The organism is Streptomyces sp. NPDC043996 (genome assembly GCF_056435225.1).
The window spans coordinates 626,511-683,086 of the sequence record NZ_JBWKEY010000004.1 but is presented as its reverse complement, the minus strand read 5'-3'; the positions used below and the strand labels follow the sequence as shown (position 1 = coordinate 683,086).

Sequence of the window (56,576 nt, the reverse complement as noted above, 5' to 3'; positions counted from 1 at the left end):
CCGGTGCCGGGGCGGGCCGCGCGCAGCGCGCCGAACTCCCGCTCGCCCATCCCCTCCAGGGCCGCCAACTCCTTGAGCCTGCCGTGCAGATGCGTCATGAGCTCGGCCGTCTCGGGCCGGGTGCAGTACACGACCGCGCGCTCTTGCAGCGCGGGCGCGGCCTCGCCGTCGGCGGCCTGCTCGATGCGGATGGCCGTCACGTTCCCCGTCGTCGGCACGTGGCTCACCGACAGCAGCCCCGGCATCCCGAGGAGCGCCTCGATCAGCAGCGACTTGCCCGCGCTGAACTCGCCCACCACTCCGACCGTCAGCGGATCGCGGGCCTCGCCGAGCAGCTGGGCGACGGCCGACCTGAACTCCGTGCGCTGAGAGGTGAGTTCACCTCCGTCCGTGCCGTTCGTGTCGAGTGCGGGAGCCCGGTCAAGCGCTTCGAGCATGCCGATCGCCCACTGGGCGTACGTGTCCGTGCTGACGTCCATGACCGCGGCCCTCCCCCCTGCGCCGCCCCTCCCCGGCGAGCGGCCGTCGGCTCCTGGGGAGCCGCGGCGGACCCGCGCGGCCGACGCTGGAAGAAATGTCCCGCGAATCGTCCGCTGAGGGCAACAGTCCGTGGCGATGTCCCTGAATTTCCGTCCTAGTCGTACTCAGCCGGACACACACCTGGCACCCTCGGGTCATGGCCACGCCGCGCCAGGGACATCAGGGGGACCCCTACGCGCCGGACCCGGGCGAGTTTCAGATTCCCTACTCGTGGGTTCCCGAACCGGCCGCGTCCGCGCGGCGGGGAAAGGGCCCGCCGGGCTCCGGGGACACCACCGCGCGCCGCCGCCGTCGCCGTCGCCGCCGGGCGCGACGAGGCGCCCTCGCCGTCGTGGTGGCCCTCGCTCTCGGCACCGCGGCGGCCGCCGCGATCAGCAGGGACGCGCTCTCGGACGACTGGCTGCCCGCATGGGGCGTCGGCCCGTTCCCCGACCGCTCCCGCCCGTCGGATACGGACACGGACACGGCCCTGGGGGCTGATACGGCTTCGCGTTCCCCCACGGAGCCGGAATCGGGTACGGCCGGGGAACCCGGCACCGAGACGGCCACGGACACGGAGACCGGCGGCGACACGGACCTCCCTGAGACGGACCCGCCGGCCGGCCTCCCGTCGGGCACACCGGTCACCTGGGACGCGCTGCGCGTCGGCGACTGCGTGGCCGGGCGCGAGGCCCGGCCCACGGCACTGCGCGTCGACTGCGACGAGGCCCACCACTTCGAGTTCTTCGCCGTCGCGCCGCGCTACCCGGCCGCCTCCTACCCGGGAACCGCCGTACTCCAGTCGTACGCCCAACGGCGGTGCGCCGAGCGGTTCGCGGAGTTCGCCGAGTCCTACCTGGGGACGGACGACCTGACGTGGACGGCGGGCACCGTCACTCTGGCGTCCTGGCGCGCGGGCCGCCCCGTCGCCTGCTATGTGCTGGACCGCGCACGGGACGTGCTGTACGGCTCGGCACTGACGGACGCGCCGGGCTTCGGTACGGGCTTCTGACCCCGGCCGTCATGGCGGCCGGGGTCAGGGTGCCGGTGTCAGGGGCCCTCGGGGTCTGGGCCCGCGGGGGTCAGGAGCTCGTGAGGACGACGAGGCGCTGGGTGGCGCGCGTCATCGCGACGTAGCGGTCGACGGCCCCCGCGACGCCCTCGCCGAAGCCCTGCGGGTCGACGAGGACGACCAGGTCGAACTCCAGGCCCTTGGACAGCTCCGGGGTCAGCGAGCGGACGCGGGACTCATCCCCGAACGCCTCCTGGTACGTGTCGTGGAACGTCTCCTGGAACGCGGCGTCGCCGATGACGCAGGGCACCCCGTCGGCGTGCTCGGCGAGCCAGCCGTCGAGCACGGAGCCAAGATCGTCGGCGGATCCGTGGACGACGGGGATGCCGCTGGCGCGGATCGAGGTCGGCACGTTGGCGTCGGGCAGCACCGCCCGGATGACGGGCTCGGCCTCCGCCATGACCTCCTCCGGCGTGCGGTAGTTGACGCTGAGCGACGCCATGGTGATCCGGTCGAGCCCGATCCGCTCCAGGCGCTCCCGCCACGACTCGGTGAAGCCGTGCCGGGCCTGGGCCCGGTCCCCGACGATGGTGAAGCTCCGGGACGGGCACCGCAGCAGGAGCATCTGCCACTCGGCGTCGGTCAGCTCCTGGGCCTCGTCCACGACGATGTGCGCGAACGGCCCGGCGAGCAGGTCCGGGGCGACGGTGGGCAGTTCGGACTCGTCGACGAGGCTGACCCGCGCGTCCTCGCCGCGCAACATCGTCACCAGGCCCTCGCCGTCGTCCCCGTCGGCGCCGGAGTTGGCCACGGCCTCGATCAGATTGTCGACGACCCGGGCCTTGCGCTCGCGCTGGGCGGCGAGCACGGCGTCGTTCCTGCGCTTCAGCCGGGCCGCCGCCGGGTCGCCGAGCCGCTGCCGGGCCGCGTCCAGGAGCGGCAGGTCGGACACCGTCCAGGCCTGCGCGTCCGCCCGCTGGAGCAGCCGCACCTCGTCCCGGTCCAGCCAGGGGGCGCACATCCGCAGATAGGCGGGGACCGACCACAGGTCGCCGACGAGGTCGGTCGGCTCGAGCAGCGGCCAGGCGTTGTTGAAGGCCGTGGCCAGCGCCCTGTCCCGCGCCAGCGACTTGCGCAGCTGCTCGGGCGGGGCGTCGCCCTCGTGCTTGTCGGTGAGGATCGTCAGGAGTTCCTGCCAGACCTGCTCGCGCGCGTCGTTGTGCGGGGTGCCCGGGTCCGCCGCGTCGAACGCCGCGGCCCAGTCGCCGGGGCTGAGCGGGATGTCGGACCAGTGGGTGGTGACCGTCATGCCCTCGGCGGGCGGCTCCTCGTAGAACCTGACGGCCTTCTCGATCGCCCCCACCATGTCCGCGGACGACTTCAGCCGGGCCACCTCCGGGTCGGTCTCGGCCGGGGCCGCGGCCCCCTCGGCGACGAGGTCCCGCAGGGTGCACGTCTGTACGCCCTCCTCGCCGAGGCTGGGCAGGACGTCGGCGACGTAGTTGAGGTAGGGCCGGTGCGGACCGACGAAGAGCACGCCGCCGCGACGGTGGCCGAGGCGGGGGTCGGAGTACAGGAGATAGGCCGAGCGGTGCAGGGCGACGACGGTCTTGCCCGTGCCCGGGCCGCCGTCGACGACGAGCGCGCCACGCGATCCCGCGCGGATGATGGCGTCCTGGTCGGCCTGGATGGTGCCGAGCACGTCCCGCATCCGTGCCGACCGGTTGCCGCCCAGACTGGCGACGAACGCGGACTGGTCGTCGAGGGCGGCGTGCCCGGCGAACGCGTCCGAGGTGAACACCTCGTCCCAGTAGTCGCCGATCCGGCCGCCGGTCCAGCGGTACCTGCGGCGGCTCGCGAGCCCCATCGGGTTGGCGTGGGTGGCCCCGAAGAACGGTTCGGCGGCGGGGGAGCGCCAGTCGACGAGCAGCCGGCGCCCCGTGCTGTCCGTCAGGCCGAGCCGTCCGACGTACACGGGCTCGGGGTCGTCCGCGCTGACCATGCGGCCGAGGCACAGGTCCACGCCGAAGCGGCGCAGCGCGCGCAGCCGGGCGGTCAGGCGGTGGATCTCCGCGTCGCGGTCCATGGCCTGGCGGCCCGAGCCGCCGGGCGCCCTGCGCTCGGCGTCGAGGCGGTCGGACACTTCGGTGATCGTCTGCTCAAGGCTCTGCGCGAGGGCCGCGAAGTGCTGCTCGTCGGCGGCGATCAGCGTCGGGTCCGCCTTGGGGGAGAGACGGTCGGGGAGGTCGAAGACGCTGGTGGTGAGCGAGTGCAAGAGGGGCTCCGATCGGGGGTCGCTCGCGGCCGTGGCGCGCGGCGGGGCGTTCGCACCGGCCGGGCGCACCGGGCGGCCAGGACGGAAACGATCCGTCTGCTGGGGCCGGTGGCCGTGGTCGGTCCACAACGCCGGGGTGTGCGGGTTCTCGTGGTTCCGGGCTCTGGCTGGAGGATCCGGGGGTTTGCCCCGAGGAGGGGTTCAGTACGGCGGGCTCGGCCCGGTGGATTCAGTTCGAGTGGTCTGGAACGGACGTTCTAGTGCGGACGGTTTGGTACGGGGGTTCAGGCCCGGTAGTTCAGGTCCGGTGGTTCATGGAGAGGCCGGAGGGCTTGCGGGGGCCGCCGAGGGGCGCGCCGCGGGCGCCGCCGCGTCGAGCAGCAGTCGCGCGGCCACCGTCGCCCCGTCGGTGCGGATGGTGCGGGCCACGGCGGTCGCTCGGGCGCGGGTCGCGGGGGCCAGGGCCGTCCCGAGCGCGGCCGACAGGGTCGGGAACGTCGGCGTCGGCCCTTCGTGCGCCGCGCCGACGCCGAGGTCGGCCACCCGGCCCGCCCAGTACGGCTGGTCCCCGGCCTGGGGCACCACCACCTGAGGGGCCCCGGCCCGGGCGGCCGCCGTCGTGGTGCCCGCGCCGCCGTGGTGCACGACGGCCGCCACCCGGCGGAACAGGGCCTGCTGGTTGACCTCTCCGACGACGAAGCAGTCGTCCAGGCCGTCGGCGTGCGCCAGGTCGGCCCAGCCCCGGGCCAGGACCACCCGGCGGCCGTGGGCACGCACCGTCTCGACGGCCACGTGCGCGAGGTCCGGCGCCGCGTGCAGCGGCATGCTGCCGAAGCCCACGTACACCGGCGGCTCCCCGGCGTCCAGGAACGCGACCAGATCCTCCGGCAGCGGACGCTCGTCGGGCGTGATCCAGGCCCCGGTCTGTACGACGTCGAGGCCCGGCGTCCGCCGCCACGGGTCAAGGACCGGGTCCGACGCCAGCCAGGGCCGGTCGCCGACCACGAAGGCGCGGACGTCGTCCACCGGAGGCAGCCCGTGCGCCACCCGGCTGGTGTTGAGGGCCGTGCCGAACAACGCGTTGAGGTGCTCGGCGTCCAGGTCCCACAGCCCCTGGTTGTCGGTGCCGTCCGGGGGCAGGGGCCTGCCCGGATACGCCAGCGGCGGGTGGTGCGGCGACGGCAGGTCGAGCTGCTGGAAGGTCACGGACACCGACGGGATGCCCAGCTTCTCCGCCACGGACAGCGCACCGGCGGCAGCGGGGAGCATGCCGGTCGCCAGCACCACGTCGCACCCCTCGGCCGCCTCGGTCACCGTGTCGAACTGCGCGGCGATCAGCTCGGCCGCGTACCGCGGCACGGAGGACGGCGGCGGCGCCGCCTTCGTCAGCTCGCGCGCCGACGGGCCGACAGCCACCAGCGGCACACCGACTCCGGTCAGCCGTCGCGTGAAGGTCTCGTCCGGCGGCGCGCACACCCGTACCTCCGCGTCGAACGCCCGCAACCGCGTCGCGAGGCCCACGAGCGGTTCGACATCCCCGCGCGACCCATACGTCGACAACAACACACGCACTCAGCGGCTCCCGTTTCCCCAGGTCATGGCTTAGACCGGAGATTCTGCGCCATGACCGGGGCCTTGTGGCAAGCCCCCCAGTGCGCTATAAGTTGAGAGTGGCAAGGAGAGTGAACACTCCTTGCCTTCGTCGTTTCCGGCCACAGAAGCCGTTTCCCGGGACGCCCGCCCCCGGCGGCTCCCGCCGCGCCCCGGAAAACCGCTCCCCACACGGTGAAGGCCTGCCCTACCGTGCTCATGGCTTCCCACGAAACACCTGCCCAGGAACACCTGCCCCAGGAAACACCTGACCGGGAAGCCCTCCGAGCGAAAGGGACGACAAGCGTGGCGAACAGCGCTCTCCTCGTGATGGATGTCCAGCAGGACATCGTGGACCTCGCCGACGACGGCTCCGGCTATCTGCCACGCCTGCGCAAGGCGATCAGCGGCGCCAGAGCGGCCGGGATACCCGTGATCTACGTGGTCATCGGCCTGCGCCCGGGCCACCCGGACGTCAGCCCGCGCAACCGGGCGGTCGACGCCGCCGTACGGGCCGGTCTGCACATCGAGGGCGCCCCCAGCAGCGCCGTCCACCCCGACATCGCCCCGCAGCCGGACGACATCGTGATCACCAAGCGGCGCGGCAGCGCGTTCTCGGGCAGCGACCTGGACCTGGTGCTCAGGGCGCGCGGCATCGACAGCCTCGTCCTCACCGGCATCGCCACCAGCGGCGTCGTCCTGCACACCGTGTGCCACACCAACGACCACGAGCTGCGCAGCACCGTCCTCGCGGACGGCTGCCTCGACCTGGACCCCGAGGTACACCGCTTCCTCACCGAGCAGCTCTTCCCCCAGTGGGTGGACGTCGTCTCCATCGACGACTGGCTCAAGGACCTCAGGGCCTGACCTGGCGGCTGCCCGCCTCCCGTCACGCCCGCAGATAGCGGATGACCGCGAGCACCCGGCGGTTGTGGTCGTGGGAGGCGGGCAGCCCCAGCTTGTCGAACACCGCCGCCACATGCTTCTCCACCGTGCCCGCGGAGACGACGAGCGCCTGCGCGATCGCCGCGTTCGAGCGGCCCTCCGCCATCAGGGAGAGGACCTGGCGCTCCCGCTCCGTCAGCGGCGCCAGCTCCGCCGCCCGGTGGCTGGCGCCCGCGAGCTGGGTGACGACCTCCGGGTCGAGCGCGGTGCCGCCCGCGGCGACCCGCTCCAGGGCGTCGGTGAACTCCGCGATGTTCGCGACCCGGTCCTTGAGCAGATAGCCGACGCCCGCCGAGCCGTCCGCGAGCAGCCGCGTGGCGTACTTCGTCTCCACGTACTGGGAGAAGAGCAGCACCCCGGTGCCCGGGTGGGCGCGCCGGATGTCGATGGCGGCGCGCAGGCCCTCGTCGGTGTGGGACGGCGGCATCCGGATGTCGACGACGGTGACGTCAGGACCGTGCTCGGCCACTGCCGTGCGCAGCGTGTCCGCGTCACCGACGGCGGCGCACACCTCATGGCCCCGCTCGGCCAGCATCTGGGCCAGCAACTCCCGCAGTACGGCGGCATCCTCGGCGATCACGACACGCATGGCGGAATTTTCTCACGCGTGCAGCGGCAGCTCGACGACCGCCGTCGTCGGACCGCCCTCGGGGCTGTGCACGATCAGTCGGCCATCGACGGGCCGCACCCGCTGGACGAGGCCGCTGAGGCCACTGCCCGCGCCGATCGTCGCGCCGCCCCGGCCGTCGTCGACGACCTGGAGCCGCAGCATGCCGTCGTGGCACTCGTCCACCGTGAGGATCACCTGCCTCGCCCCGCTGTGCTTGATCACGTTGGTGAGCAGCTCGGCCGCGCAGAAGTAGGCGATGGTCTCGATGGCGGGCGTCGGCCGCCGGGGGACGTCGGTGCTCAGCTGGACGGGGATGCTGCTGCGCGCGGCGAGCGTGGCCAGGGCGTCGGGCAGGCCTTCGTCGAGGGCCGGGGGGTGCAGACCGCGGGAGAGGTCACGCAGCTCGGACAGCGCCTCCGTGGCGTTGCGATGCGCTCCGTCGACGAGTTGCCGCATGCGGGCCAGGTCCGCTGGGCCGGGGGAGGGCTCGGTGCCGTCGGCGTCGGGCGTGCCGAGGCGCTCCTTGACCATGTCCAGGCTCATGGCGACGGCGACGAGCCGGACCTGCGCGCCGTCGTGCAGATCGCGCTCGATGCGGCGCAACAGGGCCACGGAGTCGTCGACGGCGAGCGCACGCGTCTCCTCCAGGTCGCGGACCCGGTCGGCGAGGCGGCTGGGGCCGAGCAGCGCGCGCATCAGCCGCCGGTCGGCCTCCACCACCAGGCGCGTCGGCCACGGCGCGAGCAGCAGCAGCGCCAGGCCGAGCGCGAGGATGGCGAACGTCCCGGGGAACGTCCGCACTTCGAGGTCGCCCGCAGGGATGGGGGTCAGCACCGGCATCCCGCCCGTGTCACCGGCGCCCGGATGCTGTCCGAAGGCGGCCCACCGCAGGGGCGCGGTCACGTTCACCAGGCCGACCAGCCACCACAGCACCGCGTACATATCGAGGACGCTGACCGGGAGCTTCGCCAGGACGTAGGACACGGCCCGCCAGCCCGTGCCGTCCCGCAGCCGGGCGTCGAGCCTACCGAACAGCCCCGAGCCCGCGGGCGGCGGCACCGGCTCCGGCAGCCGCTCGCCCAGCAGCGCGGCGGCCAGGCGCCGATGGAGCCCGCCGAGGGCCCGGCCGAGCCGCACCCCCGCGACCAGGATCAGGCTGCCGACGACGGCGCCGAGCAACGACACGGTCAGGCCCGCGCCGAGGGCCAGCAGGACCGTCAGAATGACCCCGCCCAGCAGGCCGAGCGGCAAGGCGAGCAGGCAGTACGCCGCTTCGGTCCAGGCGCGCCGGGTCAGCGGCGCGCGCAGCACCGTGCGGGTGAGGGTGCGCACCGGTGGGGTGAGGGAGGGCGGGGTGGCCCGGCTGGTGTCGTGCATGGTGATCATTTTCCTTCAGGCGTCACGCCGGGCCAGCAGCCGCGCTCCCCTGCCGAGGACGACGGCCCAACGTGGTCAACTCGCCTCACGCTAGGCCGGGCACCGCGAACGCCGGAACGGTGATTTCCTCCGACCGACCTGGGGGTTTTCCCCCACCGCCGCGAGCGTGGCCACGCTCCGACAGGCGCGCGCCTCTCGACGCGCAGGGACGGGCCGAACGATTTTCGCAAGCCGAACGGCTTCGCACGGCAAAAAGAAGCGCCGGGTAGCCGATTAATGGAACCCGCGAATGTGCCCCGCTAAATGTGACTGATGAGTATGATCTTGAATAAGGGGTACGCCATGAAAGAAGGGCGGCGGCACGGCGGCACCTCGCTGCGGACACCGGCATGTGACCGGTTTCGGTAAACCGTGAGCGTGCACGTGTCAGGCCGATGCTGGGGAATGCGGGATTCCTCGATGCGGTGAGCCATCGGCTGGTATCGGGCGGCTCGTGGGAAGCGGTGTCGGCAGCCGATCTCCCTTCTTCCCGCTACCTCGGCTTTCCTGCAGCTTTCGGCTTCGTCTCCGCCGTCGGCCGTTATCGCGCGATCTTGATTCGGGTCCGTTTTCCCGCTGTCACGCCGTGTCTCATGAGACGTCACCCGGTGTCCCGTTGGCGGGACGTGGCACGACGCGGCGGGGTTGATCCGATCAGCGCGCGTATTCCTCCGCGTACTTCGACTGGTTAGCATCGCGAGTGCGCCAGTCGGCAATTTCTCCCTTCGCGTCAATGACTCGACCGATGCGGCGATTCGTTGTGCGCTACTCGGTTCGGCCGGTGAACTGAAACTCACCGGTATCGGCATGGACAGGAGCCCGCGCGGGCCTGCCTCGGGGCGGGATTTGGGCGCCCCCTTCGCAAGCTCTTCGATCTGCCGACCGTGGACGCTCTCACCACCCGGCCGGAGGAATTAGATATTCCCCTTAACGCCGCACGCCGCACGCCGCACGCCGCACACTGCACTCCGCACTCCACGCTCCGCAAAAAGATCACAGAGGAGTAAGACGAATGATTCCGCTTTCGTTCGCGCAACGCCGTATGTGGCTCACGCATCAATGGGAGGGCGGTGCTGAGACCTACAACATCTCCCCGGCGTTCCGGCTGACGGGACCGCTGGACCAGATCGCGCTCGCCGCGGCGATCCGCGACGTGGTCGACCGGCACGAGATCCTGCGCACCGTCTACGTGACGGACGACGACGGCGAGCCGCACCCGCGGATCCTGCCGTGGTCGCGGGAGTTAGTGCCGGTGCCGGTGGTCGAGGTGGTGCCCGAAGGACTGGATGGCGCGGTCGACGCGTTCATCGCGCACCGCTTCGACCTGGCGGCCGAGATCCCGTTCCGGGCGACCCTGTTCCGCCTGTCCGAGCGGGAGCACGTGCTCGTCCTGCTCGTCCACCACATCGCGTCGGACGGTGTCTCGGGCGGCCCGATGGCCCGGGACCTGACCACCGCGTACACCGCGCGCCTGGCGGGCCAGGAGCCCGGCTGGCAGCCGCTGCCCGTGCAGTACAAGGACTACGCGGCCTGGCAGCGCGAACTGCTCGGTGCCGTGGAGGACCCGAAGAGCCTGGCCGCCGCGCAGGCCGAGTACTGGCGCGAGGAACTGACCGGAGTGCCCCAGCCCCTGAACCTGCCCCTTGACCGGCCGCGCCCCACGGCGAGGACCTCGCAGGGCGACAAGGTCGACGTCGTGGTGGCGCCGGAGGTGGCGGCCGGGCTGCAGAAGCTGGCCGACGAGCGCGCGATGACCATGGCGATGGTCCTGCAGGCCGCGCTCGGGGTGCTCCTGAACAAGCTGGGCGGCGGCGAGGACGTCACGATCGGCGGTCCCATCGCCGGGCGCACCGACGAGGCCCTCGCCGACCTGATCGGGTTCTTCGTGAACACCCAGGTGCTGCGGGTGGACCTCTCCCGCGACCCGTCGTTCAGCGAGCTGCTCGCGCGAGTGCGGGAGAAGTCCCTGGCCGCGTACGAGAACCAGGACGTGCCGTTCGAGACGCTGGTCGAGCTGATCAACCCCGACCGCTCCACGGCGTACCAGCCGCTGTTCCAGGTGATGCTCGCCTGGCAGAACTTCGAGCAGCAGGCCTTCGAACTGCCCGGCCTGAAAGTGGAGTTCGAGCAATACGTCACGCAGACCTCACTCGCCGACATCGTCTTCTACTTCAGCAAGGACGGCTCCGGGGTGCTGCGGGGCGAGCTCCAGTACGCCACCCAGCTGTTCGACCGGGACACGGCCCAGGCCATCGCCGCCCGGTTCGCGCGGCTGCTCGAGCAGGTGGCCGCCGACCCGGCGGCGCCGGTCGGCACGATCGAGGTGCTTTCGGCGCGCGAGCGCGACTGGCTGCTGCGGGACGTCAACGACACGGCGCACCCCGTTGCCGCGAGCACCCTGCCGGAGGCGTTCGAGGCGCAGGTGGAGCGGACCCCGGACGCCGTCGCGGTGATCGCCGAACAGGACAGGCTGACCTACGGGGAGTTCAACCGGCGCGCGAACCAACTGGCGCACTGGCTGGTCGAACGGGGCGCGGGCCCCGAACAGCTGGTGGCCGTGCGCCTGCCCCACTCCGTCGACCTGCTGGTGGGCGTCTACGCGGTGACCAAGGCCGGCGCGGCCTACGTGCCCATCGACACCGATCTGCCCGAGGACCGGCTGCGGCACGTCCTCGACAGCGCGAAGCCGCTCCTCGTCCTGGGTGAGGAGCTCCCCGACGTGTCCGCGTACCCGGACACGAACCCCGAACGCGCGCTGTCGCCGGACAACGTCGCGTACGTCATCTTCACGTCCGGGTCCACGGGCGGCCCCAAGGGCGTACCGGTGTCACACCGTTCGATCATGAACCGGATGGTCTGGGGCCTCGCGCACTTCGACGTCGGCGCCGAGGACCGGATGCTGATGAGCACCTCGGCGAGCTTCGACGCGTCGGTGCAGGAGATGTTCGCCCATCCGCAGGCGGGCGGCGCCGTCGTCATCGCGCGCCCGGAGGGCCGCCGGGACCCGGCCTACCTGGCAGAGCTGATCCAGCGGGAGCACGTGACCAGCGCCTTCTTCGTGCCCTCCCTGCTGGAGGCGTTCATCGCCGAGCCCCTGGCCAAGCAGTGCGAGGGCCTGCGCTGGATCGAGGCCGGGGGAGAGGCGTTCCCGGCCGCGCTGGCCAACCGGGCCGCCGACCTGCTGCCCGGCTGCGGCATGCACAACCACTACGGGCCCACCGAGGCGGCCGTGGAGGCCACCGCCTGGCAGCACGTGCCGGGCATGGACCGGGTGCCGATCGGCTCACCGCTCTGGAACGTCCAGGTGTACGTCCTCGACGCGGGCCTGCGCCCGGTCGCGCCGGGGGTCGCCGGTGAGCTGTACATCGCCGGGATCGGCCTCGCGCGGGGCTACCTCGGGCAGAGCGCGCTCACCGCGAACCGGTTCGTCGCCTGCCCCTACGGCCCGCCAGGAAGCCGCATGTACCGCTCCGGTGACCTGGTGCGATGGAATAAGGACGGCCAGGTCGAGTACATCGGCCGCACCGACTTCCAGGTGAAGATCCGGGGCTTCCGCATCGAGCTCGGCGACATCGAGCACGCGCTGAACCGGCACCCCGGCGTGGCGCAGTCAGCGGTCGTGGTGCGCGAGGACCAGCAGGGCGACAAGCGCCTCGTGGCGTTCGTCGTCCCTGATCCGGCGGCCGTGGCGGCGGACGCCGACGCGCGCGTGGAGGAGTGGCGTCAGGTCCACGACGACCTCTACACCGCCTCCGCCGACGAGGCGTGGGCCGAGGACTTCCCGCGCTGGCGGTCCGCGTACGACGGAGAGCCGATCCCGCTCGATCAGCTGCGGGAATGGCGGGACGCGGCGGTCGCGCAGGTCCTGCGGTTCGGGCCGCGGCACGTCCTGGAGATCGGCGTCGGCTCCGGCCTGCTCCTTGCGAAGATCGCCGGTGAGGTCGACACGTACTGGGGCACCGACATCTCCGCCACCGTGGTCGACCGGGTCAGGGAACAGGCCGAACAGGCGGGCCTCGGCGACCGGGTCCGGCTGAGCGCCCAGGCGGCCGACGACACGTCCGGGCTGCCCCGGGGCGGCTTCGACACCGTGGTCATCAACTCGGTGGCGCAGTACTTCCCGAGCGCCGCGTACCTGGACCGGGTGCTCCGCCAGGCCCTGGACCTCCTCGCGCCGGGCGGCCGCGTCATCGTCGGTGACGTCCGCAACGCCACGACCCTGCGCCTGCTGCTTACCGCCGCGCAGCGAACGGCCGAGCCGTACGCCTCGGACGACGAGGTGCGGGCGCGGGTGGAGCAGGCGGTGCTCGCCGAGCGGGAACTGGCCGTCGCCCCGGAGTGGTTCGCCGCGTGGGCGGGGGACCACCCCGTGGGGGTCGACATCCGGCTCAAGTCCGGGAAGGCCGACAACGAACTGACCCGGCACCGCTACGAAGTCGTCCTGCACAAGGAGCCCGCCGACACCCTCGACCTGACCGCCGTGCCCTCGGTGCCCTGGGGCGGGGAGGTCTCCGGCCTGGCCGCCCTCGGCGGCCAGGTGGATCGGGCGGGCGGACCGCTGCGCGTGACGGGCATTCCCCACGCACCGCTGGTGGCGGAGGCCAAGACGGCCTTCGCGGGCGCGCCGGGCTCTCCCGCCGGGGCACTCGACCCGCAGGACGTCGCCGACTGGGCGCGGCAGCGGGGCCTGCACGCGGTCCTCACCTGGTCCGGCGGGGCCGCCCACAGCTTCGACGCGGTGCTCCTGCCCGAACGGCGCACCGTCTCCGGCAGCTTCGTCCCCGGCTCGGCGGCCACCGGGACCCGGACGAACACCCCCGCCCTGGCCACGGCGACAGGACCGCTCCTGGACGAACTGCCCGACTACCTGCGCGGGCGCCTGCCCGACTACATGGTCCCGGCCGTGCTCGTGCCGCTGGCGGAGCTGCCGCTGAACGCGGCGGGGAAACTCGACCGGCGCGCGCTGCCGCCGGAGCACACGGACGCCGCGCGAGGCGGCGGGCCGCGCAACTCCCACGAGGAGAAGCTGTGCGCCTTCTTCTGCGACCTGCTCGGCCTGGAACGGGTCGGCATCGACGACGACTTCTTCGTCCTCGGCGGGCACTCGCTCCTGGCCACCCGGCTGAGCACCCGCATCCGCAAGGAGTTCGGCGTCGACATGCCCCTCAGGGTGATCATCCAGTACCCCACGGTGGCCGAACTGGGCGCGATCGTGCTCGCCGGAGCCATCCCCGGCGACCACGCCGACTCGTTCGACGTCGTCCTGCCGCTGAACCGCGACCCCGGCACCGGAAAGCCGCCGGTCTGGTTCTTCCACGGCGGCGGCGGCCTCGGCTGGGCGTACTTCACCTTCGCGCCCTACCTGGACCGCCCGGCGTACTCCCTGCAGTCCCGCGGCTCCAACGGCACCGACGCGCTGGCCGCATCGGTGGAGGAGATGATCGAGGACTACCTCACCCAGATCCTCAAGACCCAGCCGGAAGGCCCCTACCACCTGGTCGGCTGGTCCTTCGGCGGCCCGATCGCACACGCCGTCGCGGACCGTCTCGACCGGCGCGGGCACCAGGTCGCCCTCCTGGCCGTCCTCGACTCCGAACCGGCGAGCTCCGACCCGGAGAGCGGCTTCAAGGAAATCATGGGCAGGACGAAGGAGCTGTACCGAGGGGACCTCGAGGAGGTCTTCGGGCAGTTCATGAACACCGCCAACATGGACAGCTTCCTGGAGAACATGTCGAGGGTCGGCACCAACAACCTGAACAAGATGGGCACGTTCGAATCACCCGTCTACGAGGGCGATCTCCTGTACTTCAACGCCAAGTTGGACAAGGACGACGGGGCGTCGTGGGGGCCCGCCTGGCAGCCGTACGTCCGCGGCACCATCGAGGAGTACGACGTGGACGCCTCCCACCACGACCTGCACATGCCCAAATCGGCGGGCCAGATCATGCGGGTCATCGTCCGCGAGCTGGCCGCGGAGCCCGTCGACCGCGCGGAGTAGGCCCACGAGGCCTGGACCGCCGGGCCAGCGCGCCCCTCTCTGATCCCCTTCCGCTCCCCTCCCGTCCGTGTGGGTGATGGACGCCCTCACCGCGCGAGCGCGACGATCCGGACGTATCCGGATGGACCCGTCCGGGTCGCGCGCCACGCGTGCGCGGACACCGAGGAGGAACCCCATGGCCAAGAAGACGCACGAGACGCACAACACGCCCAGGACGCACGGGGCGTACGGGAAGTACAGAAGGAACGCGCTGCGCCTCGCCCTCGCCTGCGTGCTGGCGCTCGGTCTGACCGGCCTGGCCCAGGCGGGCGGGGCGTCGGGGAACCGGGCGTCGGCCGACGCCCGGGAACCGGCCTGCCCGCCGCCCGGCGGCGGGTCCTGCTACTTCGAGTACTACGACGCCAACGGGTTCCGCACCATCGAGTTCGACCCCGAGGTCGGCCGCTGCTACAACACGTCCTCGACCGGCGCCGTCCGTGGCACGAACGAGACCAACCGCACGGTCCACCTCTGGCCCACAAGCAACTGCTCCGGCGGCGCCACCGCGCTGGTCTCCCCGGGTCTGTCCTGGAACGACCCGTCCCACCACTACTACTCGTTCCGCCCGATCCGCTGACCCCGGGCCGGATCGGGCCCGACGCCTGAACCTAGGCCCCCGGCACCGGGGGCCTGGGGGAGGACGCGCCCTCAGTGCGCGATCGAGTCGATGAGCTCCCGCGCGCCCTGGCGCAGCAGCGTCACCGCCACGGACGTGCCGAGCGTCGCCGGGTCGAGCGGGCCCGCCCACTCGTGGGCGTTGAGGACCCGCTTGCCGTCGGGCGTGAAGACCCGTGCCCGCAGCGAAAGCTCCCCGCTCGCCTCGCAGCGGGCGTACCCGGCGATCGGCGAGTTGCAGTGCCCCTGGAGCACGTGCAGGAACATCCGCTCCGCCGTGGCCTCGCGCCACGCGTCGCGGTCCCCGAGCCCGCTCACCGCGTCGATGGTCGTCACGTCGTCCTCACGGCACTGGAGCGCGAGGATCCCGGCGCCGATCGGCGGGCACATCGTCTCCACCGAAAGGACCTCCGAGACCAGGTGCATCGAGTCGATGCGCTCCAGGCCGGACACGGCGAGCAGCAGGGCGTCGGCCTCGCCCGCGGCGAGCTTCTGCAGCCGCTTGCCCGCGTTGCCGCGCATCGGCACGCACGTCAGATGCGGGTGGGACGCGGAGAGCTGGGCGATGCGGCGCACCGACGACGTGCCGATGCGCGCGCCCTGCGGCAGTTCGTCGAGAGTGAGCCCGTCCGGGTGGATCAGGGCGTCCCGGATGTCGTCGCGCTTCAGGAACGCGGCGAACGTGGTGCCCTGCGGCAGCGGCCGGTCCGCGGGCACGTCCTTCACGCAGTGCACCGCCAGATCCGCCGCACCGGCAAGGAGCGCTGCGTCGACCTCCTTGGTGAACGCGCCCTTCCCGCCGAGCTCCGACAGATCACCCATCCAGCGGTCCCCGGACGTCGTCACGGGCAGGACCTCGGTACGGATGCCGGGGTGCAGGGCGGCCAGTTCGGTGCGTACGCGCTCCACCTGGGCCAGGGCCATGGGCGAGGAGCGGGAGACGATGCGGATCAGCTCGGGAGCGGACATGGCGTACACCATAGGCCCTTTCGAGCACGCTCCCGGCACCGGTCCCTCGGCCAACTGGGCTACGGCGGGAAGGGGTTGACGGACCGGCGCCGCGGTGCTCACGGCGTGCGCGCCGACGCGGGTGCTTCTAGCGTGAACAGCGGCCCCGGACCTCCCGGTCGGCCCGCCCCACGGGAGGCCCCATGACCAGGCCCGAGACGGCCGAGCGCGCACCGATCGAGCTCGCCCCGATGGCACCCGCCCACGCGCCCGAGGTCCTCGCGCTCGGCCAGCGCGTCTACGACACGACCGTGAAGCCGTACACGTCCTGGTCGCTTTCGGCGGTCGCCGGGCACCTGGACGCCGACGCGCCCGCCTGCTGGGTCGCGCTGGACGGCGGCGCGCTCGCCGGGTTCGTCCTCGGGTCCATGGGCTTCGACCAGCGCGCGGACTGGGGGAACCTGGAGTGGATCGCGACGGCGCCCGCGCACCAGGGCCGCGGCGTCGCGAGCCGCCTGGTCAAGGCCTGCTGCGCCACGCTCACCGAGGCGGGCGCCAGCGCCGTCGTCACGGACGTGGAGTCCCGCAACACGGCCTCGGCCGCGCTGATGCGGCGCAACGGATTCACCGAGAGCGTGACGGTGACGCTGTTCGTGCGCGAGGCGTGAGCGGCTTCCGCCGTCGAGCCCTGACCGCGCCCCTGCCGTGTGCGCCCGCTCAGTCACCGCCGCACGCCCCCGGTTCGAGCGGCGGCGCCGACACCGCCACATGGGACTTGCAGTGCGGCTTGTTGCCCGCGTCGGCGTGCCAGTCCGCGGGCCGCGGCCGCACGAAGGCCACCGCCGCCGCGGCCGCCAGGACGAACAGGCCCGCGCAGCCCCACGCCGCCTTGTGGAACGCCGTGTCCAGGGCGCCCGCGTCCGTGTACGCGGTGCCCGTCAGGCCCACCGCGAGCGGCAGCGCGGCGACGACGAGGAGCTGGGCGATGCGCGCGGCGGTGTTGTTGACGCCGCTGGCGAGCCCGGCGCGGGACGCGTCCACCGAAGCGAGCACCGTCGCCGTCAGGGGCGCCACGAACACGCTCATGCCCACGCCCAGGACGACGACCGCGGGCAGCACATCGGCGGCGTAGGAGGATCCGGGGCCGATCCGCAGCATCAACAGCACCCCGGCGGCCGCGATGAGCGGGCCCGCGACCAGGGGCGGACGGGGGCCGAGCCGCCGGGCCAGGTCGCCCGCCCAGGCCGAGAGGAGCAGCATCAGGACGGTGATGGGCAGTGTCGCCGTGCCCGCCTGCAGCGCGTCGTAGCCGAGGGTCGTCTGCAACTGCACCGGCAGCAGGAACAGGATGCCGCCGATGGCGGCGTACAGACACAGCGTCATGACGTTCGCCGCCGAGAACAGGCCCGAGCGGAACAGTTCCAGGGGCAGCATCGGGTCGCGCCGCCGGTGCTCGACCACCAGGAAGGCGGCGCCCGCGGCGACCCCCACGAGGCCGGGGAGCACGCTCGTGGCGAACGACGCGTCGCCGGACGCGCCGATCAGCGAGAAGCTCACGCCCGCGAGGAACAGCGCGCCGAGCACCGCGCCCGGCACGTCGAAGCCGCTCGCGGCGGCGCCCTCGTCGCGGCTCTCCGGCACGTGCCGGGCCGCGAAGAGGACCACCGCGGCCAGCGGCACGTTGATGAGGAAGATCCACCGCCAGCCGGGCCCGTCGATCAGCCAGCCGCCGAGGAAGGGACCGACCGCCCCTGCCACCCCGCCGAGCCCCGACCAGGCGCCCACCGCCTTGGCCTGGTCGCGCGAGCGGAACGCGGACCGCACCAGGGCGAGCGAACCGGGGGTGAGCAGCGCGCCGCCCACGCCTTGCAGGGCCCGTGCCGCGATGAGGGTGCCCGCGTCCTGCGCGAGGCCGCACAGCGCGGACGCGAGCGCGAACCACACCACGCCGATGACGAGCGTGCGCCGCCGTCCGATCCGGTCGCCGAGGGCGCCGCCGAGCAGCAGCAGCGCCGACAGCGTGAGCATGTAGGCGTTGACCACCCACTGGAGCGAGGAGATCGACGCGTCCAGGTCGCGGCCGAGCGTCGGCAGGGCCACGTTCACGACCGTGCCGTCGAGCAGGGCCATGCCGGAGGCGAGGACCGCGCAGGCCAGGACCCAGCGGCCCCGCGCCGAGGCCAGGACCACACCGCCGCCGTCGCCTGGCGCCGCCGTCATCGCTCACCGCCCTCCCGGTCCGGTCCGCGGGCGCCGCTCACATGTGGACGGCGCCGGTGCCGTCGCCGAGGTGGCTGTCGGCGGGGCGCCCCTTGCGGTACAGCGCGAACGTCACGACGAGACCGACGCCGAAGAAGAGCGCCGACCACCAGTACGCCGTCTCGTAGCTCTGGATCTGCGCCTCGGCCCGCACCTGGGGCGTCGGCCGCTTCCCCGACAGATAGTGCGTGGCGGCGCTGGTGGCAAGCGTGTTGAGCAGGGCCGTGCCGATGGAACCGCCCACCTGCTGGGTGGTGTTGACCATCGCGGAGGCCACTCCCGCGTCATGGGCGGCGACGCCCGCCGTCGCCATGCTCATCGCCGGGGCGAAGATCAGGCCGAGCCCGAGTCCCATGATGAGCAGGGGCGGCAGGACGTGCCCGGCGTACCCGCTGTCCGTGCCGAGCGCCGTCAGCCAGACCATGCTCACGCCCGACAGGCCCATGCCGAGCGGCACGATCGGGCGCGCGCCGAACTTCGGCACGAGCACGTTGGTGGTCAGGACCGACACCACCACCATGACCGCGACCAGCGGCAGGAACGCGAGCCCCGTCTTGATCGGTGAGTAGCCGAGGATCTGCTGCAGGTAGTACGTCAGGAACAGGAACACGCCGAACATGCCCGCGCCGGAGATGAACATCGCGAGGAACGACGCCCCGCGGTCCCGGTCGAGGACCACCCTGAGCGGCAGCAGGGGGTGCGTCGCGCGCGTCTGCCACCAGGCGAACAGCGCGACGAGGACGACACCGATGAGCAGGAACCCCCAGACCATCCAGTCGCCCCAGGCGTGCGTCTCGGCGTTGGAGAAGCCGTAGACGATGCAGAACAGGCCCGCGGACACGAGGAGCGTGCCCGGCACGTCGAGCTTGGGCCGGTCCGGCGGCGCCCCCGGGTGCAGCAGGCGCGCACCGCCGATCATCGCGACCGCGGCGAAGGCGAGGTTCACGTACAGGCACCAGCGCCAGTCCAGATACTCCGTCAGGACGCCGCCGAGCAGCAGGCCCACCGCGGCGCCCGAGCCCGCGACGGCGCCGTAGATCCCGAACGCCTTGGCGCGCTCGCGCGGATCGGTGAACGTGGTGGTGAGCAGGGACAGGGCGGCGGGCGCGAGGAGCGCGCCGAACACGCCCTGCAGCGCGCGGGCGACGACCAGCATGGTGAAGCTGGTGGCGGCGCCGCCGAGCGCGGACGCGAGGGCGAACCCGGCGAGCCCGGCGATGAAGACGGCCTTGCGGCCCACCAGGTCCGCGATGCGCCCGCCGAGCAGCAGCAGGCTGCCGAACGCGAGCGCGTACGCGGTGATGATCCACTGCCGGTTGCCGTCGGTGAAGCCGAGGTCGGCCTGCGCGGACGGGAGCGCGATGTTCACGATCGTCGCGTCCAGGACCACCATGAGCTGGGCGATGGCGATGACCGCGAGGATCAGCCAGCGGTGCTCGTGCCGGCCGCCCGCGTGGTGCGCGGCGTGCCCCGGGGGCGGGGCGGCGGCCTGCTCCGCCGTCGTGGGCGAAGGGGCCGGCGTGTCCCGCGGCGCGGGCTCGGGGCCGGGTGTGCGGTCCATGGCGACCTCCAGACCCCCCGCCTCGAAAGACACCCCCGTCACACGCTAAGCGCCCGGCTCACGCGCCGCGACCGGGGCCGAAGGGCGCCTCACTCCTCGGCGAAGGCCTGCGCGACGGCGAGCGAGTCCTCGTAGACGTGGCGGCGCGTGACCTGGCCGCCCTCGACGGTCAGGTGCGGCGCGAACCGGGCCCGGTAGGCGCGCCCGGTGGTCCGGGCGGTCTGCCGGATCTCGCCGAGGACGACCGCGTGCTCGCCGTCGACGAGGATCCGCTCGACCTGGGTGTCGACCCGCTCCGGCACGTGGTGGGCGCCGAGCTCGCCGTAGTGCGCGGCGGCGTCAGTCCACGTCGATGACCTCCGGGGCAAGGGCGTCGGCCGACGTCTCACGCGGTGCGGGCACCGGCTCCCGGCGGCGGGTAAGGCCGCCCGCGAAGGCGGCGATCGGCTCGGCGAAGCGCGCGGTCAGCGGGCCGATCACCACCAGGATCAGGACGTACGCCGTCGCCAGCGGGCCGAGCGAGGGCTCGATGCCCGCGGAGACCGCGAGCCCGGCGATCACGATGGAGAACTCGCCGCGCGCCACGAGCGTGCCGCCCGCGCGCCAGCGGCCCTTCACGGAGATGCCCGCGCGGCGCGCCGCCCAGTACCCGGTGGCGACCTTCGTGCAGGCGGTGACGGCGGCGAGCGCGAGCGCGGGAAGCAGCACCGGCGGGATGCTCGCCGGGTCGGTGTGCAGGCCGAAGAAGACGAAGAACACGGCGGCGAACAGGTCGCGCAGCGGTGCGAGCAGCGTGTGCGCGCCCTCGGCGGCCTCGCCCGAGAGCGCGATCCCGACGAGGAACGCGCCGACGGCGGCGGACACCTGCAGCTGCTGCGCGATGCCCGCGACGAGGATCGTCAGGCCAAGGACGACGAGGAGCAGCTTCTCGGGGTCGTCGCTGGACACGAACCGCGAGATCAGACGCCCGTAGCGGACCGCGACGAACAGCACGAGGCTGGCCGCGCCGAGCGCGATCGCGAGCGTCACGCTGCCCGCGGCCCAGCCGACTCCGGCCAGCAGGGCGGTGATGATGGGCAGGTACACCGCCATGGCGAGGTCCTCGAGGACCAGGATGCTCAGGATCACCGGGGTCTCCCGGTTGCCGAGCCGCCCCAGGTCGCCGAGGACCTTGGCGATGACGCCCGAGGACGAGATCCAGGTGACACCGGCGAGCACGATCGCCGCGACCGGGCCCCACCCCATCAGGAGCGCGGCGGCCGCGCCGGGCACCGCGTTGAGCGCGCAGTCGACGAGCCCCGCCGGGTACTGCGTCTTGAGGTTGCTGACGAGATCGCTGGCCGTGTACTCCAGGCCGAGCATGAGCAGCAGCAGGATGACGCCGATCTCGGCACCTATGGCGACGAACTCCTCGCTGGCCCCGAGCGGCAGCACGCCGCCGGTGCCGAAGGCGAGCCCGGCGAGGAGGTAGAGCGGGATGGGGGAGAACTTCAGGCGCCCGGCGACGCGCCCGAGCAGCCCGAGCGCGAGGATGATCGCGCCGAACTCGATCAGCAGGACAGCGGAGTGCACGCGCTCACTCCCGGCCGAGTATTGCGGCGGCGCTCTCCACGCCCTCGCGGGTGCCGATCACGATGAGGGTGTCCCCGCCCGCGAGCCGGAAGTCCGGCGCGGGCGAGGGAATGGCGTCGGCCCGGCGCAGCACCGCCACGACCGACGCGCCGGTCTCGGTGCGAAGGCGGGTCTCGCCGAGCAGCCGCCCGTTCCAGTGGGAGGATCCGGCGACCTCGATCCGCTCGGCCACCAGACCCAGGTCGGTGGTGTGCAGCAGGGAGGAGCACCGCGGGGCGGGCAGCAGCGCGTCCGCGAGCGCGGCCGCGTCGTCGGCGGTCAGCCGCAGCGACAGCGCGCACGCGTCCGGGTCGTCGGACCGGTAGGCGCTGAGCGTGCGCCCGCCCTCCCGGTGCGCCACGACGGACACCCGCCGTTGTTCCCGTGTGGTGAGGTCATAGCGCGTGCCGATCCCGGGCAGGGGGGTTCGGCTCAATCGAGTTGCGGACACAGCTCTCCCTTGGTGCTGATGGGCGTCTTCGTGTTCATGCCACCCTATCGGTCCAGATTTTGCCGGTACTTGGTGGTGTGTGAGCGGGGGTGGTACTAGCTTCCTTCGCTCGCGTCCGGCGGGTGAGCGTGGCCGTGCCGCGTCCGGCGCGGGTGCCGTGCCCGCGCTCACGCGTCGGCGGACACCACGCTGCCGTACGGCTCCGCCGCCACCACAAGCACGCCCCCCTCCCCGCCGACCGGCAGCGAGGCCCGCCGGATCAGCGGTTCCCACTCCTGCGGCCAGGCCGTCGCGGCGTCCCACCGGATGCCCTGGAGACGTACGCCGTCGAGCCGCGCGTCCCGCAGATCGGCGCCCACGAAGTCCGTGCAGGCGCGCTCCACGTCCGCCACCGCGCGCCCCAGGGCGAGGGCCTGGCCGTGCGCGTCGGCCAGGTCGTCGACGAGGTCCTGCGCCACGATGTCGGCGCCGAGCGGCCGCCCGGACAGGCCCGCGTCGTCGTCCGCGAGCAGCGGGGCGAGCTCCTCGCCGAGCAGCAGCCGCACCTCCCGTACGGCGCTGAGGAGCTGTTCGGCGCCGGGCGCGAGGAACTCCTCCACGGCGGCCAGGTAGTCACGGCCGATCACGGGGGCGGGGCGGCGGCGCGGCGTCGGCGGCAGCCGCACCTGCGCGAGCCGCGCGTCGAGCCGCCGCACGGCCTGTGCCGCGCCGACGGGCGGCACGTCGGCGTCCAGGAGGTCGGCGACGCGCTGCACCTCGCGCACGGCGGCCCGCAGCGACTCCACCAGGTCCGCCGGGCCGACGGCCCGGGCGATCTCCAGGGCCTCCAAGCGGTACTTGAGCCGCACGGACGCGGGGCGCCGCATCAGCGCGTTGCCCGCGGGCGGGTCGGACTCCAGGGCCGCCCGTGACCCCTCGGGGGCCCGCGCCTCGCGGGTGAGCCGTTCGCCGACCGCGATTCCGGTCCTCCGGTAGGCGAGGGCCAGCATGCGGTCCAGGGCGAGGTCGGGGTCGCGGAGCTCCGGCGGGCCGCCCTGGGCGGCGAGCCGGTCGTGGATGGCGACGCCGATGCGCAGGTGTGCGGCGGCCAGCAGGCTGTCCAGCCCGTCCAGTGCGTCCGGCCCGTTTCGTCCGTCCGGCGCGTCCCGTTCGGGTGTGGCGGCCCGCGTCCCGTCGCGGCTCATCGCCGCGTTCCCTGTACGGCGGCGACCCGGCCGCCCTCCAGGCCGAGGCCCGCCCGCAGCGCGGCCCGCGCCCGGGCCAGGTTCTGCCGGACGGCGGCCTGCGTCGTGCCCATCGCGCGGGCGCTCTCCAGCGTGGTGAAGCCGTCCAGGTGCCAGGCCATGGCCGCCCGCTGCTTGGCGGGAAGGCGCAGCAGCAGCGCGGTGACGCGGCGGGCCTCCTCGTCGAGCTCCGCCGCGTGCGCGGGCGTCTGCCACCGCACCAGCACGCGCGGCTCTGGCGGCTCCGCGCAGCTGTCCTCGGGCCGGACCTGCTGGGTCACCCACGAGCGCCAGGCCACGGTGCGCAGCCACGCCTTGGGGTGGCGGATGGACACGCCGGGCGCGCACATCTGCGTGAAGGCGTCCTGCGCGGCGTCCTGCGCCTCGTTCCACGACGCGCCGTGCAGCAGCAGGAACCGCACCAGGGCCGGGTACTCGGTCTCGTGCAGTTCCTCGGCGAGCTCCCGGCCCGGCAGCGCGGCGGCCTCGGCCTCCAGCGGCCGGGGCGGGCTCAGCTCAGCGCTCGCGGCTTCCTCCACGGCGGCCACCCCCGATCGCGGGCGCGACCGCGAACCGGCCGCGCCACCGGCGGTCCCCACTCGCGTCACCGCCTACGACACCCACGTACCCGGTCGCCACCGCCCTGGCCCCCACAGGATCCACGCGCGCCACCCCTTCTCGTCCGCGCACCGCCCAGGCGAGCGGCGCTTCTCGCACAACAGTGGTGTTGTAGCGGCGAGTTGTGACATGGCGCTGGTCAATCGGAACGCCGGGCGGACACGAACGCGGCGCCCCGGTTTCCCGGTGCGCCGCGTTCTTCCTGAGGGCCGGACGTCAGGCGGGCCGCGCCGAGTCGGCGATGTCGCCGACCTTGGTCACCGCGGTGGTCGCGTCGGCCCCCTCCAGCTTGCCCGACGCCTCGTCGACCGTGCCCGCGAGCGCGTCCACCTCGTCGAGCGGATTCTTGACGGTCTTGTTGCCGGCGACAGAGGTGTCCAGCAACTGCTGCCCGCCGCCCAGCGGATCGGCGGCGACGGCGGGAGAGACGGCCCCGAGGGCCAGCGCGACCCCGACGGCACCGACGGCGGCCTTGGCGAACTTCACGATCGATCTTCCTTCCCGGCAGCGGCGGCCCGCGGAACACGACGGTCGCGACCGTCGGGGCGTCGGAGGTCGGACGCTCATCTCGCCCTGCCGCACGGCGTAACAGCCCCTCGGCCGCAAAGGTGACCGCCGGTCACCCGGATGGCCGCGTCACGCGGTCGCGGTGCGGTAGTCGCTGATCTCGTACAGCGCCTCGTCGTCGAGCGCGTCCTTGTCGTGGTCGAGGACGATCCGGACCGGGTGCCCGTCCGGCGCGTACGTGGCCTTGGCCGTGTCCGCGTCGTCGCGCCGCGCCTGCCTCATCTCCTCAAGCAGCTCGCCGATGGTGGGGACATGGCGGGGCAGCTTCCTCACGACGCGGCGCCCGCTGTCGTCGAGGCCGACCGCCTTGGTCACCTTTCCGTCCCGGACCGTCACGCGGAAGGTGCCGATCAGCGGCCGCTCGCCCTGGCCCGACGCGAGCGTGTACGCGTACGAGGAGGGCTCCTTCCAGGCCTTCTCGCTCTGCTCCGTGGCGGGCAGGGGCTTGGCGTTCGCGGTTCCCGACCCCGATGACTCGTCGCCGCACGCGGAGAGCGCGCAGAGCGCGCCCGCGGCCAGCACGGCGAGGGCCAGGGAGCGGGTACGGGCGGGGTGTGCGGTGGTCATCTCGGGCCCTTCGACGGCGGCGGCCCGCGGCGGACGTCCGCGGGGCGTTCGCTCCTGTCACGCGGGAAGGCCCTGTTTCGTTCGCGAGTCGCCCGAGCCGGGCCCGAAGCGGGCGGCTACTGGCGGTGGTTACGGGTGGTGGTTACGGGTGGTAGAGGGCCCGGGCGTGCGCCATGTCGCCCTCGTCGACGGGCCGCCCCTCGTCGAGAGGCAGGAAATACGCCACCTGCCATGCCTGCGTGGCGCGTGCCTGACGGCTGGCCGCGGTCACCCACGGCGGGTAGACGCGGAACCCCCGCTTTCCGGCCGAGCCGCCGCGGGACATGATCCCGCGCTCGCACAGCACCTCGCGGGAGAACACGAACTGCCCGAAGCGGCCGCCGCTGTCGCGGCTGCTGATGACGACGAGGTCGATCCCGTCGTCGGCGTCGAAGGGCCGGATCGGCCCTGCGGCGGACCGCCGCCACACGGTGACGAACTGTCCCGCCTTCGTCGGGGTGGTCTTGGCCACGCGGAACCTGACCGCGAGCCCGTCGAGCGTGAACGCGTGCGCCGCGTACTCGGCGCTCTCCGGTTCCGGCACCGGCTGTGAGCAGGCGAAGCCGCCCGGGTCGTACACCGCCGCTTTCGCCGCCAGTAGGTCGCGGTGGAGCCCTGTCCACGGCTGGTTCATCGCCATCGCGTCATCCTGACATCCCGCCGTCACGCCCACTGTCGGGCCCCGGTGCGGGCGCGGTGCGGGCGCGGTGCGGGCGCGGTGCGTCGGCCGATGCGAATCCGGTCAATTCTCTGGCGCGATGGCACTGTTCGGGGGCGGAAGGTGGATCAGGGCCCCGGGCTGGTTAGGATCACGACGTGGTTACGGCTTGGTCACTCCGGCGCGTCGCGCGGGTCCGTGTGTCCGCGGGTCCGCCGCTTCGGCTGCTGGCCCTCGCCGTGCTGCTGTTCTCCGTGGCCCTGGCGCACGGCGCGAGCCCCGAGAACGCCGGAGGGCACCTGGCCACCAGCGCGGTGACGGCGTCGGACGCCCCCCAACAGGCCACCGAAGCCCTGGCGGCGCTCGCCACGACCGACGACCGGCACGGCGACCACGCCCCGGCGCACCCCAGCGAGCAGTGCGCCTCCGGGCAGCCCGTCCCGGCGTCCGCCGTGACCGCGGTCTGCCTGGCCGTGTCGGTCGGCCAGCCGCACGCGCCCGCCCGCGCACCCGTCGGTCGCGGATCCGGTGAGCCCACGCACGGGAGCGCGTCACCAGCCGCCGTCAAGTCATCCGTGGTGCAACAGGTCTAGGAAGCGGCGCGCGGCAGCACCCCCTGCCCGCCTGGTCCACCCCCCGGATTCCCCCACCCGAGTCACTCCGACTCCCATCCGTCGTCGCCCCCTGCCCGGCCGCCCCGCCGCCGGGCCACCAGGGAGGCGTACGACCGGAGGACCTGTGCCGCTTTCCTCCCCTTCCTCCTCTTCCTCCCCTTCCTCTCTTTCCCCCCATTTCTTCCTCAGGCCCGCCCACTTCGTACGCGCCTGCCTGCTGGCCGTGATGGTGCTGTGCGCCGTCGTGCACGGACCGCTGGACGAGAACCACGGCTCGGCCCCGGCCGCCACCACCGTCGGGGCGGCCGCCCCGACGGCCCCGGACGCCGCACCCCACCAGCCCCACGAGCACCACGGATCCGAGGAGTGCGCACCGGACGGCCCCCTGCGCACCCCCGCCGCCCCGACGACGGAACTCCCGCCCGCCCCGGCGGGTGCCGTCACCGCCGCCGGGGCCCTCGCGCTCCCGTGGCGGCCCCGCCGCCGCACGGCACATCGGCGCAGAAGAGCGCGCCCGGGCCGTACCGCTCTCGCCCGCACCGCCCGCTGGCGGATCTAGACCGCTCGCCCGCAGCCGCGCCACCGGCTGCCGCGCACACGGCCCCGAGACCGGACGAGAGGTCCGCCACGGAGTCGCGGCGCGCGACGCATCCGTACCACGCACCCGTCGAGCGAGAGCGAAAGAGACGCAGCCAACGATGCACGCGAACCCGCAGTCACACACGAACCCGCAGTCACACACGAATTCTCAGCCCCACACGAACGCACAGCCCCACACAAACCCGCAGTCCCGCACGAACTCGCAGCCCCACACGGCCCCGCAGCCTCAGCAGAACACCGCCCTGACGCACCCCACCGCCGAGATCCCCGAGCGCGCCGCGCTGTCCGCGCTCGTGGGGGACACGCCGCTGCTGCGCGTGTCCGAGCCGCTCGCCCCGGCGGGGCGCGGGTTCTGGGCCAAGCTGGAGGGCTTCAACCCCGGTGGCATCAAGGACCGCCCCGGCCTGCACATGGTGGAGCGGGCCCGGGCCCGCGGCGACCTCAAGCCCGGCTGCCGCGTGATCGAGTCCACCAGCGGCACCCTCGGCCTCGGCCTCGCCCTGGCGGGCATGGTGCACGGCCACCCCGTCACCCTGGTCACCGACCCCGGCCTGGAGACGTCGATGACGCGCCTGCTCACCGCGTACGGCGCCCAGGTCGACATCGTCACGGAGCCGCACCCGACCGGCGGCTGGCAGCAGGCCCGCCGCGACCGCGTCACCGAGCTCCTGGCCGCCCACCCGGGCTCCTGGTGCCCGGACCAGTACAACAACCCCGACAACACCCGCGCGTACACCCCGCTGGCCCTCGAACTCGCCGCCCAGCTCGGCCACATCGACGTGCTCGTGTGCAGCGTCGGCACCGGCGGCCACTCCGCGGGCGTCGGCCGGGTGCTGCGCCAGCTCTACCCGGACATCGGCATCGTCGGCGTCGACACCATCGGCTCGACCATCTTCGGCCAGCCCGCCCGCAGCCGCCTCATGCGCGGCCTCGGCTCCAGCATCTACCCGCGCAACGTCGCCTACGACACCTTCCGCGAAGTCCACTGGGTCGCCCCGCACGAGGCGGTGTGGACCTGCCGGCGCCTCGCGGCGTCGCACTACGCCACCGGCGGCTGGAGCGTCGGCGCCGTCGCGCTCGTCGCGGGCTGGCTCGCGCGCACCCTGCCCGCCGACACCCGCATCGCCGCGGTCTTCCCGGACGGGCCGCAGCGCTACCTCAGCACCGTGTACGACGACGAGTACTGCGCCCGCCACGGCCTGCTCGACACCCCGCCAGCGGCGGAACCCGAGGTCATCGGGCGCGCAGACGAGAAGGAAGTGCACCGCTGGACCCGCTGCGCCGACGTCGTCGACCCGCTGGCTTTCGCCGACCTCGCCACCAGCGCCGACACGGAGGCCGGCCGGTGAGGAGCACGTTCGTCCAGTTGCGGTCCTACGACCGCAGTGTCCAGCTGCTGATGGTCAACCAGTTCACCATCAACCTCGGCTTCTACATGCTGATGCCCTATCTGGCCGCCCATCTGTCCGGGACGCTCGGCCTCGCGGGCTGGCTCGTCGGACTCGTCCTCGGCGTGCGGAACTTCAGCCAGCAGGGCATGTTCCTCATCGGCGGCACCCTCGCCGACCGGCTCGGCTACAAGCCCCTGATCGTCGCCGGATGCGTCCTTCGCACCGTCGGCTTCGCCACGCTCGGCCTGGTGGAGTCGCTGCCCGCGCTGCTCGCCGCGTCGGCGGCGACCGGCCTCGCGGGCGCCCTGTTCAACCCGGCCGTGCGGGCCTACCTCGCCGCGGACGCCGGGGAGCGCAGGGTGGAGGCGTTCGCCCTGTTCAACGTCTTCTACCAGGCCGGGATCCTGCTGGGCCCGCTCGTGGGCATGGTGCTCACCGGGGTCGACTTCCGCGTCACCTGCCTGGTGTCCGCGGGGATCTTCGCGCTGCTCTCCGTGGTGCAGATCAGGGCGCTGCCCGCGCGCGGCGCCAAGGCCGAGCGCGGCGAGCGGCAGAAGGTCCTCGCGCAGTGGCGCGGCATCCTCGCCAACCGGGCGTTCCTGCTGTTCGCCACCGCCATGATCGGCTCGTACGTCCTGTCGTTCCAGGTCTATCTGGCGCTGCCGCTGGACGTGCGCAGGGTCGGCGGCGAGGGGCAGACCGGCACCGTGGCGGTCGCCGTGCTTTTCGCGGTCAGCGGGCTGAGCACCATCGTCGGCCAGACCCGGGTCACCGCGTGGTGCAAGGCCCGCTACGAGCCAGGCCAGGCGCTGGTGCGCGGGCTCGCGGTCATGGGCCTCGCCTTCGTGCCGCTGCTCCTGGCCAGCGGGCTGCCGGTGCCGGATCCCGGCCCCGGACGGTGGCTGCTCGCCGCGGTGCCGCCGACGCTCGCGGCGCTGCTCCTGGCCGTCGGCACGATGATCGCCTACCCCTTCGAGATGGACACCATCGTCCGCCTCAGCGGCGACCGCCTCGTCGCCACCCACTACGGCCTCTACAACACCGTGTGCGGGGTCGGCATCACGCTCGGGAACCTGCTCACCGGCGCCGCCCTGGACGCCGCCCGCGACGCGGGCCTTCCCGGCCTCCCCTGGGCCGCGCTGCTCGCGCTCGGCCTCGCCTGCGCGGCGGCGCTCCACGGCCTGCACCGTACTGGCCGGTTGGCACCGCCCGCGCCGCGGCCCGCGGCGGCCTGACCCACTGACCCGCGGCATCGGGGGCAGGCGTCGCACGACGTCTGCTCCCGGCACGCCGTGCCATCCCACAGGAGTGTCCATGTCCCCAACCGACCTTCCCGGCCCGACCCCGCCGCGACTGCGCCCCTTCAGGGGCGTGCGCTACGACGAGGGGCGCGCCGGAGATCTCTCCGCGCTCGTGGCTCCGCCGCACGACGACCTCGACCCGGTGCACGCCCGGGCCCAGCGCGTCCGCCCGCACCACATCGCGCGCCTGCTGTACGCGCACGATCCGCAGGCCGCCGCCGGGCAGCTGCGGCGCTGGCTGCGGCGCGGCGTGCTGCGCCGCGAGGAACGGCCCGCGCTCTACGTGTACGAGCAGCGGCGCGGTGCGCGGATCCTCCAGCGGGGCGTCATCGGCGACCTGCCGCTGGCCCGCCCCGACGGCGGCGGCGAGCGCCCGCTGCCGCACGAGGGCGTGTCCGCGCACGTCGTGCGGCAGCGCGCCGCCCACATGGCGGGGCTGCGCGCCCAACTGGAGCCGCTGCTCCTGGCGTACCAGGGGACAGGGTCGACGGCCGCGCAGGTCACGCACCACATCACCCGGCGGCCGCCCGTGGGCGTCGCCCGCGTCGGCGAGCTCACCCACTCCGTGTGGGCGTGCCACGACGACACCGAGATCGCCCTGCTGACCAGCGGTCTCGGCACGGGCCCTGTGCTCATCGCGGACGGCCACCACCGCCACGCCGCGTGTCTGCGCCTGGGTGCCGAGCAGGACGGCGCCTGGTCCGGGAGCCTGGCGCTGCTCGTCGACACGGTCGCCCACCCGCCCCGGCTCTCCGCGATCCACCGGGTCGTCCCCGGCCTTGAGCCGGACAAGGCGGCGTCGGCCGCCGCGGAGGTCGCCCGGGTGCGGCCGCTGCCGGACGGGCCGCGCCCGCCCGCGCCAGGCGAAGTGGTCCTCGTAGGGGCGCGGCGGGCCTGGACGGTCACCGAACCCGACCCCGGCGCGCTGCGCGAGGCGCTCGGCGGCCATCCGGGGCAGTGGGCCGCGCTGCCGTCCGCCGTCGCCGACCACCTGCTGCTGGCCACGGCCTGCTCGGTGCCGGAACTGCCCGGGGCCGTACGCCATCACCACGACGCGGACCGGGCGGTGGCGGCCGTGGCGGCGGTCGGCGGCGGCACCGCGCTGCTGCTGCCCGCGATCACCGAGGCGGAGGTCCGCGCCCTGGCCGGGGCCGGTGTGCTGCTGCCTCGCAAGACCACGTCGTTCGGGCCGAAACCCGTGGTGGGCCTGGTGCTGCGGGTCCTCGGCCTGTCGTAGCCGCGAGGCCACCGCCCGCACGCCGAGCCGTCCGTGGCACAGCCCGTACGCGGACGTCACGCCTCCAGCACACCAGCCGGGCACGCTGATCGCATGACGACGACTTCCAAGGCTCCGCCCCGCGCCGTGCCGTGGCGGCGTCGGCCACTGATCCTCGCGGCGACGCTGATGTGCGCCGGGACGGCGGGCCTGACCTTCGCCTATCCGGGTGGCGCGCTCGTGACCCGGCTGTACGAGGGCGGGCAGAACGCGCGGGCGCGGGTGGTCGCGGTGACCGTCGACAGCGGGGGCCGCACGACCGGCGTGACGGTCGATTTCCACGACCGTCACGCCGAGCCGGTCACGTCCGAACTGGCCACCGCGCCCCCGCTGCCCGAGGTCAGCGAGGGCGACTCCCTCAAGGTCTGGTACGACGTGAAGAAGCCGTCGGACGTGCTGAGCGGTCCACAGATGCGGCGCCTGGCCCCCGAGTGGAACGCGTGGGGGACCGGCGGCACCGCGCTGCTCGTCGCCGGGGTGCTCGTCGCGGCATCCACGCTGCGGCCGACACGGGTCAGGGACGCGGCATGAGGGACGGTCACATCCCCTGCCAGGAACCGCCCGTGCTGGGCGCCGCCCTGAACCGCGGGGCGAGGCCCGGCCGCGCCGGGCACGGTCAGGCCTCGCCCCGCGTGCGGGTGCCCGGGGTCAGCCCGCGTCCACCAGCATCGGGCTCGCGGCCGGGGCCCGGAACGTGACGCTGCCCGCGTAGTACGCCTCGACCCGTGCCTGCTCGGCGGCGTTGGGCACCGCGTTCTTGCAGGAGACACCGCCGGTCGAGCCCGACATCAACTGCGAGCACGGTCCGGGCTTGGTGTCGGGAAGGCCCAGGTTGTGGCCGATCTCATGGGCGGCGATACGCGTCTTGTCGTAGCCCTGGGTGACGGCCTGCTGGCCGAGTTCGACGCGTGCCTGACCGCCAGGACGGACCGGGCCGAGGCTGGCCTGGGGCCAGCCGCTGGTGGCCACGATCTGGATTTCCGCCCGGGTGCCGGGCGCGGCCTTGACCAGTTTGACGTTGTCGACGTTGCCGTTCCAGGAGGCGACGCCTGCCGCGATCGCCGACTCCCAGCCGCGGGCCCGGCTGTCGTCGTAGCGGAGCGTCACCGCGGCTGATGCCTTCTTCGTCGTGGGGGAGTCCGGCGCGGCGGCGGCGTGCGCCGCCGGGAGCGCCGTGAGGACGACCGCTGCCGCCGTGCCGGCCAGGCCAAGGCGTATGGAGTGCCGCATTGCTGTCCCTTCGATCGTGGGGGCCCGGTGCCGTCGGGAACCGGGTGTGGGGGTGTGGACAGGCTGTGCGCGGTGCCGATGGCAAGGGGTGGGCCGGCGGCGGACGCCGTCGAGGTGTTACCTGTTCGAGGGGGGCCGGACGTGCGCCGCTCCCTTCCACGCCACCGAACTTCGTGCGAGACGGTACAGCGCGGAGCGGGCGCAACAGCAGCCCCAGGGCAGGGAAATTTTCGCAGAGCGGCCACCCGCGTCCGGGCAACGGACGGGGAAAGGGGCATTTAAGGGGGCACTTCAGGGCAACGAGTCGCTGCCTCGACCCGTCGGCTCAACCACTCCCGGCCGCACGGGCCCTGACGGATGCTCAGCCAACGGCGTCAGGCCTGGTACCGCTCCAGGACCGTCTCCACGCTGTCCGCGTCCGCCGCCCGCTTGTCCTCGCGGTAGCGCACCACCCGCGCGAACCGCAGGGTCACGCCCGCCGGATAGCGCGTGGACTTCTGGAGGCCGTCATAGGCGATCTCCACGACGAGCTCGGGACGCACCCTCACCACGAACCCGTCGTCACTGACGGCGAGTTCCTGGAGCCGCCCGGTCTGCCAGGCGAGCATCGCGTCCGTCATGCCCTTGAACGTCTTGCCGAGCATCGCGTACGTCCCGTCGGCGCGGCGGGCGCCCAGGTGCAGGTTGGAGAGCTTGCCCGTGCGCCGCCCGTGGCCCCACTCGGCGGCAAGGACCACCAGGTCCAGCGTGTGCACCGGCTTGACCTTCAGCCAGGAGGCGCCGCGGCGGCCCGCGCTGTAGGGGGCGTCGAGCCCTTTGAGGACGACGCCCTCGTGGCCGCGTGCCAGCGTTTCCGCGAAGAACGCGTCGGCGGCGCGGCGCGCCTCCTCGTCGCCGGGGTCGTCGACCGTCAGGCGGCGCACCCGCGTGGGCTCGGGCACCAGGCGCGCCAGCACGGCGTGCCGCTCGCGCAGCGGCAGGTCGAGCAGGTCATCGCCGTCCACGGACAGCGCGTCGAAGAACACGGCGGACAGGGGGAGTTCGGCCGCCGCGGCAGCTACGTCGACGCGGGAGCCGACGCGTCCGGCGATCTCCTGGAAGGCGCGGGGCCGCCCCGCGCCGTCGAGGGCGATGACCTCGCCGTCCAGGATGAACCGCGAGCCCGGCAGCTCCCGCGCGGTGGCGGTGAGTTCGGGGAGACGGTCCGTGATGTCGTCGAGGGTGCGGGTGTAGACGCGTACGACGTCACCGTCGCGGTGCACCTGCACGCGGATGCCGTCCAGCTTCTCCTCGACCGCGCAGGGCCCGAGCTTGTCGAGCCCTGCGCCGACGCTGGCCGCGCCGTGCGCGAGCATCGGCTGCACCGGGCGGCCCACGGTGAGGCGGAAGCCGTCAAGCGCGTCAGGGCCGCGCTCAAGGAGGGCCCGCGCGACCGGTGCGAGCGCGCCCGCCAGCATCACCGCCCGCCGTACGTCCGCCGCCGGGGCGCCGGTGGCCCGCGCGAGCCCCTCCACGGCCACCGCGTCAAGGGCGCCCTGGCGCAGCTCCCCGGTCAGGAGCCCGAACAGCAGCCGCTGCTCGTCCGCGGTGGCGGCGCCGAGCAACTCCTGGACCAGGCGCCTGCGTTCGGCCTGCGCGCCCGCTCCCGCCACCGCGGCGAGCGCGGTGAACGCGGCGTCCACGTCCCGCACGGCGAGCGTCGGCTCGGCCGCCGGGGAGACGGGGTCCTTCAGGGCGTTCCACCCCACCCCGAGCCGCCCCTGCGGCAGCCGCCCGGCGAGATACGGGATCACCAGGGGCACGTCGTCGGGTCCGGCGGCCCGGAAAAGATCGGCGAGCAGCTCGACCTTCCGCGACCGCGCCGAGGTCGCGGCCACCCCCTTGGACACCTCCGCGACCCGGGCGAACAACATGCGGCCATCCTGCAACGCGGGGACCGATCCCGCACCGTGGGCGGCGCCACCGGCTGTACCGGGCGCGCCTGTCGCACGGGCCGGTCACAGGGGGGAACGCCCGGCGGAGGCGTCAGCCGGAGACGACGCCTCGGACGACCCCCAGGTCCACCAAGTCCTCCGGGCGCACCCGCAGTTCGTCGGCGAGGGCAGGGGCGTCCGCGCGGGGGCGCTTCAAGATGGCGGCCGCGGCCTCCGGGGCGATCACCGAGAAGTAGCTGTCCGGCGTGGCCCAGGTGCGGCCCGGGGCGGCGAGCGCGAGGGCGCCGCCGGAGCCGCCCTCGCCGATGACCAGGCTCGTGACGGGGACCCGCGCGGCGGCCACGGCCCCGAAGACGTCCGCGATCGCGGCGCCCGCCCCGGCGCGCTCGGCCTCGGCGTCGTTCGCGGCGCCCGGCGTGTCGATCAGCGTCAGGACGGGCACGCCGAGGCGGTCGGCGAGCCGGATGAGCCGGGCGGCGGTGCGGTATCCGGCGGGGCGCGTGGCGGTCCCGCACTGGGCCGCGTACGCGACCGACCGTCCTTCGCGCAGGCCGAAGCCGCACAGCAGGCCTGAATCCGTGCCCCCGCAGCGGTCCCCGCTGATCGGCTCGCGCGCCTCGAAGCAGGCGTCGAGGTACGCCTCGGCGCGGGGGCGTCGCGGCTCCCGGGCCCGGCGCACCGCCTCCCAGCCGGTGGCGGACGCCGCCGTGCCCCCGAGCGCGCGCGGCGGCGCGACGGGCCCTTCGGCGGGCGACCCGAGCAGCCGCAGCCAGCGGCCGAGCCGCGTGCGCAGCTCCCCCGGGGGTACGACCGCGTCGACCGCGCCCGCCGCCAGCTGGCCCTCCGCGGTGTACGCCGCCGGGTCCGCGTCCGGCGGCCGCACCCGCGAGCCCGCGAAGCCCACCTGCGCGCCCGGCAGCGCGAGCACCACGTCGGCGCCCGCTCCCAGAGTGGCCCAGCCGCCGCCGGTGGTCGGGTCCCGGACCACGGCGATCTGCGGGAGGCCCGCCGCGCGGTGGAGCGCCGCCTTGGCCGCCACGCGGTGCAGCTGGCCCAGCGCGCGCATGCCCTCCTGCATCCGGCTGCCGCCGGTCGCGACGAGGGACACCAGGGGCAGACGGTGCGCGCGAGCCGCCGCGTACGCCGCTTCCAGGCGGTCCCCGGTCCGCTCGCCGAGCGAACCGCCCAGATAGCCGAACTCGAACGCCACCAGGACGGCACGGCGGCCGTCGACGACCGCCGTGCCGCACACCACGGACTCCGTCTCACCGGTGCGCCGCCGCGCGGCGGCCCGCGCCTCGTCGTACCCGTGCCAGCCGAGCGGCCCGTCGGCCCGCTCCCGCCCCGGAGGCTCCGGGAACTCGCTGAAGTCGTCGGTGACGGTGGCGATGGCCTCGCGCGCGGACACCCGGCCCGTGGCACGCACCGGATCATGGGGTGCGTCTGCATCCCGATCGTGGGGTGCGTCCGGATCATGCGGTGCAGGAGAAGAGCTCACGGGTCGTACTCCTACCCGCTCTCCGCCCGTCCCGTCGAGGCCGTCCGGTCCAGGCCGCCCTGCCCAGGCCGCGCCGCCGGGACGCGCTAGCCGCGGTGGCAGATCCAGATGGGTCCGGCCCAGTGGTCACAGGTCGGACCGGTGGGCGTCGGGTCCACGGGGGTGGGCGTCGGCGTCGGCTCTGGGGGGAGGGTGGGGTCTACCGGGGGTGGCGTGGGGGTGGGCGTGGGGTCGATGGGTGTGGGGGTTGGGGGAAGGGTGGGGGTCGGCGTGGGTGTGGGTGTGGGTGTCGGTGTCGGGGGGAGCGTGGGTGTGGGTGTCGGTGTCGGTGTCGGCGGGAGCGTGGGAGTCGGTACGGGTGTGGGGGTAGGCGGCAGCGTCGGCACCGGCGGCGGGGTCGGCGTCGGTGTCGGTGTCGGGGCGGGCGGAGCGGGCGGGTCCGGCAGGGGCGCGGGCGCCGGTGGCTCCGGTGGGCGCGGTGCCTCGGGCGGCTGCGCGGCGGGGGGCTGGGGTGGCGCGGGAGGCTCCTGCGCGTCCGGTGCTGCGGGCGCTGCTGGCGCTGCGGGTGCCGAGGGAGCCTCGGGCTGCTGGGGTCGCGCCGCCACCCCGGGCCGCGGCTCCGGCGCGGGCGCCTGCCCAGGCGCGTCCGCCTCCCCGGCCGAGTCCGTCTCACCAACCGAGTCCGCCTCGTCCCCTTGCCGTGGCGCGTCCACCGCCCGGGAGGCCACGCCGCTCTCCGCCGTCGTGGCGCGGGCCGGAGCGGTCGTGTCGCCCAGGCCGCCGAGGACGAGGCCCGCGGCCACCGCGGCCCCGGCGACCGTGGTGCCCACGGCGCCGACCACGGCCGCGGGCACCTTGCCGCCCGCGGTGAGGGCGTGCCGCACGCCGTGCAGCAGACCGCCCGACCCCGGCGTACCCGATCCGGCCGCGCCGGACGCCACGGCCGCCCCCGCGCCCGCCCCGGCCGCGAGCGGCACGAGGAACTTGCCCGCGCCGCCGAGCACGAACAGCAGCAGGGCGGGCCCGACGAGTGCGGGAAGGCGGTGGTTGGCGCGGGTCAGCAGGGCGAGCCGGGCTCGGCAGTCGTCACAGCCGTCGAGGTGCGCGAGCAGCGTCTCGGACTGCCGTGGCGAGGCCTCGCCACGGACGTGGGCGGGCATCCGGTCCCAGTGGGTCTCGCACCGGGGGTTGAGAGGGGTGCCGGGGTGCGCGCGCAGGAACGCCTGGCGCAGGCCTTCGCGGGCGCGATGCAGCAGGACGGCCGTGGCGCCGCGCCCGGCGCCGATGCCCCGGCCGACCGCCTCCAGCGGCTGGCCCTCGGCCTCGGCGAGCCACAGCGCCTTCACCCAGCGCTCGGGCAGCTGGCCGAGCACGCGCGTGAGCAGGTCGACGGACGAGACGCGGTCCGCGGGGTCGCCCGCGCCGTCGGCGGTGACGCCGACGGCCTCCGCAGCCCCGGCGGACCGAGGGTCGAGCGGGGTCTCCTTCGCGGCCGCCTGGCCCACCGACACCGCGAGGTGGCGCACGGTGGTCGTCAGATAGGCCGGGACGTTCTCGATCTCGTGCCCGGCGGCGAGCCGCCGCCAGACGCGGAAGTGCGCCTCGGCGACCAGGTCGTCGGCGATCCAGGCGTCGCCGGTCAGCGACCGCGCGTACGCGACGAGCCGGGGGTGCTCGGCCTCGTAGACGCGTGCGTAGGCGGCGGTGGCGGGCCCGGACGCGTCGGTGGGAACGTCCGGAGGGACGTCGGAGGGGACGTCAGGCATGACAGGACACTCCTGTCCCACTGCGAGGGTGTGGGGGTGTGGAGGGTGTGGGGTGAGTTCGAAACTCTAGGTGAGAAATGTCGGACATATCAGGGGGGAGTGGCGTAGGTCACACCGGCCACTTCGTTCGCTTCCGTAATCAGGGCGCCCGTGAGCGGGTCGTAGAGGTAGGAACCGGCAGAAGTGGAGTTCGACCATGGCCGTCACGCTTGAGCAGTCCGCCCGTGCTCGTCTGATCACCCCAGAGGGGCGCGAGCGCCCGATCCCGGTGACCCTGCGCTACACGGCCTCCGACCCGTTCGCGGTGCAGGTGACCTTCCCGCCCGAGGTGTCCCTGGATGGCGCCGAGGTGACCTGGGTCTTCGCTCGTCAGCTGCTGGAGCAGGGCCTGAGCGCCCCGGCGGGCACCGGGGACGTGCACATCTGGCCGTGCGGCCGCGCGCGCACGGTCCTGGAGTTCCATGCGCCGCACGGCCTCGCCGTGGTGCAGTTCGACCGGGCCGCGCTGCGGCGCTTCCTGGCGCGGTCGTACGCCGTCGTCGGCGCGGACGGCGAGGCGGCGGAGCTCGACCTGGACCGAGGCCTGACGCGGCTCCTCGGTGGGGTGTAGAGGGCTCCGATCTACGCAGAAGTAGGTTAGGCTCACCTAACTCGATCATAGGTCCGTGGCGTCGTGCCGCAGACGTCTCAGGGGAGGAGAGCGGAGTGGGTCACGGCTGGGAAGGCGTCGTCCTCAAGCTGATGCGGGGCAAGGACTTCCGGTTCACGGTGACCGGCGCGGAGGACGTCACCGAGGACTACCGGCGCGTCCACGTCACCGACGGCGGCATGCTCGCGCGGACCGGGGTGCACCCCACGATGTGGGTGCGCCTGTGGTTCGACGACGCGGGCAAGCCGCACCAGCGCGCCTACACCCTCGTCGACCCCGACGCCGACGCGGGCACCTTCAGCCTGGAGTTCGCGCTCCACGACGGCCCCGCCAGCGAGTGGGCGCGCAAGGCCCAGGCGGGCGACACCATCGACGCGACCGTGCAGGGCACCGGCTTCGAGACGCCCCAGCCCGCGCCGTCGCGCCTGCTCGTGATGGGCGACCCGGCGTCGCTGCCCGCCGTGAACTCCCTCCTCGACGCCATGCCGGGCATCCCCGCGACCCTCTGGTTCGAGACGCAGCACGCCTCGGACCGCGAACTGCCGCTGCGCGTCGACCCGGAGCTGCACGAGGTCCACTGGATCGAGCGCGGCGCCCAGGACGGTGGCCTCGTCGAGCAGGCCAAGGCCGGTCTCGCCGCGGCGGTCGACGACGCGTCGGGCGCCTCGGACGTCTACGCGTGGATCACCTGCGACACCACGACGACCCGCGCCCTGACCGCGTACGTGCGCAAGGAACTCGCCCTGCCCAAGAGCCGCGTGCACGCCCTCGGCTACTGGCGGCCCGGGCGCGGCTGACACCACGGCCGAAGGCGCGGCGCGCCCCGGCGGCGCGCTGCGACGGGGTGCTCAGGCGGGGCGCTGAGACGGCGGGTGCTCAGGCGGGGCGCTCAGCCGGTGCCGGAGGGCCGCTCGGCCAGCTCCACCGCCACGCGCCCGCCCGAGCCCAGCGCCCGCACGCCCGCGTCGGCGACGGCCGCCGCCGCGTACCCGTCCCACGCGTCCGGCCCCGAGAGGCGCCCCGCCCGCACGTCCCGCACCCACGCCGACACCTCGCGGTCGTAGGCGTCGGCGAAGCGCTCCAGATAGTCCTCCGGGATCTCCCGCCGCGCGCCGCCCCGGGACCGGACGGTCAAGCCGTGGTCCTCGCCGACGCGGGCGGCGCCGCGCTCGCACACCGCCTCGCACGTCACCTCGTAGCCGAAGCCGCAGTTCACGAACACCTCCACGTCGACCAGCGCGCCGCCGTCCGTCTCGAAGAGCACCAGCTGCGGATCGAGCAGCCCGGCGGGCGCCCCCGACGACGGCCGGGGCCTGAGCACCGTCACCGCCGTGATCTCCTGCCCGAGCAGCCAGCGCGCCGCGTCGATCTCGTGGGACACCGAACTGCCGATGAGCATCGCGGAGGTGAAGCCCGGGGGAGAGGACATGTTGCGGTGCCGGCAGTGCAGCATCAGCGCCCGGCCCAGGTCACCGGAGTCGAGCAGCGCCTTCAGCCGCCGGTACTCGGCGTCGTGGCGGCGCATGAACCCCACCTGGACGAGCCGCCGCCCGGCCCGCGCCTCCGCCCCGACGACGCGCAGGGCCGCCTCGGGGTCCGGCGCGAGCGGCTTCTCGCACAGCACCGGCAGGCCGCGCGCGACGGCGGCGAGCAGCACCTCCTCGTGCGTGTCGTCCGGCGATGCCACCAAGGCCGCCCCGACGCCGGACTCGTGGAGCGCGGCCAGGGGTTCGGTGCGCACCCGGACGCCGTCGAGACCGGCCACGGCCTCCTCGGCCCGCGCCTTGTCCGGGTCCGCGACCGCCACCACGCGCGCCCCGGCCGTCCGCGCCAGGCGCCGCACATGGTCGGCGCCCATGCGGCCCGCGCCGAGCACGGCCACCCCCACCGGCTCGCTCACTCCACGAACTCCCCTCCCACGCCCGCCCGTCGGGCCACCGTAGCCGCTCGCCGCCGCAGGATCACCAGGCACCCGGTGGCCAGGACCGCCCCGCCCGCCCCGACCAGCAGGAGCGCGGGCCAGTCGGAGTCGTCGTCCCCCTCAGGGGAGGTCACGAACGCGGGTGCCGCCGCGGCGGCGTGCCGGGCGCCGTGCTGCGCGGCACGGGGCTTCGCGGGCAGCAGCGAACCCACCGGGCGCACCCGGCTGGCCGCGGCGAACCCCCAGTCGAGCAGCCGCCTCGCCTCCTCGTACACGGCGTAGCCCCCGTTGCGCGGGTTCATCACCGTCACCACGAGGGTGCGCGCGCCCCGGTGCGCGGCGGCGATGAGGGTGTTCCCGGCGCGGCTCGTGTAGCCGTTCTTGACGCCGATCAGGCCCGGGTAGGGGGCGACGCCGCCCGCGCCGGTGAGCAGCCGGTTGGTGTTCTGGATCGGGTACGACCAGCCGCCCGCGGGGAAGGAGGCGACCGCCGTCGAGCAGTAGCGCGCGAACTGCGGGTCCGCGAGCCCGGCCCTGCCGAACACCGCCAGGTCGTACGCCGAGGACACCTGCCCCGGGGCGTCGTAGCCGTCGGGCGAGACCACCCATGTGTCGCGGGCGCCGAGCTCGCGCGCCTTGGCCCGCATCTGCGACACCGTGCGGTGCATGCCGCCGTTCATCGCGGCGAGCACGTGCACCGCGTCATTGCCGGAGCTCAGGAACACGCCGCGCCACAGATCCGCCACCCGGTAGCTGCGGCCCGCGGCGACCCCCACCAGGCTGCTGCCGCCGCCGACCCGGGCCAGTTCGGCCTCGGTGACCGTGTGCCGCGTGCCGGGGTGCAGCCGGGGCAGCGCCGTGAGCGCGAACAGCGACTTGAGGGTGGACGCCGGGGGCAGCCTGCGGTGCGCGTCGCGCGCGGCGAGGACCTCCCCGGTCCTGGCGTCGGCCACCACCCACGACAGGGCGGAGATCCCACCGGGCAGGCGCGGGGCGGCCGCGCCGGGCCGCACCTGGGTGCCGGACCGCTGGAGCAGGGTCTGGGAGTACGCGGGCTGCTGGTCGGGAGGCGTCGGCTCGGCGCCCGCGGCCGGGCCCGCCAGGCAGACCAGGACCCCGGTCAGGAGGGCCGTCGTACGGGTGCGAGCGCTGCGCGGAAGAAACCTGATGGCCATTCAGCCACCGTAGGAGCGGGCTCCGGGGCGCGCAGATCGGCTTGGCCCGCCCGGGGTGCCGCCGCGTTCCAGCTCCGCCACTCGGGCGGATCGCACCGCCCGCGCGAGTACGGCGAGGGCCAGGGTCGCGCACACGGCGTTGCTGAGCAGATCGGCCGTCAGGGAGCCGCCGCCCTCCGGGCGCACGGGGAAGGCGGCCCACACGTACGTCAGCAGCGCGCCGCCCGCCAGGGCGCACACGTGCCGCGCGCCCCAGCCCTCCTGCCGCGACCACCGCCCGACCGCGTACACCCCCGCGACGGCGACCGCGCACCACACCACCACGCCAGGCCACTCGAACCAGTCGTCGGTGAGCAGCACCGCGGGCCCCCAGTACAGGCTCGTGGCCGCCAGGGCCGCACCGCCCACGCGCCAGGGCGCGGGCGCGGTTCCGGACACGCGCGGCCGCGGCCGGCGGCGGCGCGTCGCGAGCACGGCCAGGGCGGCGATGGCGGCGCCGCACAGGGCCAGTTGGGCGGGCGAGGCGAGGAAGTGCTCCTCGGTGTAGTTGCCCCAGAAGACCAGGGCCGCGCCGAGCGCGTACACCACCCCGGTGACGGCGTAGCCCCTGCGGCCGAGCCAGGGCGTGGTGCGCCGCGCGGGCACGCACGCCTCGACGAGGGCGATCGGCACGCAGACGCTCCACACCGTGTGCAGCGCGAGCACCGCCTGCACCAGCTCCACGCTGGTGCCGAGCGCGGGCACGTACGACGGGCCGTGGAGCAGGTCCTGCCCCGCGTACGAGTCGTTCCACAGCAACTGGTCGACGGGGCCCTCCTCCGTGAGGGCGTACGCGGCCGCGAGCAGCCCGATGGCCGGCCAGCCGCCGCCCGTGCGCCGGGCCGTCTCGCGCACCAGCAGGGCCCCGCACCCGTACAGCGGCGCGAGCACGACGCCGAGCCCGAGCTGGGAGACCGTGAGGTTGCCGAGCAGGAACTCGCCGACGAAGGGGGCGAGCAGGAAGAGGGCGAGGACGGGCCGTCCGTCGCCGCTCGTGCGCGAGGGAGCCATGATCCGACGGTAGGCGGGCGGGCCCCCGCGCCACGGCGGCCGGAAGTCGAGGGCGCGCTGACCAAAGTCGCGTGCGGGCCCGGGGTATCCAGCCCGTCCGGCGTTTGAGGACGAGGCCGAAGGCCGATTGGCTGTGAGCGGGGGAACGGGGGAACGGGGGCAGCCGCACCCGGAGCGGGAAGGGGTGCCCGCGCGCGGAGCGCGCTCATGGACACAGCGGGGCGCCCCGCGAGGACCCAGGCGGTAGCCACCCCGCGGCGAGGCCCGTTGTCCGACTCCGGTGCGGGCCCCCGACCGTCGTGGGACTCGGGCGACGTCACCGGTCGCCCCGGCGGTCAGTCCGCCGGGTCGCCCGACCCCGTGGCGCAGGAGACGAGGTGGTCGACGACGTCGACGGGGTTGCCGCGCCGCCGGAAGGCGGCCCGCTGGCGCTCGGCGCCGTCGCCCGTGGCCTGGAGGCGGGCCCAGGCGGCGCTCACCGCGGCCAGGTCGCCGTGGCCCTCAAGGGCGGGCCGCGCCCGGGCCAGGAGGCGGGCGACCTGGCTGGCCGCGGGCGCGAGGCGCCGCGTGGACAGGTCGATGCCCGCACCGCTCAGACCGTCGCGCGCGGCACGCCAGCAGGCGGCGCCGAGCAGCTCGGGCTGGGGCCGCTCCGGGGGCAGCCCGGCGGCGATGTCCCCGAGCGCGGTGCTGGCCAGGGCCCTGATGACGCCCGCGAGGAGCACGGTGTCGGCGACCGTGGAAGCCGCGTCCGCCACCCGGACCTCCACCGTGGGCACATGGTGCGAGGGCCTGATGCCCCAGTACACGCCGCCCCGGTCCAGGAGGGTGCCGGTGGTGATCAGATCGCCGACGAGGTCCTCGAAGTGGCTCTGCGACTCGAAGTACGGCGGGGGCCCCGAGACCGGCCACCGCTCCCAGATGACGGTGCGCCAGCTGGCGTATCCGGTGTCGTGCCCGAACCAGTAGGGCGAGTTCGCCCCCATGGCCACGAGCGCCGGGAGCCAGGGCCGCAGATGGTTGCTGACCCGCAGGGCGGTGGCCAGGTCCGGCACGCCGACGTGGATGTGGCAGGCGCAGGTGCTCTGTTCGTAGTCCAGGGCGCGGAACCGCGCGAGGCTCTTCGTGTAGCGCGACCCGTTGGTGAAGGGCGGCGGCACCGGATGCCCGAGGACCGGTGTGCCGCTGGAGATGACCTGGAGGCCCTGCCGCGCGGCCGCGCGCACGATGCTGCCCCGCGTCGAGCGGAGCTGGTGCGCAAGCGCGGCCAGGTCGGTGTGCGGGTCGGTCCGGCCCTCGACCTGATAGCGCGTGATCTCCGTGGAGACCCGGTCTCCGAGCTCGGCGGTGGATTCGGCCACCACCTTGTCCGCGTGCGGGCTCAGCTCCCGGGAGACCGGATCGACCAGCAGGAACTCCTCCTCGACGCCCACCGTGACGGGCGCGGCCCCGTGGCCGGTGTCGCTGGACGCGTCCCGTGCCGCCGACGGCGGCTCGACTTCGTTGGCCGGCTCCCCGAAGTTGCCCATGGTTACTACGTTGACACGCCAAGACGCATTCGGATCGCATGCGATGTCGCCAAATGCCGCGCCCGATATCCGGTCATCGCGGCCCGATGAGAGGGCGCGCTGGCGGCGGGCCACGCTCGGCGCCGGTCACCGGCGTGTGCCGACTCCCGTGGCGTCCCGGTCCGCGGCCCCTGGCACCGCGGCCCCCGGCAGCGCGGGCTCGCGCAGTGGGCGCAGCAGGAGCCAGCCGAGGGCGGGCAGCACGATCAGCGGCGCCAGGGCCGTGCGCAGCGACGTGGCGTCGGCGAGGGCGCCGATGAGCGGGCTCGCGAGGCCGCCGACGCTGACGGTCAGACCCAGGGTCACGCCGCTCGCGGTGCCCACGCGGCTCGGCAGATAGTCCTGACCGAGCGTCACGTGCAGCGAGAACGGTACGTACAGACCGGCCGACGTCAGCGCCACGAAGACGTAGAGCGCCGGTCCTGGGACGAGGACGACACCGGCGACGGCGAGCACGGAGAGCGCGTACGACCACCGCACGACCACGACGCGGCTGTACCGGGTCGCGAGCCGGCCGCCGACCACCGTGCCCGCGGCGCCGCCCACGTACAGGACGAACAGGGCGGCCGTACCGGCGACTTCGCCGCCGCCGACGCGCTCGCGCACGTACAGCGAGATGAAGGCGCTCAGGCCGACGAAGACGATCGAGCGGCACACGATCGCACCGGACAGGCGCAGGAAGGACCCCCAGTCGTCGCCGCCGGACTCCTTGGCGGCGCGGGCGGCCGCGGCCGTCGCCGCGAGGGGCTCCCGCACCCCGCGCAGCGCCGCCGCGCACAGCGCCGCGCCCGCGAGGGCGGGCACCACCAGGAGCGGCGACGCCCGCAGGCCGCCCGTGGCGATGACGGCGGCGACGAGCAGCGGAGCCGTGGCGAAGCCGATGTTGCCGCCCAGCGAGAACCAGCCCATCGCGGTGTGGCTGCCGCGGCTCGCGACCCGCGCGACCCGGGCGGCCTCGGGATGGTAGGCGGCGACGCCGATCCCGGAGACGGCGACCACCGCGAGCGTCACGGCGTACGAGCCGAAGACGCCGCTGAGCGCCACCCCCGCCCCGCCGACCAGCGTGCTCACCGGCAGCAGCCACGGCATCGGCCAGCGGTCGGTGAGCGCCCCGAACAGCGGCTGCACGACCGACGAGAGCAGCGAGGCGGCGAGCACGATGCCCGAGGCCGCGGCGTAGCTGTAGGCGCGCTCGGCCACGAAGTACGGCACCAGGGCGGCGACGGCGCCCTGATAGACGTCGACGCAGGTGTGCCCGAGGGACATCAGGGTCAGAGGTCTGTTGCGTGAAGGCGTAGACACGTGTCGATCGTCGCCAGCGCACACCGTGTCGGGCTTCCGATAAAGTGCCAATGTTTACGGGAAACCCGCCAGGTGCGGGAGCGTGATGCGCGGGGCCGCGCCCTGTGCCCCCGCCGTCCCCGCCGCACGCCCGCCCCCACCGGAGGCCGTCGGACCCATGCCGGAACCCATCCGCCACACCCCTGTCGCCCCGACCCATGTCCGGTTCCTCGCCGCCGGGGAGCGCATCGACGCGCACCGGCACGACGACCACCAGATCGCCTACGCGGGCTCGGGGGTGGTGGCGGTCACCACCGAGGCCGGTACGTGGTGCGCGCCGGGCACCCGCGCGATCTGGGTGCCCGCGGGCACCGTCCACTCCCACCGGGCGCACGGCCCCCTGGCGATGTACTTCGTCGGGCTGCCCGCCGACGACAACCCGCTCGGCCTGGAGGCGCCGACCGTCCTCACGGTCAGCCCGCTGCTGCGCGAGCTGATCATGGAGTACGCGCGCGTGCCCGACGATTCCAGCGCCGAGCGCCGCCGCCTGCGCGCCGTCCTGCGCGACCAGCTGCGGGCGTCCCCGCAGCAGCCCGTGCACCTGCCCACGCCGACCGACCCGCGCCTCGCGGCCGTCTGCGCGCTCGTCCACGACCACCCCGGCGACCCCCGCACCCTGGCCGAGCTCGGCGCCGCGACCGGCGCGGGCGAGCGCACCCTCAGCCGCCTGTTCCGCGCCGAACTGGGCATGACCTTCCCGCAGTGGCGCACGCAGTCGCGGCTCTACCACGCCCTGCGCATGCTCGCCGACGGCGCGTCCGTGACGGCGGTCGCGCACCGCTGCGGCTGGTCGTCGACGAGCGCGTTCATCGATGTCTTCCGGCGCTCGTTCGGCTACACCCCGGGCACCCACCGCAGACGCCCGTAGGATGCGGTCATGCCAGCTCCGGACCCCTCGCCCCGCGCCGCCGCCAGCGATCCGGAGCTGGGCTTCCCGCCCCCCGGCAGGGTCCTGCACCGGCTGCGCACCCAGGCGGGCATGTCCCTGCGCCAGGTGGCGGCGGAGTGCGGGCTCTCGGTGTCCTTCCTCGCCGCCCTGGAGCGCGGCGAGACCGACATCGCCCTGGAGCGGCTCGGCCGCCTCGCCAAGGTCTTCGGCCACGACGTCGGCTCGTTCCTCGGCTTCTCGCGCGGCCCGGCGACGCCCTCGCTGTACCCGAGGGAGGAGCAGGAGGTGCTGCGGCGCGCCCCGGGCGTCGTCTACCGCGTCCTGCGCGCGCCGGAGCTCGGCTACCAGGTCGTCACCGGCGACTTCGACCCGCACAGCGGCCTCACCGAGGACCTCCAGCACGAGGGCACCGACCTGGTGATGGTCACCCGGGGCACCCTCGTGGCCCGCTACAACGGCGTCGACCACGCGCTGCGGGCCGGAGACCGCATCCAGTGGGCGGCGGGCCACCCGCACACGTTCCGCAACGACAGCGACGAACCCGCGCAGATGGTGGTCGTGCTGTTCTCCAGCCTGTACTGAGACCCGGCCGCCCAGGGGCGTCAGCCGCGCGCGGCCGGCTCCTCGCGCCACAGCCGCGCCGACAGGTGGTGCCGCAAGGACTGCCCGACCGCCGCGAGGTCGTGGACGAACGTGAGGGTGCCGTCGTCGGCGAGGGTGTAGCGGCGGCGGGTCGCCGTGACCTCCTTGGCGGTGGGCGTGAGGGCGACCTCGTGGGTCGCGAGGTCGACCGCGTCCCCGGCCGCCCGCCCGACCATGACCTCCGCGATGCCGGTGGGCTGGGTGATCAGCGCCTCCACCTCGCCGTCGGGCCGCAGCCGCCACCAGCCGCTCTCGCGGGCCGCCGGGCGCACCGGCGCGCCGTCGGCGCCGAGCAGCCAGGCCCGCGCCTGGTACTGCAGGAACGGGCGGCCGTCGTGGCTGAAGGTGACCTCCTGCGCGTACGTGAAGTCCTCGGCGAGCGTCGGGTACGTGCCCTCGCCACCGCCGGTCCAGGTGCCGAGCAGCCCGAGCACGGGCGTGAGGAGCTCGTGCGGGGCGGGTGCCTCGTCGGGGCGCAGGGCGTCGGGGAAGGGGTGGCGCGGTGCGGGGTCGGACACGGTGTGCGCTCCTGGGGTCGGGGCGGTGGGGCTCGGGCTGCCGTCGCCGCCGGAGGAAGCCTAGGGCGCGTACCGCGCAGGAGCGTGAGGGGGCGCGGCACACTCGACGTGAGCGATATTTAGCTCTACCGTGCTCTTTATCGCACACGATGGTGTGCGCGACGCATGGGGAGGATGACGTGGTTCCGGAACTTGTCAGGACCTGGGCGGCGGGCTGGGCGGTGTCGCGGCGGACGCCGCGGCCGGTGGAGTGGCCGTGGGGTGTCTACATCGAGGTGGGCGGGGCCGGTCAGGTGGGCCGCCATGTGCTGCCGGACGCCACCGCGGCCGCCGTGCGCGCGGCCGCGGCGGCGAGCGTGCCGGGCACCTGGCTCAAGGTGCCCGAGGAGCCGGAGGGTGTGAGGGCGTGGCTGCCCGCGGGGTGGGTGGTGGACGAGGAGGAGTCCGGCCACCTGATGGCCGCGGACCTCAGGGCGTCGGGCGCCGCCGCGCCCGACGGCTACCGCACGTCCGTGGCGACGCGGGACGGCGTCACCTATGTGCGAGTGTCCGACGGCGCGGGCGCGCCCGCCGCTCAGGGGCAGATGGCCGTCCTCGGCCGGGCCGCGGTCATGGACCGGGTGGTGACCGAGGAGGCCCACCGCCGCCGAGGGCTCGGCAGCCATGTGATGCGCGCGCTCGCGAACGAGGCCCTCGCGCTCGGCGCGGCACTCGGTGTCCTGGGCGCGACACCTGACGGCCGGGCCCTGTACGAGACGCTGGGCTGGACGTGGCGGGCACCCTTGGCGGCGTGCGTCCACCGGCCGTGACCTGGGGGGCGTCCGGGTTCGGCCGACGGGCCCCGCGGCGGAAATGTGCCCAGGTCAACCACCCATAGGCCGGCGAATTGTGCTACGGTCTTGGAGTTGCAGTTGTGGTACCCATGAACCTATGTGCGCCTGACGGGAATGTTTTCTCCTGCAGGCGCATTAGTTGTTTTCCCGGCATCTCCGGATGGGGCCTCTGCCTACCAGAAGGAGAACGTCATGGCACAGGGAACCGTGAAGTGGTTCAACGCCGAAAAGGGTTTCGGCTTCATTCAGCAGGACGGCGGCGGCCCCGACGTCTTCGCCCACTACTCGAACATCGCGACCCAGGGCTTCCGTGAGCTCCAGGAGGGCCAGCGGGTCTCCTTCGACGTCACGCAGGGCCAGAAGGGCCCGCAGGCGGAGAACATCGTCCCCGCCTAATCGCCGGACGCGTATCCACTCAGCCGGGGTCCGCACTGTCATGGTGCGGACCCCGGTTTGTGCTGTTTCCAGGAAGGCAATTCACCGCATGTCCCGCAGGCCCCAGAAGTCGAACCGGCGCGTCGCGCCTCGTCGGCAGTCCGCGCCCTCGTCGCCGGGCGAGTTCCGGCTGCCGGAAAGCACCACACCCGCGCTTCCCGCCGTCGATGACTTCGCCGGTCTGGACATGCCCGCGGCGCTGCTGAAGACCCTCACCGCACAGGGTGTGACCACTCCTTTCCCCATTCAGGCCGCCACGCTGCCCAACTCGCTCGCGGGCCGCGACCTCCTTGGCCGGGGCCGCACCGGCTCCGGCAAGACCCTCGCGTTCGGCCTCGCGCTCCTGGCCCGCACGGCCGGCCTTCGCGCCGAGCCCAAGTCGCCCCTCGCGCTCGTCCTGGTGCCGACGCGTGAGCTCGCGCAGCAGGTGACGGACGCGCTGACGCCGTACGCGACCGCGGTGAACCTCCGCCTCGCCACCGTCGTCGGCGGCCTCTCCCTCACCAAGCAGGCCGCGACGCTGCGGCGCGGCGTCGAGGTGCTCGTGGCGACTCCGGGCCGCCTCAACGACCTCGTGGAGCGCGGCGACTGCCTGCTGGGATCCGTGCACATCACCGTGCTCGACGAAGCCGACCAGATGACCGACATGGGCTTCCTGCCGCAGATCACCAAGGTGATCGAGCAGGTGCGGCCCGACGGGCAGCGCATGCTCTTCTCGGCGACCCTGGACCGCAACATCGACCGCCTCGTGCAGCGGTTCCTGACCGACCCCGTGGTGCACTCCGTGGACCCGTCCGCGGGAGCGGTGACCACCATGGAGCACCACGTGCTCCACATCCAGGACGAGACCGACAAGAAGGCCGTCACCACGCGCATCGCGGCCCGCGACGGCCGGGTCATCCTCTTCCTCGACACCAAGCGGGCCGCCGACCGCCTCGCCAAGCGGCTCCTCGCCGTCGGCGTCCGCGCCGCGGCCCTGCACGGCGGGCGCTCCCAGCCCCAGCGGAACCGCACCCTGGAGCAGTTCAAGAGCGGCCACGTCACCGCGCTGGTGGCGACGAACGTCGCCGCCCGAGGCATACACGTCGACGACCTCGACCTCGTCGTGAACGTGGATCCCCCCACCGACCACAAGGACTACCTCCACCGGGGCGGCCGCACGGCCCGCGCCGGTGGCTCCGGCAGCGTGGTCACGCTGGTGCTGCCCGAGCAGAAGCGGGACATGACCCGCCTCATGTCGGACGCGGGCATCCGGCCCCGGACGGCCCGCGTCACGTCGAACGACGCGGAGCTGGCCGACATCACCGGCGCCCGCGAGCCCTCGGGCGTCGCCGTCACCATCGAGGTCCCCCAGCCCACGCAGCCGAAGGCCTCCCGCCCTGACCGCAAGCCCGGCTCCGGGACGGGCCAGCGGTCAGGGCGCCGACGCCGCGGCGGCGGTGGCGCCGGCGCGGCTGGTGCCACCGGAGGGACCGGCAGGGCCGCTGGCGGCGCGAACGGTTCGGGCGCGGGCGCGGAGGGCCGGGGCTCGGGCCGCCGGACCTCGGCCGGAGCGACGACCGCCGCCGGTGCCGCCAAGGCCACCCGGGGCTCGGGACGCCGCAGGTCCGCCGAGGGCGGCGCCGGTGGCGGTGCTGCCGGTGGTGGCGCCGGGGGCGGTGCCAGCCGCCGGGGCGGCCGGAGCCGCAGGTCCGCGACCTGAGGACCTCGGGCCTTCGCGGTAGCTCGGGCCTCAGCGGGCCTTAGCGGGCCTCAGCAGTAGGCAGGACGACCTACCTGCGTGGTAAACGGAACGACCCATGGGGGCCTTGGCGAGAAGCCAGGGCCCCCTTTGGTGTGAGCCCGGGGCAGTCTCCAGGCATGCCGCGCCGGGAGCGGCGGGGAGGGGCGTACGGCACCCGGCGTGCGGCCCGTCCGGCACGTGGCTCAGATTCCCCTACGTCTTCTTCGCGCCGGTCCCGGACGGGGCTGCGGGGCGCACGCGGTGGTGAGACCCTCGGGGCAGGCAGCACAAGTGCGGGCTGTCCAGGGGGATGTGATGCGGAGCAGACGACGCGTCCGGTGCGTGGGGGCGATGGGGGTCGCCGCGGTTCTCGTGGCCGGCGGCGCCTCGGGCTGCGGCGGGAGCGGATCGGCTCCGCCCGGCCCGCACGACGGCTCGGACCGCCCGGCGTCGTCGCGGGGCGCCCCACCGCCCGGCGGCCCCGGCGCGGACCAACCGGGCGGGGGCCCTGCCGGGGGCGGCGAAGGCGGGGACGCCATCCCACCGGCGTCCGAGCCTCCCGCCGACGGCGACCGGCGCGGCGACGGCGACGGCGGCCCCGGCGTGTACCCCAGCGGGGACACCGGCGGCGACAGCGGCGAGTCCCCCACCGTGACGACGGACATCACCACGCCCGCGCCGCCCCCGTGCGAAGACCCCGCGAGCGCCCCCGCCTCCTGCGCGCCACCCGTGCCGCAGACCCCGCCCCCGGACTCCGCCGCCGTGCCGCCCGCGACGGGCGACGGCTCCTGACGGCCCGGTGACGCTTCCGGAGCCGCCGGAGCCGCCGGAGTCCCGCCGGGCTTCCGCGCCGCGCGGCGTGGGCGCGCGCGGCCAACCCGCCCCCGCGCGCCGTGGACGCCTGCCAGCCGGGCGCCGCGGGCGCGGCCCGGCCCGGCCCGCGGCGCGCCGTCCGCTCCGGCGGCCGCCGCGGCCACCGCAGGCGCCGCCCCCGGCGGACGGCGGCGGACGCCTCGACTACGCCAACTCCGCCCTCGGCGCGGGCTCGTTCGTCGTCGCGCTGATGCTGTACGCGGGCTACCTCTACATCGAGGCGTTCTACAGCTACTTCCACCTCGGCACGTTCGCGGTCGGATTCGACTCGCTCGAGTTCGCCCTGCGCAGCCTGCGGCTCATCACGCTGCCGGTGTTCGCGGCCGTCGCGCTGCTCTTCCTCGTGCCGTACGCGCCGGAGCTGATGGCCCTCCTGGGCGTGCCCGAGCGCCGTGTGCGGGCGGCGCGCGCGTATGGTCACGCCCTCGCCCGGCTGCATCCGCTGCTCATTGTCGCGGGGCTCGTCCTGATGGTCCTGTGGCGCCACCTCGGGGCCCTGCGCTGGCTCGCGCCCCTGTGCGTCGCGGTGGGGCTGCTGCTCGGGCAGACCTCCGCCGCGGCCCGCCCGGCACGGCGGCGGCGCGCGGGGGAGCGGGCGCTGTCCCTGGTCGTCGCCGGGGTGTTCCTGATGTGGGTCGTGGCGTTGGCGGCCGGGGACCTCGGCCGCCGCGACGCGCGCCGCGCCGCGGACCACCTGGTGAGCCGCGTTGCCGTCGTCGTGGTCAGCACCGAGCGCCTGAGCGTGACAGGACCCGCCGTCGAGGTCGAGGACCTGGGCAAGGACCTGCACTACCGGTACCGCTACAGCGGCCTGCGGCTCCTGGTGGAGCGGGACCACCGGTACTACGTCCTGCCGCTCGGCTGGCGGGAGGGCCGGGACGCGACGTTCGTCATCGAGGACGACGCGTCCGTCCGCGTCGAACTGCGGCCGGGAGTCCGGCCGCGCCCACCGGGGTGAGGGGCGGCACCCAAGCGCCGCCCCCCAGGGGGTCAGCCGTCCTCGCCCGGCGGCGTCCCGCAGCTGGGACCGCCAGGGCCGTCGAACTGCACCGAGCTGAAGAAGTCCCGGTACGTCGGGAAGAAGTTGCCCTTGCCGGTCGGCCCCGCGGAGGTCACGGCCGTGCAGCCGCTGTAGTGCGCGTCCGACCAGAGGTAGATCGTCGAGGGCGTCCGGTTCCAGTCCGACTTGGCGCGGTCGTCCATGCCGAGCGCCGCGAGTTCCGGGGTGTTCCCGCTGATCTTGATCATGTCGCCGGTCCCGTCGAGGCCCGAGAACATGCAGTAGAACCCTTCGGGGCACCGGTCGTACCCGTCGGCCGCGTGTGCCGTGGAGACGGGCACCACGGTCGCCGCCACCGCGGCGGCCACCGCCACGAGGGTCATGGAGAGCTTCTTCCTCGTCGTGATCACCTTGCGCACACCGGTCCGCCTTCGCTTACGGGGCCCGCGAGTCCGCGAGGAGCGGGCACCGGAAGGGGTGCGCGGGCCGTGGTCCCCCCAGGCTTGTTGATCCGCTCGGCGTGTCGCCATCCCCCACAGGAGGGGGCCTGCGCCGCGCCGCCATCGTCGCGGTGGGCTGAGACCACGGCCGTCCACTTGCCGTTCCTAGGAACCCTAGGATAAAACTAGGAACCCTAGGAGAGGGAGGTGGGCGGCATGGCGCGTGCCGGACTGACGGCTGAGCGGGTGACGGTCGCGGGCGCCGAGCTCGCGGACGAGGCCGGGCTCGACCAGGTGACGATGGCGCGCGTGGCGCGGCGGCTCGGCGTGAAGGACGCGAGTCTCTACACCCACGTGCGCGGCCTGGAGGACCTGCGCGGACGCATCGCGCTGCTCGCCGCCGACGAGAAGACCATCCGCATCGCCGAGGCCACCGCGGGCCGGTCCGGCAGGGACGCCCTGATCGGCTTCGCCAACGCCTGGCGCGACTACGCCCACCAGCACCCGGGCCGCTACCTCGCGACACAGGCCGGGATCCGCGTCGACCCGGAGCTGGCGGCGGCCGCCCCCGGGCCGCGGCGCGCGGTCGAGCTGACCTACGGCATGCTGCGCGGCTACGGCCTCGCCGAACCGGACCTGACCGACGCGGTCCGGCTGCTGCGCAGCACGTTCCACGGCTTCGTCGCCCTGGAGGCCACGGGAGGCTTCGCGCACCAGCGCGCTCCGCAGCAGTCCTGGATCCGCGCCCTCGACGCCCTCCACAGCCTCCTGGAGCACTGGCCCACGTCCCGAGAAGGAGCATCACGATGACCGCCCCGACCACCGGCAGCCTGCGCGTGCACGGCGCGACCCTGCACTACGAAGTGCGCGGCCAGGGCCCGCTGCTGCTCCTCGTCCCCGGAGGCGCGGGCGGCGCGGCCGCCTTCGACAGCTTCGTCGACGACCTCGCCGCCGACCACACCGTCGCCACGTACGACCCGCGCGGCATCTCCCGCAGCACCCTGGACGACCCCGACGCCGAGCAGAGCGTCGCCGAGCACGCCGACGACGCGCTGCGCCTGCTCGACCTCCTTTCGCCCGGCGTGCCCGCCCGCGTGTTCGGCTCCAGCTCGGGCGCCATCGCCGCCGTCCAGCTGCTCATCGACCACCCCGAGCGGATCGCACGCCTGGTGGCGCACGAGCCCCCGCTCGTGGAGGTCCTGCCGGACGCGGCCGAACACCGCGCGCTCGTCGCCCGCGTACAGGAGACGTTCCACGCGCAGGGCCTCATGCCCGCCATGGCCGTCTTCGCCGAGGGCCTGACGAAGGGCGGCGCGGCCACCACGCCGAAGGCGGAGCTCAGGCTGCCGCCGCAGGCGGCGCGGCGGGCGGAGCGGACGATGGCCAACCTGCCGTACTTCGTGAGCCGTATCGTGCCCCGGTTCATGTCCCACACCCCCGACACCGCCCGCCTCGCGGAGCTGTCGGACCGGCTCGTGCTCGCCTGCGGCGAGGACTCGCGCGGCGAGCTGGCCCACCGCCCGGCCGCCCTGCTCGCCGAGCGCCTCGGCATCGGCTTGCGGTACTTCCCCGGCGGACACACCGGATCGACCACGCACCCCGCCGAGTTCGGCGCCCTGCTCCGCGAGGTGTTCGCCGCCGGGCCCAAGACGCCTGGCGCTCAGCACGCGGCGTAGGCACGGGCGCTCGCGGGGCCGTCGGCCGACGGCCCCGGCGGTCGGGCAGGTGTCAGACGCCGTCGTCCGGCAGCGGCAGCGGCGGCTCGGGAAGGCCCCGCAGCGCGTCCAGGACGACGCGCACCGCCGCGCGGGGCGGTGCGCCGCGCCGGATCGCCGCCGTGATCGTGCGGGTCACCGGAGCCGAAAGCTCGCTGGTGGCGACGCGATAGCGGCGGTCGACGGCGAGGCCGGGAAGCAGCGCGATGGAGAGCCCGGCCTCGACGTGCTGCAGGGCCATCATGTAGTTGCTGAACCGGCACACCACGCGCGGCTCGAACCGCGCCTGACGGCACAGGCGCAGCGCCAGGTTCGCCATGTACGACTGCGGCATGTCGAACGCCCATGGCTCGTCCGCGTACGCCGCGAGGTCCACCGCGCCGCGCCCGGCGGCGGGATGCCCGGGCGGGACCACGAGCAGGATCGAGTCGGTGGCCAGCGGCACGAGGTCGAGGTCGGGCCCGAGCGGCAGCTCGTCGAAGTCCGTGGTCGTGATGATGACGTCCGCGTCGCCGCCCCGCAGCGCGGGCATGCTCTCGTGCGGCTCCAGCTGGAGCAGCTCCACCTCCAGGTGCGGATGCTCGCGCGCCAGGCGGGTCACCGCGGGCACGGCCAGGGTGTGGATCGCGCTCTGGAACGCCCCGAGGCGCACGAGCCCGGCCGGTTCCTCGCCGAACCCGCGCAGCTCCGCCTCGACGCTGTCCATGTGGTCGAGGATCGCCCGCGCACGCCGCGCCAGGATCAGACCGGCCGAGGTCAGGCGCACCCGGCGCCCCGTGCGTTCGAGCAGTTGGGTGCGCGTCTCGGCCTCGAGCACCGCCAGCTGCTGGGACACGCTCGACGGGCTGAGGTTGGCGGCCTGGGCGACCGCCCGCACCGTGCCGAGCGTGTCCAGCTGGCTCAGCAGGCGCAGCCTCCAGGGGTTCATCACCCCCGCATTCTTGTACGGCTCAGCCGAACAGGAAAGCCGGAATCGTGAGATGGACGCGTCGCTGGGGCGCGACCTACGGTCGGTGACATGGCACCTTCCCCCACCGCTCCGCCGTCCATCACCGCCCCTGCCCCTGCCTCTGCCTCTGCCTCTGCCTCCGCCGAGGCCTTCTGGGCCGACGCCGAGCGGCACCTCGTCCGCTACGGCGGCGAGTTCACCCCCGAGATCATCGAACGCGCCGCCGGGAGCTTCGTGTTCACCGCGGACGGCCGCCGGATCCTGGACTTCACCTCCGGCCAGATGAGCGCGATCCTCGGCCACGCGCACCCGGAGATCGTCGAGACCGTGCGGCAGGGGATCGCCACCCTCGACCACCTCTTCAGCGGCATGCTCAGCCGCCCGGTGGTGGACCTGGCCCGGCGCCTCGCGGGCACGCTGCCCGCGCCGCTGGACAAGGCGCTGCTCCTGACGACCGGCGCGGAGTCGAACGAGGCCGCGATCCGGATGGCCAAGCTCGTCACCGGCAAGCACGAGATCGTCTCGTTCGCGCGCTCCTGGCACGGCATGACGCAGGCCGCCGCGTCCGCCACCTACAGCGCGGGCCGCAAGGGCTACGGCCCGGCCGCGCCCGGCAACTTCGCCATCCCCGCGCCGAACGCCTACCGGCCCGACTTCACCACGGCCGACGGCGCCCTGGACTGGCCCCGCCAGCTGGACTTCGCCTTCGACCTGATCGACGCCCAGTCGACCGGCAGCCTGGCCGCGTGCCTGGTGGAGCCGATCCTCAGCTCCGGCGGCATCATCGAGCCGCCGCCCGGGTACTTCGCGGCCCTGAAGGAGAAGTGCCGCGAGCGCGGCATACTGCTGATCCTCGACGAGGCCCAGACCGGCCTGTGCCGCACCGGGTCCTGGTACGCGTTCGAGCGCGACGGCGTCGTCCCGGACATCCTCACGCTGTCCAAGACGCTCGGCGCGGGGCTGCCCCTCGCCGCCGTGATCACCAGCGCCGAGATCGAGCGGGAGGCGTACGACCGCGGGTTCCTGTTCTTCACCACGCACGTCGCCGACCCGCTCGTGGCGGCCGTCGGCAACACGGTCCTCGACGTCCTGGCGCGCGACGGGCTCGACGAGCGCGCGCGGACGCTCGGCGCGTTCCTCCACCGGGGACTTCAGGACATCGCGGGCCGCCACGAGGTGGTCGGCGACATCCGGGGCCGGGGCCTGCTGATGGGCCTCGAACTCGTCACCGACCGCGCGACCAAGCGGAGTTCGAGCGAGCTCGGCGCCCGCGTCACCCGGCGCTGCCTCGAACTGGGCCTGCACATGAACATCGTCCAGCTCCCCGGCATGGGCGGGGTCCTGCGGATGGCCCCGCCGCTGACCGCCACCGAGGAGGAGCTGTCGCTCGGCCTGACCATCCTGGACCAGGCCATCGGCGACAGCCTCGGGGCGGCCTGAGCCGCCGTCGCGGGCCGGGCCGGTCCCGCGCGGGTGCTTGGCGGGCCGGGGCGGCGCCCCGGCCCGGGAGGCGTCAGGCGGGCAGGGCCGCCTCGATGGCCGCCACGACCTCGGCGGCGTCCGGCTCGGTCTGCGGGGCGAAGCGGGCCGCGACCGTGCCGTCGGGACCGATCACGAACTTCTCGAAGTTCCAGCGGATGTCGCCCGTGTGCCCATCGGCATCCGCCGTCGTGACGAGGCGCCGGTACAGCGCGTGCCGGGCGTCTCCGTTGACGTCGACCTTC

Annotated in this window: 51 protein-coding genes and 1 pseudogene (2 of these 52 cut by a window edge); 23 read left to right on the top strand and 29 right to left on the bottom strand. The window is 74.3% G+C overall.

The features are described 5' to 3' along the window. Positions 1-479, bottom strand: the 5' portion of a protein-coding gene (locus AC07A4_RS13880; protein ID WP_478597286.1) for a dynamin family protein. Its footprint begins 2,164 nt before the window's first position; 479 of the gene's 2,643 nt are visible here — the first part of the coding sequence; its start codon is at positions 477-479; its stop codon lies beyond the left edge, outside the window. A 197-nt stretch (positions 480-676) separates the two neighbouring features. Between AC07A4_RS13880 and AC07A4_RS13875 the strand changes: the two genes are divergently transcribed. Further along, a complete protein-coding gene (locus AC07A4_RS13875) occupies positions 677-1,531 on the top strand; it encodes a septum formation family protein (RefSeq protein ID WP_478597284.1) in 855 nt (284 codons plus the stop codon). A gap of 70 nt (positions 1,532-1,601) precedes the next feature. On the opposite strand, the gene helR is transcribed toward AC07A4_RS13875, so the two are convergent. Both helR and AC07A4_RS13865 read right to left on the bottom strand, forming a co-directional pair. Beyond that, positions 1,602-3,806 carry an RNA polymerase recycling motor ATPase HelR gene (helR, locus tag AC07A4_RS13870; RefSeq protein ID WP_478597281.1) on the bottom strand — a complete coding sequence of 735 codons (2,205 nt, stop codon included), beginning with the start codon at positions 3,804-3,806 and terminating at the stop codon, positions 1,602-1,604. 312 nt (positions 3,807-4,118) lie between these two features. Beyond that, the gene (locus AC07A4_RS13865) at positions 4,119-5,372 is read right to left on the bottom strand and encodes a glycosyltransferase (RefSeq protein ID WP_478597529.1); all 1,254 of its coding nucleotides are present in this window, start codon (positions 5,370-5,372) and stop codon (positions 4,119-4,121) included. 330 nt (positions 5,373-5,702) lie between these two features. Here AC07A4_RS13865 and AC07A4_RS13860 point away from each other — a divergent pair, with 330 nt between their 5' ends. Next, on the top strand, positions 5,703-6,263 hold the full coding sequence (locus tag AC07A4_RS13860; RefSeq protein WP_478597278.1) for a cysteine hydrolase family protein: 561 nt from the start codon (positions 5,703-5,705) through the stop codon (positions 6,261-6,263). 22 nt (positions 6,264-6,285) lie between these two features. Here the strand turns inward: AC07A4_RS13860 and AC07A4_RS13855 are convergent, their stop codons facing one another. Together AC07A4_RS13855 and AC07A4_RS13850 are read right to left on the bottom strand one after the other, a co-directional pair. Continuing rightward, positions 6,286-6,930 (bottom strand): response regulator transcription factor, encoded by a 645-nt coding sequence (locus AC07A4_RS13855; RefSeq protein ID WP_478597275.1) that lies wholly within the window; start codon positions 6,928-6,930, stop codon positions 6,286-6,288. A gap of 12 nt (positions 6,931-6,942) precedes the next feature. Beyond that, the gene (locus AC07A4_RS13850; protein ID WP_478597273.1) at positions 6,943-8,328 is read right to left on the bottom strand and encodes a sensor histidine kinase; all 1,386 of its coding nucleotides are present in this window, start codon (positions 8,326-8,328) and stop codon (positions 6,943-6,945) included. A 1,051-nt stretch (positions 8,329-9,379) separates the two neighbouring features. On the opposite strand from AC07A4_RS13850, the gene AC07A4_RS13845 reads away from it, so the two are divergent. Further along, positions 9,380-14,365 carry a non-ribosomal peptide synthetase gene (locus AC07A4_RS13845; RefSeq protein ID WP_478597270.1) on the top strand — a complete coding sequence of 1,662 codons (4,986 nt, stop codon included), beginning with the start codon at positions 9,380-9,382 and terminating at the stop codon, positions 14,363-14,365. A gap of 175 nt (positions 14,366-14,540) precedes the next feature. Next, entirely contained in the window at positions 14,541-14,981 is a 441-nt protein-coding gene (locus AC07A4_RS13840; RefSeq protein WP_478597267.1) for a hypothetical protein, read from the top strand. Between the two features lie 71 nt (positions 14,982-15,052). On the opposite strand, the gene hemC is transcribed toward AC07A4_RS13840, so the two are convergent. Beyond that, positions 15,053-15,988, bottom strand: coding sequence for a hydroxymethylbilane synthase (gene hemC, locus AC07A4_RS13835; protein ID WP_478597264.1), 936 nt, complete (start codon positions 15,986-15,988; stop codon positions 15,053-15,055). Positions 15,989-16,170: 182 nt separating this feature from the next. Between hemC and AC07A4_RS13830 the strand changes: the two genes are divergently transcribed. Further along, on the top strand, positions 16,171-16,635 hold the full coding sequence (locus AC07A4_RS13830; protein WP_478597261.1) for a GNAT family N-acetyltransferase: 465 nt from the start codon (positions 16,171-16,173) through the stop codon (positions 16,633-16,635). Between the two features lie 49 nt (positions 16,636-16,684). Here AC07A4_RS13830 and AC07A4_RS13825 read toward each other — a convergent pair whose 3' ends face one another. The 10 genes and pseudogenes from AC07A4_RS13825 to AC07A4_RS13780 all read right to left on the bottom strand — a co-directional run bounded on the left by AC07A4_RS13825 (position 16,685) and on the right by AC07A4_RS13780 (position 25,503). Further along, the gene (locus tag AC07A4_RS13825) at positions 16,685-18,187 is read right to left on the bottom strand and encodes an MFS transporter (protein ID WP_478597259.1); all 1,503 of its coding nucleotides are present in this window, start codon (positions 18,185-18,187) and stop codon (positions 16,685-16,687) included. A 37-nt stretch (positions 18,188-18,224) separates the two neighbouring features. Continuing rightward, on the bottom strand, positions 18,225-19,787 hold the full coding sequence (locus tag AC07A4_RS13820) for an MFS transporter (protein ID WP_478597257.1): 1,563 nt from the start codon (positions 19,785-19,787) through the stop codon (positions 18,225-18,227). 89 nt (positions 19,788-19,876) lie between these two features. Next, positions 19,877-20,170 (bottom strand): annotated as a pseudogene (locus AC07A4_RS13815) (nuclear transport factor 2 family protein); the annotation flags it as partial. Further along, positions 20,127-21,359, bottom strand: a complete 1,233-nt coding sequence (locus AC07A4_RS13810) for a cation:proton antiporter (protein ID WP_478597254.1) — start codon at positions 21,357-21,359, stop codon at positions 20,127-20,129. The gene AC07A4_RS13810 and the pseudogene AC07A4_RS13815, both read right to left, overlap by 44 nt. Positions 21,360-21,363: 4 nt before the next feature. Further along, positions 21,364-21,849, bottom strand: coding sequence for a cation:proton antiporter regulatory subunit (locus tag AC07A4_RS13805; RefSeq protein WP_478597251.1), 486 nt, complete (start codon positions 21,847-21,849; stop codon positions 21,364-21,366). A 167-nt stretch (positions 21,850-22,016) separates the two neighbouring features. Further along, entirely contained in the window at positions 22,017-23,033 is a 1,017-nt protein-coding gene (locus AC07A4_RS13800) for a hypothetical protein (protein ID WP_478597249.1), read from the bottom strand. Further along, positions 23,030-23,611 carry an RNA polymerase sigma factor gene (locus tag AC07A4_RS13795; RefSeq protein WP_478597247.1) on the bottom strand — a complete coding sequence of 194 codons (582 nt, stop codon included), beginning with the start codon at positions 23,609-23,611 and terminating at the stop codon, positions 23,030-23,032. Before AC07A4_RS13795 ends, AC07A4_RS13800 begins: the two co-directional genes overlap by 4 nt. A gap of 295 nt (positions 23,612-23,906) precedes the next feature. Then, positions 23,907-24,176: a hypothetical protein gene (locus tag AC07A4_RS13790; protein ID WP_478597245.1), complete on the bottom strand. Its 270-nt coding sequence runs from the start codon at positions 24,174-24,176 to the stop codon at positions 23,907-23,909. Positions 24,177-24,326: 150 nt separating this feature from the next. Further along, on the bottom strand, positions 24,327-24,824 hold the full coding sequence (locus tag AC07A4_RS13785) for a DUF6174 domain-containing protein (protein WP_478597242.1): 498 nt from the start codon (positions 24,822-24,824) through the stop codon (positions 24,327-24,329). A 142-nt stretch (positions 24,825-24,966) separates the two neighbouring features. Next, on the bottom strand, positions 24,967-25,503 hold the full coding sequence (locus tag AC07A4_RS13780; RefSeq protein WP_478597239.1) for a MepB family protein: 537 nt from the start codon (positions 25,501-25,503) through the stop codon (positions 24,967-24,969). Between the two features lie 176 nt (positions 25,504-25,679). Here AC07A4_RS13780 and AC07A4_RS13775 point away from each other — a divergent pair, with 176 nt between their 5' ends. The 6 genes from AC07A4_RS13775 to AC07A4_RS13750 all read left to right on the top strand — a co-directional run bounded on the left by AC07A4_RS13775 (position 25,680) and on the right by AC07A4_RS13750 (position 31,234). After that, a complete protein-coding gene (locus AC07A4_RS13775; RefSeq protein ID WP_478597237.1) occupies positions 25,680-26,114 on the top strand; it encodes a hypothetical protein in 435 nt (144 codons plus the stop codon). A gap of 265 nt (positions 26,115-26,379) precedes the next feature. Continuing rightward, entirely contained in the window at positions 26,380-26,694 is a 315-nt protein-coding gene (locus AC07A4_RS13770) for a hypothetical protein (protein ID WP_478597234.1), read from the top strand. 322 nt (positions 26,695-27,016) lie between these two features. Continuing rightward, entirely contained in the window at positions 27,017-28,084 is a 1,068-nt protein-coding gene (locus tag AC07A4_RS13765) for a PLP-dependent cysteine synthase family protein (protein ID WP_478597526.1), read from the top strand. 50 nt (positions 28,085-28,134) lie between these two features. After that, complete coding sequence (locus tag AC07A4_RS13760; RefSeq protein ID WP_478597523.1) at positions 28,135-29,361, top strand: MFS transporter; 1,227 nt, start codon at positions 28,135-28,137, stop codon at positions 29,359-29,361. A 79-nt stretch (positions 29,362-29,440) separates the two neighbouring features. Next, a complete protein-coding gene (locus AC07A4_RS13755; protein WP_478597231.1) occupies positions 29,441-30,664 on the top strand; it encodes a DUF1015 family protein in 1,224 nt (407 codons plus the stop codon). A 93-nt stretch (positions 30,665-30,757) separates the two neighbouring features. Then, complete coding sequence (locus AC07A4_RS13750) at positions 30,758-31,234, top strand: DUF3592 domain-containing protein (RefSeq protein WP_478597228.1); 477 nt, start codon at positions 30,758-30,760, stop codon at positions 31,232-31,234. Between the two features lie 117 nt (positions 31,235-31,351). Here AC07A4_RS13750 and AC07A4_RS13745 read toward each other — a convergent pair whose 3' ends face one another. The 4 genes from AC07A4_RS13745 to AC07A4_RS13730 all read right to left on the bottom strand — a co-directional run bounded on the left by AC07A4_RS13745 (position 31,352) and on the right by AC07A4_RS13730 (position 37,131). Next, a complete protein-coding gene (locus tag AC07A4_RS13745) occupies positions 31,352-31,933 on the bottom strand; it encodes a snapalysin family zinc-dependent metalloprotease (RefSeq protein WP_478597225.1) in 582 nt (193 codons plus the stop codon). A gap of 374 nt (positions 31,934-32,307) precedes the next feature. After that, positions 32,308-33,846, bottom strand: a complete 1,539-nt coding sequence (locus tag AC07A4_RS13740; protein WP_478597222.1) for an ATP-dependent DNA ligase — start codon at positions 33,844-33,846, stop codon at positions 32,308-32,310. Positions 33,847-33,958: 112 nt separating this feature from the next. After that, on the bottom strand, positions 33,959-35,293 hold the full coding sequence (locus tag AC07A4_RS13735; RefSeq protein ID WP_478597219.1) for a carboxyl transferase domain-containing protein: 1,335 nt from the start codon (positions 35,291-35,293) through the stop codon (positions 33,959-33,961). A gap of 158 nt (positions 35,294-35,451) precedes the next feature. Continuing rightward, positions 35,452-37,131: a sigma factor gene (locus tag AC07A4_RS13730; protein ID WP_478597216.1), complete on the bottom strand. Its 1,680-nt coding sequence runs from the start codon at positions 37,129-37,131 to the stop codon at positions 35,452-35,454. A 196-nt stretch (positions 37,132-37,327) separates the two neighbouring features. Between AC07A4_RS13730 and ssgD the strand changes: the two genes are divergently transcribed. After that, on the top strand, positions 37,328-37,741 hold the full coding sequence (ssgD, locus tag AC07A4_RS13725; protein ID WP_478597213.1) for a spore wall synthesis regulator SsgD: 414 nt from the start codon (positions 37,328-37,330) through the stop codon (positions 37,739-37,741). A gap of 95 nt (positions 37,742-37,836) precedes the next feature. Beyond that, entirely contained in the window at positions 37,837-38,577 is a 741-nt protein-coding gene (locus tag AC07A4_RS13720) for a siderophore-interacting protein (RefSeq protein ID WP_478597211.1), read from the top strand. A 92-nt stretch (positions 38,578-38,669) separates the two neighbouring features. Here the strand turns inward: AC07A4_RS13720 and AC07A4_RS13715 are convergent, their stop codons facing one another. The 5 genes from AC07A4_RS13715 to AC07A4_RS13695 form a co-directional block, all read right to left on the bottom strand. Continuing rightward, positions 38,670-39,680 carry a Gfo/Idh/MocA family oxidoreductase gene (locus tag AC07A4_RS13715; protein WP_478597208.1) on the bottom strand — a complete coding sequence of 337 codons (1,011 nt, stop codon included), beginning with the start codon at positions 39,678-39,680 and terminating at the stop codon, positions 38,670-38,672. Beyond that, on the bottom strand, positions 39,677-40,876 hold the full coding sequence (locus AC07A4_RS13710) for a D-alanyl-D-alanine carboxypeptidase family protein (RefSeq protein WP_478597205.1): 1,200 nt from the start codon (positions 40,874-40,876) through the stop codon (positions 39,677-39,679). Before AC07A4_RS13710 ends, AC07A4_RS13715 begins: the two co-directional genes overlap by 4 nt. Beyond that, positions 40,877-41,926, bottom strand: a complete 1,050-nt coding sequence (locus AC07A4_RS13705; RefSeq protein ID WP_478597202.1) for a DUF998 domain-containing protein — start codon at positions 41,924-41,926, stop codon at positions 40,877-40,879. Positions 41,927-42,261: 335 nt separating this feature from the next. Then, positions 42,262-43,455: a carboxylate-amine ligase gene (locus AC07A4_RS13700; RefSeq protein WP_478597199.1), complete on the bottom strand. Its 1,194-nt coding sequence runs from the start codon at positions 43,453-43,455 to the stop codon at positions 42,262-42,264. 126 nt (positions 43,456-43,581) lie between these two features. Then, a complete protein-coding gene (locus AC07A4_RS13695; protein ID WP_478597520.1) occupies positions 43,582-44,760 on the bottom strand; it encodes an MFS transporter in 1,179 nt (392 codons plus the stop codon). A gap of 193 nt (positions 44,761-44,953) precedes the next feature. Here AC07A4_RS13695 and AC07A4_RS13690 point away from each other — a divergent pair, with 193 nt between their 5' ends. Then, positions 44,954-45,703 (top strand): AraC family transcriptional regulator, encoded by a 750-nt coding sequence (locus AC07A4_RS13690; protein ID WP_478597196.1) that lies wholly within the window; start codon positions 44,954-44,956, stop codon positions 45,701-45,703. 9 nt (positions 45,704-45,712) lie between these two features. Beyond that, the gene (locus AC07A4_RS13685; RefSeq protein ID WP_478597193.1) at positions 45,713-46,306 is read left to right on the top strand and encodes a cupin domain-containing protein; all 594 of its coding nucleotides are present in this window, start codon (positions 45,713-45,715) and stop codon (positions 46,304-46,306) included. Between the two features lie 20 nt (positions 46,307-46,326). On the opposite strand, the gene AC07A4_RS13680 is transcribed toward AC07A4_RS13685, so the two are convergent. Beyond that, positions 46,327-46,884 carry a nitrobindin family protein gene (locus tag AC07A4_RS13680; protein ID WP_478597191.1) on the bottom strand — a complete coding sequence of 186 codons (558 nt, stop codon included), beginning with the start codon at positions 46,882-46,884 and terminating at the stop codon, positions 46,327-46,329. A gap of 179 nt (positions 46,885-47,063) precedes the next feature. Here AC07A4_RS13680 and AC07A4_RS13675 point away from each other — a divergent pair, with 179 nt between their 5' ends. From AC07A4_RS13675 to AC07A4_RS13655, 5 genes are all read left to right on the top strand, one after another. Further along, positions 47,064-47,693: a GNAT family N-acetyltransferase gene (locus tag AC07A4_RS13675; RefSeq protein ID WP_478597187.1), complete on the top strand. Its 630-nt coding sequence runs from the start codon at positions 47,064-47,066 to the stop codon at positions 47,691-47,693. 216 nt (positions 47,694-47,909) lie between these two features. After that, complete coding sequence (locus AC07A4_RS13670; protein WP_023544341.1) at positions 47,910-48,113, top strand: cold-shock protein; 204 nt, start codon at positions 47,910-47,912, stop codon at positions 48,111-48,113. Between the two features lie 88 nt (positions 48,114-48,201). After that, complete coding sequence (locus AC07A4_RS13665) at positions 48,202-49,854, top strand: DEAD/DEAH box helicase (RefSeq protein ID WP_478597183.1); 1,653 nt, start codon at positions 48,202-48,204, stop codon at positions 49,852-49,854. 336 nt (positions 49,855-50,190) lie between these two features. Further along, positions 50,191-50,667 (top strand): hypothetical protein, encoded by a 477-nt coding sequence (locus AC07A4_RS13660; RefSeq protein ID WP_478597180.1) that lies wholly within the window; start codon positions 50,191-50,193, stop codon positions 50,665-50,667. Between the two features lie 7 nt (positions 50,668-50,674). After that, entirely contained in the window at positions 50,675-51,706 is a 1,032-nt protein-coding gene (locus tag AC07A4_RS13655; RefSeq protein ID WP_478597177.1) for a hypothetical protein, read from the top strand. 32 nt (positions 51,707-51,738) lie between these two features. On the opposite strand, the gene AC07A4_RS13650 is transcribed toward AC07A4_RS13655, so the two are convergent. Next, positions 51,739-52,167: a peptidase inhibitor family I36 protein gene (locus tag AC07A4_RS13650; RefSeq protein ID WP_478597174.1), complete on the bottom strand. Its 429-nt coding sequence runs from the start codon at positions 52,165-52,167 to the stop codon at positions 51,739-51,741. 237 nt (positions 52,168-52,404) lie between these two features. Here AC07A4_RS13650 and AC07A4_RS13645 point away from each other — a divergent pair, with 237 nt between their 5' ends. Both AC07A4_RS13645 and AC07A4_RS13640 read left to right on the top strand, forming a co-directional pair. Next, positions 52,405-52,998, top strand: coding sequence for a TetR/AcrR family transcriptional regulator (locus AC07A4_RS13645; protein ID WP_478597172.1), 594 nt, complete (start codon positions 52,405-52,407; stop codon positions 52,996-52,998). After that, entirely contained in the window at positions 52,995-53,864 is an 870-nt protein-coding gene (locus AC07A4_RS13640) for an alpha/beta fold hydrolase (protein WP_478597169.1), read from the top strand. Before AC07A4_RS13645 ends, AC07A4_RS13640 begins: the two co-directional genes overlap by 4 nt. A gap of 52 nt (positions 53,865-53,916) precedes the next feature. Here AC07A4_RS13640 and AC07A4_RS13635 read toward each other — a convergent pair whose 3' ends face one another. Next, positions 53,917-54,831, bottom strand: coding sequence for a LysR substrate-binding domain-containing protein (locus AC07A4_RS13635; protein WP_478597166.1), 915 nt, complete (start codon positions 54,829-54,831; stop codon positions 53,917-53,919). A 90-nt stretch (positions 54,832-54,921) separates the two neighbouring features. On the opposite strand from AC07A4_RS13635, the gene AC07A4_RS13630 reads away from it, so the two are divergent. Continuing rightward, positions 54,922-56,292, top strand: coding sequence for an aspartate aminotransferase family protein (locus AC07A4_RS13630; protein ID WP_478597164.1), 1,371 nt, complete (start codon positions 54,922-54,924; stop codon positions 56,290-56,292). Between the two features lie 73 nt (positions 56,293-56,365). Here the strand turns inward: AC07A4_RS13630 and AC07A4_RS13625 are convergent, their stop codons facing one another. Then, on the bottom strand, positions 56,366-56,576 hold the final stretch of the coding sequence (locus AC07A4_RS13625; RefSeq protein ID WP_478597161.1) for a glutathione peroxidase. The gene runs 281 nt beyond the window's last position; only the last 211 of its 492 coding nucleotides appear in the window; its start codon lies beyond the right edge, outside the window — the gene reads right to left on this strand; the stop codon is at positions 56,366-56,368.

What these genes read in the sequence shown, in the direction of transcription:
- AC07A4_RS13875 (WP_478597284.1), top strand. Translation starts at nt 677, where the DNA reads ATGGCCACGCCGCGCCAGGGACATCAGGGGGACCCCTACGCGCCGGAC.
- AC07A4_RS13855 (WP_478597275.1), bottom strand. Translation starts at nt 6,930, where the DNA reads ATGCGTGTCGTGATCGCCGAGGATGCCGCCGTACTGCGGGAGTTGCTG.
- AC07A4_RS13850 (WP_478597273.1), bottom strand. Translation starts at nt 8,328, where the DNA reads ATGCACGACACCAGCCGGGCCACCCCGCCCTCCCTCACCCCACCGGTG.
- AC07A4_RS13845 (WP_478597270.1), top strand. Translation starts at nt 9,380, where the DNA reads ATGATTCCGCTTTCGTTCGCGCAACGCCGTATGTGGCTCACGCATCAA.
- AC07A4_RS13840 (WP_478597267.1), top strand. Translation starts at nt 14,541, where the DNA reads ATGGCCAAGAAGACGCACGAGACGCACAACACGCCCAGGACGCACGGG.
- hemC (WP_478597264.1), bottom strand. Translation starts at nt 15,988, where the DNA reads ATGTCCGCTCCCGAGCTGATCCGCATCGTCTCCCGCTCCTCGCCCATG.
- AC07A4_RS13830 (WP_478597261.1), top strand. Translation starts at nt 16,171, where the DNA reads ATGACCAGGCCCGAGACGGCCGAGCGCGCACCGATCGAGCTCGCCCCG.
- AC07A4_RS13825 (WP_478597259.1), bottom strand. Translation starts at nt 18,187, where the DNA reads ATGACGGCGGCGCCAGGCGACGGCGGCGGTGTGGTCCTGGCCTCGGCG.
- AC07A4_RS13820 (WP_478597257.1), bottom strand. Translation starts at nt 19,787, where the DNA reads ATGGACCGCACACCCGGCCCCGAGCCCGCGCCGCGGGACACGCCGGCC.
- AC07A4_RS13800 (WP_478597249.1), bottom strand. Translation starts at nt 23,033, where the DNA reads ATGAGCCGCGACGGGACGCGGGCCGCCACACCCGAACGGGACGCGCCG.
- AC07A4_RS13785 (WP_478597242.1), bottom strand. Translation starts at nt 24,824, where the DNA reads ATGACCACCGCACACCCCGCCCGTACCCGCTCCCTGGCCCTCGCCGTG.
- AC07A4_RS13780 (WP_478597239.1), bottom strand. Translation starts at nt 25,503, where the DNA reads ATGGCGATGAACCAGCCGTGGACAGGGCTCCACCGCGACCTACTGGCG.
- AC07A4_RS13760 (WP_478597523.1), top strand. Translation starts at nt 28,135, where the DNA reads ATGGTCAACCAGTTCACCATCAACCTCGGCTTCTACATGCTGATGCCC.
- AC07A4_RS13755 (WP_478597231.1), top strand. Translation starts at nt 29,441, where the DNA reads ATGTCCCCAACCGACCTTCCCGGCCCGACCCCGCCGCGACTGCGCCCC.
- AC07A4_RS13750 (WP_478597228.1), top strand. Translation starts at nt 30,758, where the DNA reads ATGACGACGACTTCCAAGGCTCCGCCCCGCGCCGTGCCGTGGCGGCGT.
- AC07A4_RS13745 (WP_478597225.1), bottom strand. Translation starts at nt 31,933, where the DNA reads ATGCGGCACTCCATACGCCTTGGCCTGGCCGGCACGGCGGCAGCGGTC.
- AC07A4_RS13740 (WP_478597222.1), bottom strand. Translation starts at nt 33,846, where the DNA reads ATGTTGTTCGCCCGGGTCGCGGAGGTGTCCAAGGGGGTGGCCGCGACC.
- AC07A4_RS13730 (WP_478597216.1), bottom strand. Translation starts at nt 37,131, where the DNA reads ATGCCTGACGTCCCCTCCGACGTCCCTCCGGACGTTCCCACCGACGCG.
- ssgD (WP_478597213.1), top strand. Translation starts at nt 37,328, where the DNA reads ATGGCCGTCACGCTTGAGCAGTCCGCCCGTGCTCGTCTGATCACCCCA.
- AC07A4_RS13710 (WP_478597205.1), bottom strand. Translation starts at nt 40,876, where the DNA reads ATGGCCATCAGGTTTCTTCCGCGCAGCGCTCGCACCCGTACGACGGCC.
- AC07A4_RS13705 (WP_478597202.1), bottom strand. Translation starts at nt 41,926, where the DNA reads ATGGCTCCCTCGCGCACGAGCGGCGACGGACGGCCCGTCCTCGCCCTC.
- AC07A4_RS13700 (WP_478597199.1), bottom strand. Translation starts at nt 43,455, where the DNA reads ATGGGCAACTTCGGGGAGCCGGCCAACGAAGTCGAGCCGCCGTCGGCG.
- AC07A4_RS13695 (WP_478597520.1), bottom strand. Translation starts at nt 44,760, where the DNA reads ATGTCCCTCGGGCACACCTGCGTCGACGTCTATCAGGGCGCCGTCGCC.
- AC07A4_RS13690 (WP_478597196.1), top strand. Translation starts at nt 44,954, where the DNA reads ATGCCGGAACCCATCCGCCACACCCCTGTCGCCCCGACCCATGTCCGG.
- AC07A4_RS13685 (WP_478597193.1), top strand. Translation starts at nt 45,713, where the DNA reads ATGCCAGCTCCGGACCCCTCGCCCCGCGCCGCCGCCAGCGATCCGGAG.
- AC07A4_RS13670 (WP_023544341.1), top strand. Translation starts at nt 47,910, where the DNA reads ATGGCACAGGGAACCGTGAAGTGGTTCAACGCCGAAAAGGGTTTCGGC.
- AC07A4_RS13665 (WP_478597183.1), top strand. Translation starts at nt 48,202, where the DNA reads ATGTCCCGCAGGCCCCAGAAGTCGAACCGGCGCGTCGCGCCTCGTCGG.
- AC07A4_RS13660 (WP_478597180.1), top strand. Translation starts at nt 50,191, where the DNA reads ATGCGGAGCAGACGACGCGTCCGGTGCGTGGGGGCGATGGGGGTCGCC.
- AC07A4_RS13645 (WP_478597172.1), top strand. Translation starts at nt 52,405, where the DNA reads ATGGCGCGTGCCGGACTGACGGCTGAGCGGGTGACGGTCGCGGGCGCC.
- AC07A4_RS13640 (WP_478597169.1), top strand. Translation starts at nt 52,995, where the DNA reads ATGACCGCCCCGACCACCGGCAGCCTGCGCGTGCACGGCGCGACCCTG.
- AC07A4_RS13635 (WP_478597166.1), bottom strand. Translation starts at nt 54,831, where the DNA reads ATGAACCCCTGGAGGCTGCGCCTGCTGAGCCAGCTGGACACGCTCGGC.
- AC07A4_RS13630 (WP_478597164.1), top strand. Translation starts at nt 54,922, where the DNA reads ATGGCACCTTCCCCCACCGCTCCGCCGTCCATCACCGCCCCTGCCCCT.